Source organism: Sphingopyxis sp. Geo25 (assembly GCF_949769135.1).
GTDB lineage: Bacteria > Pseudomonadota > Alphaproteobacteria > Sphingomonadales > Sphingomonadaceae > Sphingopyxis.
Map to the genome: position 1 here is coordinate 164719 of NZ_CATKOZ010000005.1, position 54407 is coordinate 219125.

Consider the following 54407-nt stretch of genomic DNA (forward strand, 5'->3'; position numbering starts at 1 on the left):
GACTTTCGGCGCGGCGTTCGTGCGCGGCCTCACCGGTTTCGGCATGGCGATCATCCTCGTCCCCCTGCTCGGCATGCTGATGCCGCCGGGGCAGGCGGTGGTGCTCGGGATCATCCTGCAACTGCTGATCGGGCCCGTCGGATTTCGCCGCATCGCCGACAACGCCGACCGCCGCACTGCGGTGCCGATCGCGCTGCTCGCGATGCTGGCGACCCCGCTCGGGATGCTCGCGCTCAAGGCCGCCACCCCCGACGTCGCGCGGCTGCTGATCGCGATTATCGCGATCGGCGCGTTCCTGCTGATCCTCATGCCGCAGCATCCCGACGGGCATAAGCCGGGCCGGGGCGCAATCGGCGCCACCGGCGTCGCGTCGGGCATCCTGACCGGTTTCGCCGCGATGCCGGGACCGCCGGTCGTGCCCTTCTATCTCCGCCAGCGTATCGCGCCCGCGACCGCGCGCGCGTCGATGATGCTTGTCTTCTTCGCGACCGCGATCGCGGGAACCGGCGCATCGCTGTGGCTGGGTCTCGCGACGGGCAAGCTCTTTACCCTTGCGCTGCTGCTCTTCATTCCGATGGTGCTGGGCGACCAGGTCGGCACCCGCCTCTTTGGCCGCGTACCGGTGCCGGTCTGGCGCAGCATCGTCGCGGTCGTCCTTGGCGCCGCCGGCATCTCCGCGCTCGTCCGTCTGCTGAACTAGAGGCTGCGCAGCGCCTGCGCGGGCTTCACCGAAAGCAATGGCCAGCTTCCCGCAATCCCGATCACGAACGACAGCCCGGCGCCGCCGACCAGCGTCAGCCCGACGATCAGCGGATCGGGCGCGAAGCGGAAGTCGAAGAGCTGCGTCACGACATACCACGCACCCGCGAGGCCGAGGCCGAGCGCCAGCAGCGCAAGAATGCCGGCCAGCACGGCATATTCCATAGCCTGCGCGCCCAATATCTGGCCGCGCGTCGCACCGAGCAGCTTCAGGATCACGCTGTCGTACACGCGCCGCTCGCGGCTCGCCGCAATCGCGCCGATCAGCACCGCGATGCCGGCGAGGATCGCGATGCTCGCCGCCGCGGCGATCGCCTGGCTCATCTGGGTGAGCAGGGTCGTCACCTGCGACACGACATCGCGCACCTGAATGAGCGACGCCGATGGAAAGGCCCGCGGAATGCTGCGCGCCAGCTCGACCTCGGCCTTCGGCGGAACCGCGACCGTCGCGACCATATTATGCGGCGCGGCGTCGAACGTGCCTGGCGAGAAGACGAGCACATAATTGAGCCCGAAATTGTCCCACTCGACGGTGCGGAACGATGCGACCTTCGCCTGCACCTCGACCCCCAGCACATTGACCGACAGCGTGTCGCCGAGTTTGAGCCCGAGCGACGCCGCGACCTCCTGCTCGACGCTGACCAGCGGCGGCCCCTTGTAATCGGCCGCCCACCATGTGCCGCCGACCAGCTCGCTGCCGTTCGGCAGGACGGGGCTGTACGTCAGCCCGCGGTCGCCGCGCAGCACCCATGCGCCCTCGGGCAGCTCGGCGAGTTCGTCGACGCGCTGGCCCTTATACTCGGTAACGCTGCCGCGCAGCGCCGGGATCATGTTGACCTGCGCATCGGGCGCGGCATCGACAATCATCGAGCGGAATTTCGGTGCATCGCCCCGCGGAATGTCGAGCACGAAAAAGCTCGGCGCGCGTTGCGGGACAGTGCGCGCGATTTCGGCAGTGATGCTCGTCTGGATCGCGGCGAGGGTTACGAACAGTGTCAGGCCCAGCCCCAACGCGACGACGAGCGCTCCGGTCGCGGCGCCGGGCCGGTGCAGGTTCGCGACCGCAAGCCGCAGCAACGGCCGCTTCGGCCGCGGCACCCGGCTCGCCGTCCGCCGGACCAGCCAGCCGAGCCCGACGAGGATCAGCAGCAAGCCGATCGCCGCGCCGATGAAGGACAGCGCGAACAGGGGCTCGCGTGCGGTCCCGACCGCCAAGGTGATGATCGCCGCCAGTGCCGCGCCGACCGAAACGACCGTTCGCCGGTCGATCCGCGCTGCGCCGTCGACCGTCGCGCGGTAGAGGCCTGCCGCGGGCACATGCCGCGTCGCCGCAAGCGGCGGCAGGGCAAAGGCGATCGCGATCAGCAGGCCATAGGCGGCGCTCACGATCAACGGCAGCGGATAGAGCGCAAAGCCCGGCCGCACCGGCAGCACATCGCCCGCGACGGCGCCGATGATGCTCGGCATCAGCGCGCCGACGACCAGTCCCGCGATGATCGAAGCCGCGGCGACGGCGAGAATTTGCAGGCCGTAAATGCGCAGCACCACCGCGCTGTCGGCGCCCAGCACCTTCAGCGTCGCCAATCCGGGGCGCTTGCCCGCGAGATAGCTCGCGACGCCGTTGCCGACGCCGATCCCGGCGATCACCAGCGCTGCCAGCCCGACGAGCGACAGGAACTGCCCCATCCGTTCGATGAAGCGCCGCGTTCCGGGCGCGCCGTTGCTGCTGTCGGTGATGTCCCAGCCCGCATCGGGGAAGCGCGCGCTCAGCGCCTTGCCGGCCGCCTCGGGGTTGGCGCCATCGGGCAGGCGCACGCGATATTTGCTTTCGTAGAGGCTCCCCGGCTGGATCAGCTGCGTCGCGGGCAAGTCGCCGAGCCCGATGATCGCCACCGGCCCCAGCGTGAAGCCTTCGCCCAGCCGGTCGGGCTCCTCGGCGATGATGCCATCGATTTTGAAGCACTTCTCGCCGAACTTCACCGCGCCGCCGACCTTCAGGCCGAGCCGTGAGGCGAGGTCTTTACCGATCCAGATCGCTCCGGGGGGCGGCGGGCCCCGGCGCGCGCCACTCTGCAGCCGCATCGTGCCGTAAAGCGGATAGGCGCCGTCGACGCCCTTCAACTCGGACAGCAGGGCATCGCCGCCGGGAGCGTTCGCCATCGCGCGCAGTCGCACAGTGGCCGAGGGCGCCCCGATGCTGCGGAAGCCCGCCATTTCCTCGGCGCTCGCCTCGCGCTGCGGCAGGCTGAATTCGATGTCGCCGCCAAGGATCGTTTGCCCGCGCCGTTCGAGCTCGGAGGTGATCCCGCTCGTCAGACTGCCGATCGCGGCGAGCGTCGCAACGCCCAGGAACAGGCACACCGCGAGCAAACGAAGCCCGCGGATGCGCGTCGCGAGGTCGCGCCGTGCGATCCGCCAGAGGGTCGCGAGCGGCAGCACGCTCAGGCGGTCCGCTCTTCGATACGCCCGTCGTGCATCACGACCACGCGGTCGCAATGTTCGGCAAGGTCGGGGTCGTGCGTGATGATCAGCAGCGTAGCGCCCAACGCCGCGCGGCGTGCGAAGATCAGTTCGATGATCGACTGGCCGGTCGCGGTGTCGAGGTTACCCGTCGGTTCGTCGGCAAAGATGATCGCCGGGCTGCTCGCCATTGCGCGTGCGATCGCCACGCGCTGCTGCTCGCCGCCCGAAAGCTGCGCCGGATAATGGGTCAGGCGATGGCCAAGCCCGACCGCTTCAAGCTCTGCCTGCGCCTTGCCGAACGGATCGTCGATTCCCGCCAGTTCCAGCGGCACCGCGACATTTTCGAGCGCGGTCATCGTCGGCAGCAGGTGGAACGCTTGCAGCACGATGCCGATCCGCCCGCGCCGCGCCCTGGCGAGATCGTCCTCGTCCATCGCACCGAAGTCGAGCCCGGCGACGCGGATCGTTCCGCCGCTCGCGCGTTCGAGCCCCGCCAGCACCGCCATCAGCGAGCTTTTGCCCGATCCCGAGGGCCCTAGCAGCGCAACCGAGTTGCCCGCCTCGACCTCCAGGTCAACCCCGCGCAAAATTTCGACCGGGGCCTTGTCGCTCCCCAAAGTCAGCGTCACATTATGGGCGGCGATCGCCAAGCGAGGCGATGGTCGTTCGGTGTCGGACAAGAAGGAACCCTTTGGAATGAAAACCGCCGAATGGCGCTCCGCCTTGATATATGGTTGCGTTATTGCGCTTTGCCAACCGCTTGCCGCGTGCGGCTCGGCGGATGCGCCGGCGGCATCGACGAACGGCAAGGGCGATACGACGGCGGTCGCGGCTATACCGGCGAACGCGCCGCTTGTGATCGCGTTCGGCGACAGCCTCTACGCCGGTTACCAGCTGGGTCCGAAGGAGGGCCTCGCGCCGCAGCTTCAGGCCGCGCTCGCCGAGGATGGCGTGGTCGCACGCGTCCAGAATGCTGGGGTCTCGGGCGACACCACAGCGGCGGGACGCCAGCGGCTGACCTATGTGCTCGACAATGCGAAGACGAAGCCTGCGCTCGTTCTGCTCGGGCTCGGCGGCAATGACATGCTGCGGGGGATCGACGCGGCGCAAACGCGGACCAACCTCGACGCGATGCTTGCCGAACTTAAAAAGCGGAATATCCCGGTGGTGCTGACCGGCATGGTCGCCGCGCCGAACCTTGGCGCCGATTATGCGAAGAAATTCAATCCGATCTATCCCGAACTTGCGGCGAAATATGGCGCGAGCCTTTACCCGTTCATCCTCGACAATGTCGTGGGAAACAAGGATCTGATGCTCGCCGACAATATCCACCCCAATGCGAAAGGGGTGAAAATTGTCGTCGAAGGGCTGGCGCCGCTCGTCGAGGATGCGCTGCCCGACGCGAAATAGTTGATCCTCCCTGTGCCGCAGGCATGGGGAGGGGGACCATCCGAAGGATGGTGGAGGGGCAGCAACGCGGCGCTATCGCCCCTCCGTCAGCGCTTCGCCAAGGGCGAAGTTTATCCTGAGCGCCTGCAACGCAGTCGAAGGGCGCCGCCACCTCCCCATCGCTGCGCGACAGGGAGGATGATCACCCTAGTAACTTCTCCGCCCGCGCGCGCCAGCTCGTCGCGAGCGCATCCATCGCGGCCAGCGCCCGCAACGCTTCGGGCTCGCGCTTTCCCGCGCCGCCGATCAGTAGGTGGAACACGCGCTCGACGCTCCAGTCGGGCAGCGGCCGCTCGACCAACGCCAGCGTGTCGCCCGTCGCGACCGTGCCTTCCTCGATCACGCGATAATACCAGCCGCTCCGCCGCGTCGTGACGACCGTCGCCGGAACCGTCGCGATCCCGAAACGGTGCCCCAGTTTCCAGCACGGCTGGCGTCCCTGGCTGATCTCGACGAGCGCGCTGCCCATCCGGTAGCGGTCGCCGATGCAGGCTTCGTTCTCGATCAGCCCCTCGGTCGAGATATTCTCGCCGAATGCCCCCGGCGCGCCGAGCAGCACATGATCGCCCAGTTGCTCCGCCCACCAGTCATAATGATCGCGCGGATAATGGTGGATCGCCTTGTCGACGCCGCCATGCACCGTCAGGTCGGCCTGTTCGTCGCCGTCGATGCCGAGCAGGCCGACGCGCAGCGCGCCATCCACCGGCGTCTTGGCGATCGCACTCGCCTCTTCGCCGCGAAAAGAGCGCGCCTTGCCGGTCAGGACCGCGTCGATCGCATAGCTCATGCCGCGGCCCCCCTTGGCCCGAACAGGATGATCGCCGCTCCGCCCAGGCAGATCGATGCCCCGATCACATCCCACCGGTCGGGCCGCGCGCCCTCGATCGCCCACAGCCACAGCAGCGCCGCGACGATATAGACCCCGCCATAGGCGGCGTAAGTGCGCCCGGCATGGTCGGCGTCAACGAGCGTGAGCAGGTAGGCGAACAGCGCCAGCGACGCCATTCCGGGCGCCAGCCACCAGACGGACTTGTCAAGCCGCAGCCACGCCCAGAAGGCGAAACATCCGGCAATCTCGGCCAGCGCGGCGGCGATATAGGCGAAGGCGGTCATCGGCTCACCGTGGCGCGGGGGGCGCGGAAAGGGAAGGGGGTTTGACGAAGTTGGTGGAGCGCGACTTGGGGTGGAGAGCGGACGTCTCTCTGTGATCCCCGGCGAAAGCCGGGGCCCAGCGAATTCTCACACAAGACTGGCTTTTTGCCGCTCTGGGCCCCGGCTTTCGCCGGGGATCACGATATCCACCTCCGATCGCTATCCGCACCAGCAAAAGAAAAGGGGCGACCCGCAGGCCGCCCCTTCCTTGCGATATCGCTGTTCCGAAGGATCAGAACGCGAGGCCGAGGCCCACCGCAACGCTGTCGAAGTCGCCGAAGTTGCCGATGAACTGGTGGCGATATTCGGCCTTGGCGTACAGGTTCTGGCCCAGCTTGTGCTGGTAGCCCGCGCCGACATACGGGTCGTCGATGTCGCTGAAGGTGTAACCGCCGGTGACATAAGCCTTGCCAGCGGTGCCGACCTTCGCGCCAAGACGGCCGCCGGCCGAGAACTGCACGTCGAAGCCGTCCTTCAGGACCTTGTCGCCCGCGACTTCGGCACCGAGGAAAGCCTTGTCGCCAAGGTCGATGTCGTAGCCGGCGGCGGCACCGATGGTGGCGTCGTCGAGGCCGTTGCCGCTGATGTACCCGCCGCGTACTTCGACGCGGGCTTCGCCGCCGTCGGCAGCGAGAGCGGGGGTGGCAACGACGGCCGAGAGGAGAGCGGCAGCAACTGCGAACTTCTTCATTTTCTTTTCCTTTACGCTAATCAGGACCACGCCCTTTGGGTCGCGGCCCGGGCCCTAGATGGCCCTCGCGCCTGTCGCTGCAATGAACGTATCGTTCAGATTATGACAATTTTCTTACCTGTGTTGATTTTGCAACACACGTTCGTATGATTGCCCAAGCCTTGACTCGCCGTGCGAAGTGGCAGTTAATCCGTACCCGAGCGGGTCAGTCCCGCGGGGGAAGGCGATGGCGGAAAGGGATCTGCTTTACATCCTTGTCGATGATCGTCGCGGCCTCGATGAAGAGGGGCGCGATCGTCTTGCGCGCTCGCTGATCGCCGAACTCAACGAGCATGAGCCCGGCGCTGCGAGTCTCGGCACGGCCGAAGCACCGCCGGGGTCGAAGGCCGGCGAGTGGGCGATGACGGCCGAGGTTGCGATCAGCCTGGGCGCGCTCGCGTCGTCCTGGGCGGTCCCGGCGATCGAACGCTGGCTCGACCGGCAGGACGCCGAAACGACGCTGACGCTGAAGGGCAAGAATGCCGAGGGCAAATATTTCGAGGTCAGCGTCGCGGGCGAAGCGCCGGCGGACGTGCTCGAAAAGCTCAACAACTTCATGCCGCGAGCGAAATAGGCGCGCCCCGTGAAGCGCGCGCTGATCCTTGCGACCGGCACCTATGCCGACAGCCGGATCACCGCCCTGAAATCGCCCGTTCCCGATGCCGAGCGGCTACGTCTGCTGCTGATCCGCGACGATATCGGGCCTTATGAGGTCACGATGTTGTCCGATGCCGGGCTGATGGCGCAGCGCGTCGCGATCGAGCGCTATTTCCAGTCGGCGGGCCCCGACGACACGCTGCTGCTCTTCGTCTCGGGGCATGGCGACAAGGACGCCGACGGCGACCTTTATTTCCTCGCACAGGATACCGATCGCGACCTGCTTTCCTCGACCGCGATCGGTGCGCATTTCGTGTCGAAGCAGGCGGCGCGCAGCCGCGCGAAGCAGAAGGTGCTGCTGATCGACACTTGCTACAGCGGCGCCTTTGCCAAGGGGCATGTCTTCAAATCGGGATCGGCGGCGATTACCGCTGAGGATTTCGGCGAGAATGGCGGACGCGGCACCGCGATCATCACTGCGGCGTCGAGCACCCAGCTCGCGAGCGAAGCGGCCGCCGAGGGGCGGATGCAGTCGCGCTTCACGCGCCATCTGATCGAGGGGATCGAGACCGGGGCGGCCGACGTCAACGGCACCGGCAACATCACGCTCGATGAACTGTTCGACTATGTCCGCACCGCGCTCCACCGCGAAGGGCCGGGGCAGGAGCCCAAGCGCCTCAACGCGATCGACGGCGACATGGTCATCGCGCGCAACCCGGTCCCGCGCGTGATCCCGCTCGCACCTGCGCTGACCAAGCGCATCGCCAGCCGCAATTGGGAAACGCGCGCCGCGGCCTGCATCCCGCTCGCCGAGATCGTGCGAAACGGTGACCGGCAGCGCGGTCCGGCGCTCGCGGCGCTCCAGTCGCTTGGCGAGGACCCCGATGATCGCGTCAAACGCCGCGCGCAGGTCGAACTGACGGCGCTCGCCGAGCAGGACAGGAAAAAAATGTCCCTCTTCGGCGACCTGCCGAAGCCCGATCCGACCCCCAAGCCCGACCCCATCCCGGATCCGAAGCCCGATCCCGGCCCGACCTTCGACACCGCGACAAAGATTTTCATCGGCGTGTTCGCGGCGATGGTGATCGCGCTGCTCGTCATGAGCCTGCGCCCCGACAAGGACGGCGAGGGGGCCGATGGCACCGACATCACCGGCACGAGTACCAGCAGCACCAGTTCGTCTTCCGGCGGCACGGACACCGCGACGCCGCCTCCGGTCTTCGGCACGGGCGGAGAGGAATTCGCCAACTATATTGCCGCCAGCACGACCTATCCCATGCTGGTCGCCGCCTGTGACAAGGATTTCACATACGCGGCGGCCGCGTCCTGCTTCGAACTCGGCAAGGCTTTCGAGAATGGCGAGGGCGAGACGCAGGACTTCGCGATCGCGACGAGCCTTTACGAAAAGGCTTGCTATCGCGGCCATGCCGAGGCCTGCGCCTACGCCAGTTTCCGCATCAGGCCCGACAAGCCCGACCGCTCCTACCTGCTTGCCGACGCGGCGTGCAAACAGGACAATGCGCGCGGCTGCGGCTATCTCGGCTATAATTACGAAAATGGCGTCGGCGCGACGACCAATCTCTATTCGGCGCGCGACTATTACAATCTCGGCTGCGCCAAGGGCTATTCGACCGCTTGCGGCGAACGCGACCGCCTCAACACCGCGATGGGCGTGACGACGCCTTAGCCGAGCGCCGCCTGCTTTTCCTCGGCGATGCGGTCGAGTTCGGCGCGGCTCGGCTTGGTCGCGGCGCTCTTCAGCTGTCCGCACGCCGCCATGATGTCGCGCCCGCGCGGGGTGCGGATCGGCGCCGAAATACCGGCCTCGAAGATGAGGTTGCTGAATTTGCGCACCCGTTCGGGCGTCGAACATTCGTAGGGCGCGCCGGGCCAGGGGTTGAAGGGGATCAGGTTCACCTTCGCCGGCAGCTTGTACTGCTTGATCAGCCGGACGAGCTCGCGCGCATCCTCGTCGCTGTCATTCTTGTCCTTCAGCATCACATATTCGAAGGTGATGCGCCGTGCATTGTTCGCCCCCGGATAGTCGGCGCATGCCTGCAGCAACTCCTCGATGCCGTATTTGCGGTTGAGCGGCACGATCTCGTCGCGGATTTCCTTGTTCACCGCGTGGAGCGAGACCGCCAGATTGACCCCGATCTCTTCGCCCGCGCGCGCCATCATCGGCACCACGCCGCTCGTCGACAGCGTGATGCGCCGCTTCGACAGCGCGAGCCCGTCTCCGTCCATCACGATCTTGAGTGCGCCCTTGACCTCGTCGAAATTATAGAGCGGTTCGCCCATGCCCATCATCACGATGTTGGTGAGCATGCGCCCGTCGGACGTGTAATGGCCGGCGTCGTCATCCTCGTCGTCGGTATCGGGCGCCGACGCCATCGTCCCCTTCGGCCATTCGCCGAGCGCGTCGCGCGCCAGCAGCACCTGCCCCACGATCTCGCCCGCGGCGAGGTTGCGGACAAGGCGCATCGTCCCCGTGTGGCAGAAACGGCAGTTCAATGTGCATCCCACCTGGCTCGACACGCAGAGCGTTCCCCGATCGGCATCGGGAATGAACACCATTTCATATTCCTGCCCGTCGGCGGCGGCGAGCAGCCATTTGCGCGTCCCGTCGTTCGACACCTGCGCCTCGCGCACCGTCGGGCGGCCGATGATATAACGGTCGGTCAGCCAGGGGCGCATCGATTTCGCGATGTCGGTCATCGCCTCGAAATCGGTGACGCCGCGGTGATAGATCCAGTGCCAGATCTGCTTGGCGCGCAGCTTCGCGCCCTTCGCGTCGAGCCCCGCCTCGACCAGCTCGGCCCGGATCGCGTCGCGGGTCAGCCCGACAAGGTCGATACGGTTGCCGCCGCGCAAGGGAACGGTGCCCGTCGTGACGGGATCGATATGGCCGGGAATCTGCATGATGCGCGGCCATATAGTGGGGGAGGCCCAAAAGCGCAATTGTGCGCGATTCGTCCCCTCCCGTAAGCGGGAGGGGCAGCGAGGCTTGCGAGCTTGCTCGCTAGTCGCAGCGGGGTGGGCCGTCAGACGTTGCTGCCCACCCCCGACCCCTCCCGCAAGCGGGAGGGGAGCCACACTACAGCGACTTCAGCATCGCCAGCACCTGCGGCACACTGCCATTGGCCTCGGCATTGCGCAGCGGCAAAACATTCTGCACCAGAATTTCTTCCGGCGTCGGCTCCTGCGCAAACAGCGCCATCACCTCGTCGGCAAAGGCGTCCAGCGGCATATAGCCTTCGCGCGTCGACTGGCCGGGGGTCAGGTCGGTGCGCACCGCGGGCGGCGCCAGCTCGATCAGTTCGACCTTGCCCTCGAGCTGGACGCGCAGCGCCTGGGTATAGCTGTGCAGCGCCGCCTTGGTCGCCGAATAGGTCGGCGCCTTGGGGAAGGGGACGAAGGCGAGACCCGAGGTGACGTTGACGATCGCACTGTCCGCCTGCGCCGCCAGATGGCCGACGAGCGCATCGATCAACCGGATCGGGCCGAGCAGGTTGGTGACGACGGTATCCTCGGCGGCCGAAAGGTCGCGCGTTGCGGTCGCATCCTCATAGCCCATGATGCCGGCATTGTTGACGAGGACGTTGAGTGCCGGGAATTTCGCCACGATGTCGGCCGCGAAGGCCAGAATCGCACCGGGGTCGGTGACGTCGAGCTGCGCCGCGTGCATGTTCGCGCGTCCCGCGACGGCGCTTTCGAGCTTCGCTGCGTTGCGCCCGGTTATGATCACGGTGTTGCCCGCATCGTGCCAGCGCTGCGCGAGCGCGAGTCCGATGCCCGAGCCGCCGCCGCTGACGAGAATGGTGTTTCCGCTGGTCTTCATGGTTTCTCTCCTGAGGGGGTGGTGAGAAGGCCTAGATATCCCTATACTCTCCAAAAGAAAGAAGGCACCCGAAAGTGCCATAGTTACCGAAAAGAGAGATTTGGATTTTCTGCCATGCCCACCCAGGAAAAAATCGTCCACGATCCGAATGCGCCGGTCGATCCGCGCGTCGAAATGCTCGTCAGCGACCTGATCGGCCGAGTCGCCGACAAATGGACCCTGCTCGTTCTCGAGGAACTGGAGGACAATGGGGTGCTGCGCTTCACCGAACTGGCGCGAATGGTTCCCGGGATCAGCCAGAAGATGCTGACGCAGACGCTCCGCGCAATGGAACGCGACGGTCTGGTCGAACGGACCGTTCATCCGGTGATCCCGCCGAAGGTCGAATATCGCCTGACCGATCTCGGACACAGTCTTGGCGAGGCCTTTTGCGGCGTCTGGCACTGGGCGGGCGACAATCTCGACCGCGTCGAGGCGGCGCGCAAGGCGTTCGACGGCCGCGGCTGACGAACGAAAATCGGGGCCGCGATCCGGGTGGGATCGCCGCCCCGAAAGGTGTCGGCGGAGTGCCTGCCGATAGGGTCTGAATTCAGTTGCGGATCGAAGCGACGCGCAGCGGTTCGCCCTGCGAAGCGCCGGCGATCGCGAGGTCGGCCTTTGCCGAGGCGACCTGCATCGTGTCGCGGCGGCACTGGCGGATGTCGTTCTTGCCGACGACGTCGGCGTCCGACGCCGTGCCGCACACCGCGACCACGGCGCGCCACACACGGTGCTGCAGCGTCTTCGCGCCGGCAGCGGTGTTGAGGTCGAGGTCGCTGTGCTGAACGACTACCGTCTGGGTCACGGGTTCGGCGAAAGCGGGCTGGACCAGCGAGGTTGCGGCCAACGCGGCGAGGATCAGAGTCTTTGTCATTTTGCATCTCCATCGGCCGGCTGAAGGAGGGGAGGAAGCCGGTGGAGAACCAGATAATCCATCGCCGCGCGCAATTGGAGCAACGATGTTGCGCGACCATTCTGCATAATTGCAGAATGAGGAGCGGGCGATTATGTCGCAAAAGGCATCATGTACGATTGGAACGACCTGAAGGCCTTTCTGGCCGTGGCGGAGACCGGCAGCACCTTGTCCGCCGCGCAGACGCTGCGCGTCAGCCAGACCACCGTCGCGCGGCGCATCGCGGCGCTGGAGGAAGCGACCGGCCTCAACCTCTTCGAGCGGCGGCAGGCGGGCTATGCGCTGACCCCGGTGGGCGAGGCGATGCTCGCGAGCGCGATCGCGGTGCGCGACGCCGCCGACCGCTTCGGCGAAGCCGCCGGCGCGAAGTCACGCGATGCCGGCGGGACGGTCAGCGTATCGACGATGGAAATCTTCGCCGTGACCGTGCTTCCGCCGATCCTGCGCGACCTCCGCGCCGCGCACCCCGGCATCCACATCCATCTCGACACTTCCGACGAGCCGCGCGACCTCGCCGCGGGCGCCGCCGACATCGCGATCCGCAGCAGCAAGCAGCCGAGCGGGGCGGGGCTCGTCGGGCGCCGCATCGCCGACAATCCGTGGACCGTCTATTGCAGTCGCGACTATGCCGACCTCCACGGTATCCCGCACAGCCGCGAACAGCTTGCGACCCATCCCTTCATCGGCGGCGGCGGCTATGTCTGGGAGCCCTATCAGGCCTGGCTCAAGCAATACCGGCTCGAGGAGTCGGTCGTGATGCAATATGACAGCGCATCGGGCCTGCTCGCCGGGGTACGCTCGGGGATGGGGCTGACCATCCTGCCCGCCTTCCTCGCCGACCGCGAGCCCGACCTCATCCGCTGCATCCCGCCCAAGCGCGAGGACACCACCGGCCTGTGGCTCCTGACGCACGAGCGCCTGCGCCATGTACCCCGCGTGCGGCTGGTGCTGGACTTCCTCGCGGCGGAACTGACGAAGCTGGGGCGAACCTAGGCTTCCAACGTCCGTTCCACCGCCGCCTCGACATGGAGCGCGAGCGTATCGAACAGCGGCACCGCGCTGTCCTCCGGTCCGACCAGCAGCATGATCTCGGTGCAGCCGAGGATGATCGCCTCGGCGCCGCGGTCGACGAGCGCGGCGATGACTTGCCGATACGCGCCGCGCGATTCCTCGCGGATCACGCCCTGCACAAGCTCGTCGTAGATGATCCGGTGGACCGCCGCGCGGCCGGCTTCGTCGGGGACGATCACGTCGAGCCCGGCCTTCGCCATCCGCCCCCTGTAGAAATCCTGCTCCATGGTGAAAGTCGTACCGAGCAGGCCGACGCGCCGCAGCCCCGCCGCCTTGATAGCGGCAGTTACCGGGTCGGCAATGTGGATCAGCGGAAGGGCCGATGCGGCCTCGATTTCGCCCGCGCAGCGGTGCATCGTGTTCGAACAGATCAGCAGCAGATCGGCGCCGCTGCGTTCCAGAGCGGCGGCGGCTTCGACCATCGCGCGGTCGAGCGCCGGCCAGTCGCCTTCCGCTTGCAGGGCGGCAATCGGTGCGAAGTCGAGCGAGTGCAGGACGATGTTCGCGGCGTGCAGCCCGCCGAGGCGGTCGCGGACGGCCCGATTGAGCAGGCGATAATATTCGGCCGAGCTTTCCCAGCTCAGACCGCCGATCAGGCCGATGGTTTTCATGGCGCAAATCCTGCAGAGAAATCGCTGTCCTACATTATCGGACGGGCATAGCGTTTCGACCGATGCGACGCCATGCAACATTCCCGATCCCGTTCGCGTGCGAAACCGCGCGCCGCATGCGATTCCGAGTAAGGTTGCGCAGTTTTCCGGGGTTTTCCGGAAAGCCGATCCCGGGCGAAGGCCGGGCCCCATACTCCCGCATCTTGCCCTTGCGTCTCGGCGCCCGGATTTTGCCGGGGATCGCTATGGCGGCATTCGAAAGAGGTGAATCGCGAGTGAAGTTGCGCAGGAATCCGCGATTTTTCGAAATGCCTTCACCGGATGCTGGCGCACCCCAGCGCCGCCGCATCGATCGCGGTCGCGGCACCGCGCAGGCGATAGGTATCGGCGATCGCGCGGCCGGTGGCGGTGCTGCTGGCGACGCTCATGCTCGGTGCCGATCGCATCGCCGCGATGATCGCCGCGTCCATGCGCGCGTCGCTCGCCCAGCCGTGTGGGCCGTTGCCGGTCAGGATGAAGCGGCGGCTTCCGACGCTCAGGCGCAGTTCGCGTCCCGGCGCGCGCTCTTTCGACAGGCGAACATAGAATTGCCCCCTTATGCGCGACTTCGGCCAATATCCGACGCTGGCATAGGGTTTGATCTCGGGGCGTCCGATCGTCGCCGATGGCGCCGCGATCGCGTAGCAGCGCGGGATTGCGGACTCGCGAAACGCGCCCCAGCCCTCGAAAATTCCCAAAGCGGTACGCGGCGCGGCGAAGGCCATCGCCGGAACCGCCGACGCGATCAGGAAAAGGAAGGCTGTCCGCCGCATTGCGCCCCGTTTGCCCGAATGGAAATGCTTTGCAAGCATGGCTTGCGCGGCGCGACGCGTTCGTTAAGGAAGGTGGACATTTTCGGGGGACGGGATTCGGGGCGAATGGCCCGCTCCGCCGGACTCTCTCAGGGACTTTCCCCTTATCGTTACAGGGATGGCGAATTAGAATGAAAGCGACGATCGAACGCGCAGTGCTTCTGAAAAGCCTTGGCCACGTCCAGTCCGTGGTCGAACGGCGGAACACGATTCCGATCCTCTCCAACGTGCTGATCGAGGCCGACAGCACCGGCCAATTGAAACTGATGGCGACCGATCTCGACCTGCAGGTCGTCGAAACCATCGCGGCAAAGGTCGAAACGCCGGGCACGACCACCGTGTCGGCGCACACGCTCTTCGAAATCGCGCGCAAGCTGCCCGAGGGCGCGGAGGTCAGCCTCGCCGCCGCCGAAGGCAAGATGCAGGTCAAGGCCGGCCGCTCGAACTTCAACCTGCCGACCTTGCCGCGCGACGACTTCCCGGTGATCGCCGAGGGTGATCTGCCGACCAGTTTCGAGCTGCCCGTCGCCGAGCTCATCCAGATTATCGACAAGACGCGCTTCGCGATCTCGACCGAGGAAACGCGCTATTACCTCAACGGCATCTTCTTCCACGTCGCCGAGGATGCGACGGGACCGGTGTTGAAGGCTGCGGCGACCGACGGCCACCGCCTCGCGCGCTACACGGTGACGCGCCCCGATGGCGCTGCGGCGATGCCCGACGTCATCGTGCCGCGCAAATGCGTCGGCGAAATCCGCAAGCTGCTCGACGAAGCCGAGGGCAATGTCGAGATCAGCCTGTCGGCGTCGAAGATCCGTTTCCAGCTCGGCAACGCCGTCCTCACCTCGAAGCTGATCGACGGGACTTTCCCCGACTACAGCCGCGTGATCCCGACCGCGAACGACAAGCTTTTGAAGGTCGATCCGAAGAGCCTGTTCCAGGGCGTCGACCGCGTCTCGACGATCGCCAGCGAAAAGACCCGCGCGGTCAAGGTCGGGCTCGACAAGGATCGCATCACCCTTTCGGTGACCAGCCCCGAGAACGGCACCGCCGCCGAAGAACTGGCTGCAGGCTACGATAGCGATCCGATGGAGATCGGCTTCAACGCCCGCTATCTCAGTGACATCCTGGGGCAGGTCGACGGCGACAGCGTCGAACTCCACCTCGCCGACGCCAACGCCCCGACGCTGATCCGCGAGAGCGAGAAGAGCCCGGCGCTTTACGTGTTGATGCCGATGCGCGTCTGACGCCCGCCGCTAAACCGATACCAGAAGAGGCCCCGCGATCGCGGGGCCTTTTTTATCCCGCCTTCGACACCCGCCAGATCGTATTGCCGGTATCGTCGGCGACGAGGGCGCTGCCGTCCTTCGCGACCTTGACGTCGGCCGGCCGGCCGCGCGTCGTCTTGCCGTCCTTGGCAAGGAACTGGTCGAGGAAGGTGACGGGCAGGGCGTCCACCGGCTTGCCATTGGCACCGAACTTGACGAACACGACGTCGTACCCGGCGACGGGCTCGCGGTTCCACGACCCGTGCAGCGCGATCAGCGCGCCATTCGCCCAGCGCTCGCCAAGGTCGAGCTTGTCGGTGAAGGTGAAGCCGAGCGGCGCGACATGCGCGCCGAGCCCATATTCGGGGCGCTTCACATATTGGCGGCGATCCTCGGCTTCGGGCGGCACCCGCGGATCGATGAAGCCGCCCCAATAATACCAGGGCCAGCCGTAAAAATCGCCCTCGGTTACGTCGGTCAGATAGTCGGGAACAAGGTCGCTACCCAGCATGTCGCGCTCGTTGACCACCGTCCACAGCCGTTCGCTGCCGGGGTAGAAGGCGAGGCCAACCGGGTTGCGGATACCCGCCGCGAAGGTCCGCATATATTTATTCTCGGGCCGCACCTCGAGCACGCTCGCGCGTCGCACCTCGTTGCCCATGCCCTTCTCGCCGATGTTCGAATCGGCACCGACGCCGACGTAAAGCCAACCGTTGGGCGCGGCGACGAGGCTCTTGGTCCAGTGGCGGTTGGTGCCCTTTGCGGGCAGGTCGACGAGCTTCACCGGCTTGCCGCTCATTTTCGTCTCGCCCTCGACATAAGGGAAAGCGAGGATCGCGTCGGTGTTGGCGACGTAGAGCGTCTTGCCCACCAGCGCCATGCCATAGGGCGAGTTGAGGCCGGTGATGTAGGCGGCCTTGACCTCGGCCTTGCCGTCGCCATCGGCGTCGCGGAGCAGGGTAATGCGGTTCGCCGACGCGCCGCCGGCGCCCGCCTTGCTCATCATCGACTTCATGATCTTGCCCTCGATCCCGCCGTCCTTGCGCGGCGGGCTCTCGGCCTCGGCGACGAGGACGTCGCCGTTCGGGAGCACGAGCATCGAGCGCGGATGGTCGAGTCCTTCCGCAAAGCGCTCGACCTTCAGGCCTTGCGCCGCGCGCGGCGCCTGACCCGCGGGCCAGCTCGTCGCCTCGGGCACGTTCATCGTCGGGATGGTCTGCGCATTCTGCGACGCCATCACGGGCACGCGGCCGCTGAGCTCTGCGGTCGAGAAGCGCGCCACGTCGGGGCGTGAAAGCACGTATAATATGATCCCGCCGACGACGATCAGGACGGCGAGGGCAATGGCGGCATATTTCAGGATTTTGCGCATGCGATCAGTCTTACACGGCGACGGGACGACGGCAAAGGGGCGATTGGCACCACCCGATGGTTAACCCGAGCGTCGCCGGCATTAACCTTACCCCGGCGTTCATTACGGTTGAGAACGGCGCGGTGACACGGTCGGTCTAGAGCCGAGACCGGAACACAGGGCCGGGAACGACATGCATCTGCCATCACCCTATCTCGCCGATCGCGGCGCCGTCGAGGATGCGAACGCGATGATCCGCGAGCATGGAGAGGAAGCCGGTTTCGCTGCCGCCGCGCGCGCCGAGCAATATCGCGTGCTTGGCAATCACGTCCATTTCGCGCGCTGGCGCCAGATCGAACGGCTGATCACCTATCTGTCGATCGACATCGCGCTCGACACCGTTCACTGAGGCCTAGAGCCGCAAGCCCGCCGTTTCCGGCAGCCCTGCCATGATATTGAGGTTCTGGACACAGGCGCCGCTCGCGCCCTTGCCCAGATTGTCGAGCCGCGCGACGAGGCGGATCTGCGTGCCGTCGGGGCTGGCGTAGAGCATCAGTTCCATCCGGTCGGTCGCTTCGTCGCTCTTGCGGAGCAGCAGCTCGCTCTCGTCGGCCGCGCGGCGCACGCTCACCAGCGGCGACCCGTCGAAATGAGCAGCGAGCGCTTCGAAGGCGGCGTCGGCGGTCGCAGCGCCGAAGTTCAGCGGAACCTCGACCAGCATACCGCGATAGACGGGCACCACTGCGGGCGCGAACAGCGGCGGATGTACCAGCCCGGCGCCCTTCGTCATTTCGGGTACATGCTTGTGGGCAAGGTTCAGGCCATAGCTGCGAAAGCCGATGTCCTCGTCCGCCTCGAACCTTGCGATCAGCTCCTTGCCGCCGCCCGAATAACCCGACACCGCGTTGACGCTGAGCTGAGCGTCGCGGGCAATAATCCCCGCGGCAACCAGCGGCGCAACGAGCGCGAGAAAACCTGTCGGATAGCATCCCGGGTTGCTGACACGCTTCGAACCCGCGATCGCGTCACGCTGCGCGGCGCTGAGTTCGGGAAAACCATAGACCCAGCCGGGCGCAACGCGGTGCGCGGTCGATGCGTCGATGATCCGCACATCGGAATTGGTGACCATCGCCACCGCTTCGATCGCGGCAGCGTCCGGCAGGCAGAGGATGACGACGTCGGCGCCGTTCAACGCCTCGGCACGGTGCGCGGCATCCTTGCGCTCGGCGTCGGGCAGGGCGATGAGCGCGAATTCGCTCCGACCGGCAAGCCGCTCGGCGATTTCCAGGCCCGTCGTTCCCGCCGCGCCGTCGATGAAGACCGTCTGGGTCATGGCTTTATCGCAGTCTTTTGTAGCCGATGACCGGCACGTCATTGCCTTTCGCAGCCGACCGCTTCGCAACCTCTGCAAGCGGTTCGACGCGCACCTCCATCCACTGGCGGCTCGCGTGGATGATGTTCTGACTATCGGCCATGATCCCGACGTGGCCGGGAAAGAAGACGAGATCGCCGCGCGCGAGATCGGCTTGGTCGACATCCTTGTCGACGCCGAGCGCGGCAAGCTGCAGATCGCTGTCGCGCGGCAATTGCACACCGGCCGACGCCCAGGCGAGCTGCACCAGCCCCGAACAATCGATGCCCTTCGCGGTGCGGCCGCCCCACAGATAGGGCGTGCCGACCATCGATTCCGCAATCGCTGCGGGATCGTCATGCTCGCTGCCGACCTCGACCAGCGCGGCGATCGGCAAATAACCATGGGCGGTCTTCAGCCACTCGCCCTCGGTCTCGCCCATCACGAGCGCCCCGCGCGGCAGGACGGCATGTGCGCTGGCGGCGGCGTCGGGCGCCGAGTGCAGCGCCGCCTCGATCATGTCGACGCGGTGGGTCGGTGCGATCGGCGCACCGAGCGCTTCGGCCGCCAAATAGCCGACATAATGATCGGCGAGGCTATAGCCCCAAGCCCAGCCGCCCGTGAGATCGAGCAGCGCGAAACCTTCGCCAAACAGCAACTCGCTCGTTTGGTCGGCGTCGAGCGACGGCGACCCGCGCATCACCGCGGCCGGCAGCACGCCGCTCACCATCATTGGCGCGGCGTAATGCGGCGCAAAATGAATGCCCGCGACCGCGATGTCGGCGAGGTCGGGACGGATTGCGACGATGCGCGGATCGAACGCGTGCGATGTGCCCGTCAGGCCGAAATGATCGCGGCCCCGTCCGGCCAGGCCGGGGCGTCCCATGCGCACGCGGTTTGCCGCTGAATGTTCGCCGCTGTTCGCTGTCACGTCTTGTCCTGTAACTCGTCTTTATCCGCGCTTTGCGGAAAGTCGCGGCGCATTAGACCAGCGGCCCCGGCTTTATCAAGGACGATCGCCCTTCTTGCGGCGGTCATAGCGGGCTTGAAGCATCGCCCATGCGGCGCGCACGCCGAGTGCGGCGCCGCCCTTCGGTCGGCCGGGTTTCGCCGAGGGGCGCCAGGCGAAGGTGTCGAAATGGGCCCAGGGTGTGCCGTCGGGGACGAAGCGCTTCAGGAAGAGGGCGGCGGTGATCGATCCCGCGAAGGGCGAGCTTCCGGCATTGCCGATATCTGCGATATCGGTTTCGAGAAGGTCGGCATAACCATCCCACAACGGCATCCGCCACAGCGGATCGTCGCGGTCGGTCCCGCCCTTGAGCAGGTCGTCAGCGAGGCTGTCGTCGTTGGCGTAAAGCGCCGGAAGGTCGGGGCCCAGCGCTGTCCGTGCGGCACCTGTGAGAGTCGCGAAATCGACGATCAGTTCAGGCTGGTCTTCACCCGCCCTGGCAAGCGCGTCGCCCAGCACCAGTCGCCCTTCGGCGTCGGTATTGCCGATCTCGACCGTCAGCCCCTTGCGGCTCTTGAGCACGTCACCGGGTCGGAAGGCATCGGCCGAAATCGCATTCTCGGCCGCCGCTACGAGGCAGTGCAGGCGGACCGGCAGCCCGCTTGCCATTACCAGTTCGGCAAGCGCGAGCACATGCGCGGCGCCGCCCATATCCTTCTTCATCAGCCGCATCCCCGCTGCGGGCTTGATGTCGAGCCCGCCGCTGTCGAAGCTGATCCCCTTGCCGACGAGCGCGACGCGCGGATGATCGTCCTTGCCCCATTCGATCTCGATCAGTCGCGGTGCATGATGCTTCGCCGCCGCGCGCCCGACCGCGTAGATCATCGGATAGCCCTGTTCGAGCGCTTCGCCCTTGGTCACGGTCAGCTTGGCGCCGTGCGCCTTGGCGATGCGTTCGGCCGCCTTTTCGATCGCAGCGGGCCCCATGTCGGCGGCGGGTGTGTTGACGAGGTCGCGGACGAGCGCGGTCGCGCGCATCTCGGCAACCGCCGGCGCGATCGCAGCGACATCGGTGGTCAGCAGCACGCGCGGGCCTTTCGTCGGCGGGTTCGATTTATACGCGTCGAACCGATATTGTGCGCTCAGCCATCCGAACAGCGCCTTGCCCGGCTGATGGCCCTCAACCCGATAGCGTCCCTCGGGCAGGATCTGGGCGAGCTTGGCAAGACACCACGCCGATAACTCGTCGACTTTCGCGACCGTCGTGACGACTGCCCAACGCTCGGGATCGTCGCCGGGCAGGATTGCGTGGACGAAGGCGTCCGGTTTGAAACCGACCGCGGCCAGATGCGCGCGCTCGCGGGCATTGCGCCCCTTCAGCCATTCATCATAGCCCTTCTTGTCGACGAGATGGATCGGGCGGGCATCCTGTCCCTTGTCGGGCTGGATCAGGTCGGAATAGTCGGTCATGCCGAGGTGCTAGGCCGCCGGGGATATTTTGTCGATTCCCTGCGTTGTGCGATCATGCCCTACCGAATGACCGCCATAATCCTCTCGATACTGCTACTCGCCGCAGGCTGCTCGAAAGACGAGCCGACGAAGGTCGACAAGGCGGTCGCCGCATCGGTCCCGGGCGCCCCGCCGGGCGGAAGCGAGGATGCGCTGGCCAAAGGCGCGCCCGCTTCGGACATAAAGGAAAAGAACGATCTGATCGAATTCGCTTATGCCTATCCCGCCGAGGCGGCACAAATTCCCGAACTCGCCAAATTTCTCGACGCCGATCGACAGGTCAAACACACCGCACTGGTCGCGGCAGCCGAGCGCGACAGGGCGGCGTCGGCGAAGGGGCATTTCCCTTATCACGCACACAGTCACCTGCAGAAATGGCTGCGGGTCACCAATACACCCCGCTTTCTCAGCCTTTCGGCGGAAATCGAGACATATGCGGGCGGCGCTCATGGCATGACGAGCTTCGACACCTTGCTGTGGGATCGCAACAAACGTGCCCGGTTGAAACCCGTCGATCTGTTCGTCAGCCCCGAAGCCTTCGATGCCGCGATCCGCGAGGATTTCTGCGATCGGATCAAGCAGGCAAAAGCGGCGAAGGGCATTCAGACGCCTGACGAGCCCGGCAGCCCGTCTGCCAGATGCCCGCCCGTGTCGGCGCAGACGGTCTGGGTCGGCTCTTCGGACGGCCGTTATCTGGACCGGATGACGATCGCTATCGCTCCCTACGAGATCGGGCCCTTTGCCGAGGGGAGCTACAAGATCAACATGCCGGTGACTTCGGCGCTGGTGCGCGTCGTGAAGCCTGAGTTCGCGCGCGACTTCCTGCCGGTCAACTGAAGGAGATCGATCGTGCCTGCCAGATCCAAAGCGCAACAGAGAGCGGCAGGTGCCGCGCTCAGCGCCAAGCGCGGCGAAACGCCGAAGTCGAAACTCAAGGGTGCATCAAAGGACATGCTCGAAAGCATGACCGAGAAACAGCTTGAGGATTTCGCGAAAGGCTCGGCCAAAGGCAAACCCGAACGCCTCGGATGATTATTCGGCCGCTTCGAGTTCCGCAGCTGCTGTGGCGGCCGTCGCCACCGCGCCCGCCTTGGTGAAGGTCAGCACGCCATCGGCGATCTCGCCTGTGCGCATGTCGACGCGGTCTTTCACATAATGCTGGTTGAGCCGCCACGGCAGCGCGTCGGCATTTTTCGGCATGATGTGCAGTGAACGCTGGATATAGCCCGACGAAAAGTCGAAGATATTCTCTTCGGTCAGGCTGTTCGGATCCTCTAGCACCGGTGTTGCGATATCGGCGCCGGCCGCCTTCATGTGGTTCAGCACGCGGCAGACATATTCCGACACGATGTCGGCGCGTAGCGTCCAACTGGCGTTGAGATAGCCGAACACGACCGAGAAATTCGGGACGTTCGAGAACATGCAAGCCTTGTAATAGAAATGCTCGTTCCACTGGATCGTTTCGCCATCGACGCGCACCGGAATTTTGCCCGCGACCGCGAGCTTCAGGCCCGTCGCGGTTACGATGATGTCAGCGTCGAGATGCTTGCCTGATTTGAGCTGGATGCCGGTCGCATCGAAGCGTTCGATATGGTCGGTCACCACCGAAGCCTTGTCCGCCTTCATCGCCTCGAAGAAATCGGCGTCAGGTACGAGGCAGAGGCGCTGCTCCCAGGGATTGTAGGGCGGGGTGAAGGCTTCGGGGTCATATTTGTCGCCCAGGTTCTTCTGGAGCTGTTTGGTCAGGAACTCGCGAACCTTCTCGGGCTTGTTGCGCGCCTTGTTGAAGACGATGTCCTGCATCTTCACATTCTTGAAGCGCGTGATCTTGTAGGCGAGTTCGCTTGGCAGAACCTTGCGCAGGAAGTTCGCGAAGGCGTCTTTGGCCGGGCGGATCGCATACCAGGTCGGCGTGCGCTGGAGCATGGTGACATGGGCCGCGCCCTTGCCGTCGCCCTTTTCGGTCATCGATGGGACGATCGTCACCGCGGTCGCGCCCGATCCGATCACGACGACCTTCTTGCCCGCGTAGTCGAGATCCTTGGGCCAGAATTGCGGATGGATGATCTGCCCCTGAAAATCCTCGCGACCCGCAAATTGCGCATCGAACGGTTCGTCATAGTCATAATAGCCCGAGCCGAGGTAGAGCCAGCGCGCCGTCGTCGTCGAGGTCGCGCCCTTTTCATCCTCCGTCGTCACCGTCCAGCGCGCGGTGGCGCTGTCCCAGTCGGCGCCGACGACCTTGGCGTTGAAGCGGATCTTGTCGCGGATACCGCGCTCGTCGACGATGCGATTCAGATATTCGAGGATCGATGGGCCGTCGGCGATCGACTTCTCATGCTTCCACGGTTCGAACACGAAGCCCAGCGTGTGCATGTCGCTGTCGGAACGGATCCCCGGATAGCGGAACAGGTCCCAGGTGCCCCCAAGGTTCGCGCGCCGTTCGGCGAGCGCGAAACTGCGGTCGGGGCAGTTCATCTGCAGGTGCACCGCCATGCCGATGCCCGAAATGCCCGCGCCAACGATCAGGACGTCCTGGTCCACCGGGCTTGCCGTGCCTGCCATGATTTCGTCTCCCGTTTGTCTTTGACCCGCAGCTTACGCACCGCGTTGCATTTTGCAATCGAATTGACGTTTACGGAAAGGTCCGATCGGGCTAAGCGCTGCCACTACTGTCATTCAATTGTCATATTATCGTCACCAAATTGCAATTTCACATTGCGGCGCGGGGCGGCCAGCGGAACCTGCAGACCCGAATAAATGCGCCAGATTGCCGTTCTTCCTTACCGGTTCGGTGGCCTCGACAAGGATGGGCCGACCGAAATCCTGCTCGTCACCTCGCGCGGGACGGGACGCTGGGTCATTCCGAAGGGAAACCCGCTCACCGGTCTCGACCGGCATGCGTCGGCGGCGATCGAGGCCGAAGAGGAAGCCGGCGTGCTCGGCGCGGTCTGTCCGACCTCGATCGGCAGCTATGAATATCGCAAGCGCCGCGCGAACGGCGCCGCGATCATGTACAATGTCGAGGTGTTTCCCCTCGCGGTGACGCGCGAACTCGACGAATGGAAGGAAATGGACGAGCGCGAACGGCGCTGGTTCACGCTCGATCAGGCCGCTGCGTCGGTCGACGAGCCCGATCTTCAGGCGATGATCCGGTCGTTCGGCGACCGCGGTTTTCGCGCCGCGGCGCAGCGGTCGGGCGTCGTCTATAATGTTGCCCAAAAGACAGGGGTCAATCACATGTTCGGCTGGTTCCAGCGCCTGCTTCCGAAGCAGGGCAATTTCTTCGAGCTGTTCGAGGCACACGCGGCGACGCTGACCGCGGGCGCCGAAGCGCTCGCGCGGATGCTGCAGGGCGGCGAGGGCATGGCCGACCATGTCCAGGAGATCATCGAGCGCGAGCATGACGCCGACGCGATCACGCGCGAGGTGCTGCAAACCGTTCGCCGCACCTTCCTCACCCCGTTCGACCGCAGCGCGATCACCGATCTGATCGCCTCGATGGACGATGCAATCGATGAGATGCAGAAAACCGCCGGCGCGGTCGACCTGTACGACGTCACCGAATTCGAGCCCGAAATGCGCGATATCGGCGGGATCATTGTCGATGCCGCCCGGTTGACCGCCGAGGCGCTGCCGCTGCTGCGCAATATTTCGGCGAACGGGACGCGCCTTCATGAGCTCACCGAACGGCTCGTGCGCATGGAGGGCCATGCCGACGAGATCCATGCCGCGGGCCTCAAGCGGCTTTTCAAGGAGCATGGTGAGGCGAACCCGACGCAGTTTCTGATCGCTCGCGAACTGTTCCGACATCTCGAACGCGTTACCGACAGCTTCGAGGATGTCGCGAACGAAATCGACGGCCTCGTCATCGACCACGCGTAAGCGGGGGCCCGCCCGATGCACGAACTCGCTTTTCCGCTTCTCGTCGGCCTGATCATCCTCGCGCTGGCGTTCGATTTTCTGAACGGTCTGCACGACGCGGCGAACAGTATCGCGACCGTCGTCGCGACGCGCCTTCTGCGGCCGGTGCAGGCCGTGGTCTTTGCCGCCTTCTTCAACTTTGCCGCCTATTTCCTGTCGCTCGCCTTTCCCGAACTCCACAAGGTCGCCGAAACGATCGGGAAGGGGATCATCGACAAGGATCTGGTGACCCCGGCGGTCGTGTTCGGCGCACTGGTCGGGGCGATGTTCTGGAACGTCGTCACCTGGCTCAAGGGCATTCCCTCGTCGTCGAGCCATGCGCTGGTCGGCGGGATCGTCGGTGCCGGGGTGGCGCATGCGGGGTTCGAGGGCATCGAATGGACGGGGCTCAACAAGACGGTTCTCGCGATCTTCCTGTCGCCGATGCTCGGTATGCTGCTTGCCATGCTGGTGATGCTGCTCAGCAGCTGGGCCTTGCGCCGCGCGAGCGCGAAATTTGCCGAAAGCACCTTCCGCACGCTGCATCTCTTCTCGTCGGCAGCCTATTCCTTGAGCCACGGGCTCAACGATGCGCAGAAGACGATGGGGATCATCACGGTCCTTCTCTATTCGACCGGTTATTTGACCGGCGAGTTCCATGTCCCGCACTGGGTGGCGATCAGCTGCTATATCGCGATCGGCCTCGGAACGCTGTCGGGGGGCTGGAAGATCATCGAGACGATGGGCGGCCGCATCACCAAACTGTCGCACCATCAGGGTTTCGCCGCTTCGACCGGCGGCTCGATCGTCGTGTTCACCGCCAGCCTGCTCGGCATCCCGGTGTCGACGACGCATACGATCACCGGCAGCATCATCGGCGCCGGCGTTGCCCGCCGCGCGAGCGCGGTGCGTTGGGGTGTCGCGAGCAATGTTGTCGCGGCGTGGTTCATCACCATCCCGGCGAGCGCCATGGTGGCGGCCGCCTTCTACGCGCTGACGCGCCTCTTCTGATCATTTCGCGGGGCGATACGCAATATCGGCCGCGCCGGTCATCCGAACCGGCAGATAGAGGCCGTTTCCGTACGCCCTGATTTCGCCCGTTTCAAAGCCGTCGACCCGCGTGCGGATGACAAAGGCGCCCTCACGCCGCTGGTTCACCGCGCGTTTGATCTTGCCTTGGAGTTCGTCGAGGTCGCGCGAGAAATTCTGCGTCAATGCATCGGCAATCAGCGGGGCAAAGCCCGGGCTCTGACCGAGCGAGATCAGCAGGTCGCCGCCGACCCCGTCGGTGTCGCCGTTGATCGACAGATTGGTGAAATGCACCTCGGCCGATCCCGGCTCGTTGACGGGAACCGCGGTCATCCAGATGCGCCCGCGCGTCGGCGCCCCCGATCGCATCTCCAGCTTTGCTTCGACGTCGACGCCGACCGCAATCCGGCCGCCGGGTGCGCCGTAAATGGTGGACTTGCCGAACGTCACCATCATCGAGCCGAGTTTCGGAAGGACAAAGGGCCGCGCCGACCGTTTGGCGAGCGCGCGATCGACGACGGGCTGGAGTATGGCATAGTCAGCGATCACCGGCACGCGGACATCGAGATGCGGCTTGGGCATGTCACGCACAAGGCGCGGTAACGGGGTGGGCCTCGGATCGGCCGGGCGACCCGACACGAAGGTTTCTGTGATCGCCTCGAGCCCTAGGTTGAGGTTCATGCGATCACCCTCGATCCGGTAGCCGCCGTAGAGGATGCGCTGCGGCGTCACGCGCATCCACACCGGCGGGTTCTCGCGGTTGAGTTCGAGCGCGGCGAAGCTCTGCCGCCACACGTCGGCGGCCTGTTTGCGAATGTCGATCTTGGCGATCTCCCGGTTCACCTCGCGCTCGACGTCGCGCACGACGGGCTTCAGCTTCGCGTCGGCTTCGTCGGTGAAGGTGATGCGCTTGCCCAGGAAATCGATCCCAGGCGCCTTGGTCCAGCCATAGCTGATCCGTGCCTTGCCCTGCGTGCGCCAGTCGGGCGTGAGTTCGATGCGGACGCGCGCATGCGCCATGGCGGCGCCGGTCGCGGTCTCGCCCTTCAGCACCCCGCCCACGTCGCGCGCGGCGATCGTCGCGTGGAGCGGCACGTCGACGACGATCTCGTCGCCCTCGCCGCGCAGCCGCAGCGGGCCGCGCGTCACCTGGCCGACGATCGTGCAGGCGATGGGCGGCGTGACCTTGACGTTCTTGCCGAAGACCTTGACCCGCTGCGGCTGGACGCACGCCCGCTCGCGCTGGTTGATCGTCCACAGCGTTGTCGGCACCGCACGTTCGAGCGCCTGTTTGAGCGAAGCGGTGCTGGCGTTGATCGGCACCGCGATCAGCGACTTCTGTGTTGGGGAGGGGGCCTTGTCGGTCGCGCGCGGTGGCGCTTCGACCTCGGTCTGGCGGTCGCAGCCGGTCAGCGCGACGCTCGACAGCAACGTGGCGGTCGCCAGCTGGACTAGTCGCATACTGTGCCCCCGCTACCGTCTCTGCTCCTTATAACGGCAATTGGCGGAAGCCGTTCCTTGCAGAAAAGCACGGCACGAAAAGCGGCGGAAATCTACCTAACTTCACTCTGAAATCGCATTTTGTTGGCGCTCAGCAACCTCCCCTCGTGACCCCGGACCTGATTCGGGGGCCACCGGCCACCAGTGCCAAGAATGGATCCCGGATCACGTCCGGGGTGACGAAGGAGAGGAATGGGGCTGGTTTCCGAAACGGCGGAAAACTGCGCAACTTCACTCGCGATTTGCTGTTTGCGGGGGCGAGCAGCCGTCATTCCGCAAAGCTATGCGGCCCGGGCAATGTAGGACAGCGATTTTTCGCAGGCTGGCTAGGCCACCACCCCGAACAGATCATGTTCGTCGGCGTCCTCGATTTCGACGTCGACGATGTCGCCGGGCTTCAGCGTTTTCGCGACGTCGCGAAGATATACATGGCCGTCGATCTCGGGCGCATCGGCCTGGCTGCGGCCGGTGGCGCCAATGCTGCCGTCCTCATCCGCCTCGCCCACCTCGTCGATGATCACCGGCAGCGTGCGGCCGATCTTGGCTTCGAGCTTCGCGGCGCTGATTGCGGCGGTCTTCGCCATGATACGCTGGTAGCGCTCTTCCTTGACCTCTTCGGGAACCGGATTGTCGAGCGCATTGGCCTGCGCGCCCGCCACGGGTTCGAAGCGGAACGCGCCGACGCGGTCGAGCTGGGCTTCGTCGAGCCAGTCGAGCAGATAGCGAAAATCATCCTCGGTCTCGCCGGGGAAGCCGACGACGAAGCTCGAGCGGATCGCGATGTCGGGGGCGATCGCGCGCCAGCTTTTCAGCCGTTCGAGTACCTTCGCTTCGTTCGCCGGGCGCTTCATGCGCTTGAGAACGCTCGGGCTCGCGTGCTGGAAGGGGATGTCGAGATAGGGCGTCAGCAACCCTTCGGCCATCAGCGGGATCACCGCATCGACGTGCGGGTAGGGATAGACATAATGGAGGCGCACCCAGGGGGCGCGGCCTTCGCTGGTCTTCAATTGGCCGAGTTCGCGCGCAAGGTCGGTCATATGCGCGCGCACCTCGCGGCCGTGCCACTGGCGCGGATCGTGGCGGATATCGACGCCATAGGCTGACGTGTCCTGGCTGATCACCAGCAGTTCCTTGGTGCCCGCGGCGACTAGCTTCTCGGCCTCGCGCAGCACCGCGTCGATGCGGCGGCTGACGAGTTTGCCGCGGAGGTCCGGGATGATGCAGAAGGAGCAGCTGTGGTTGCAGCCTTCGCTGATCTTCAGATAGCTGTAGTGGCGGGGGGTGAGCTTCAGTCCGCCTTCGGGAACGAGGTCGACGAACGGTCCTTGGGTGGGCGGCGCGGCGTCGTGGACGGCGTCGACGACCTGTTCGTACTGATGCGCGCCGGTGACCGCGAGCACGTTCGGGAAGCGCGCGCGGATGACTTCGGCTTCGTTGCCCATACAGCCGGTGACGATGACGCGGCCGTTCTCGGCCATCGCTTCGCCGATCGCCTCGAGGCTTTCTTCCTTGGCGGAATCGAGGAAGCCGCAGGTGTTGACGAGCACGACGTCGGCGCCCGCATAGTCGGGCGACAGGCCGTATCCGTCGGCGCGCAGCTTGGTGAGAATCCGTTCGCTGTCGACGAGCGCCTTCGGGCAGCCGAGCGACACCATGCCGACCTTCGGCTGGGTGGGGAGGGTTTTGACTGTCATGATTGGCGGGGCGCATAGGGGATTTTTTGTGGTTTGTCACCATAGCTGTGCTTGCCGCCGACCACGCTCCGCTTCGTCATCCCGGACTTGATCCGGGATACATCGCCGCGCCGAAGGCATGGACCCCGGATCAAGTCCGGGGTGACGAAGGAAAAATGCTGTCTGTCAGCTCTTCCCAGCCAGCGTATCGGCGATGATCCGCCAGACGCGCGGGGCGATGCCGAGGCCCAGATGCGTCGCGTCGACCTTTATATTCCGTGCCTGGTCGTTGTAGATGTCGACCGCAATGTCCGGCCCGACGATGCCGTCGCGGTCGGAGTAGATGACGGTGAGCGGCTGGGTCAGGCCCTTGAGGTTGCGGGCATGGATGTCGCGCTCGATCGCGTCGAAGTCGCGGCCCGCAAAGCGCTGGGCGAGCGCGGTATATTTGGGACCGCCGATGATGGGCGTGCCCAGAGTGATGATCTCGCGGACGAGGTGCGGGTAGGCGCGGGCGGTCTCGCGCGCGATGACGCCGCCGAGGCTCCAGCCGATCAGGGTCAGCGGAGCGCCGTCGGCCTTCACCCATTCGGCCGCCTGCGCGGCGAAGCGTTCGACGTCGGCGGCGACGCGGCCGTTGTTCCGACCCATGCCCCAGTCGCGGACGTTGTAGCCGAGGTGACGGAGATAGGCCTCGAGCGGGCGCATCGACAATTCGCTGGCGCCATAGCCGGGGAGCAATACGACCGAGCGGCCGTCGCCGCGGGGCGCGCCGATCAGGTGGTAGCCGCCAAGGCCGAAGCGGATCATGTCGAACGGCAGCGCAAGCTCGCCGAGCGTCGCGAGCTTGCTCGGCGGCTTCAGTCCCTCGGGAAATGGAACGTCACGGGGCATCGCCTTCTCCCTCTTCTCCGCCTATAGCTTGGCCGATTGCAGGCATTTAGGGAAGGGGACGCGGGTGCTCGGGGCATTGGCAGCGATTTCAGCGGCGATGGCGGTGGCAGCGGGCGCGTTCGGTGCGCACGGCGCGGCAGGACCGCAGGAGGCCGAATGGCTGCGCACCGGCGGCATCTATCAGCTCATCCATGCGGTCGCGGCGCTCGCGATCATGGGCGTCGCGCGCGGACCCGCGATCATGTTACTGGTTGGCGGCGCGATTTTTGCGGTCACGCTTTACGCGATGGCGCTGGGCGCGCCGAAATGGTTCGGGGCAGTCACGCCGATCGGCGGGACGTTGCTGATCGGTGGCTGGCTGTGGGCGGCTTGGCTTTTCTGGCGAGGCTGAAGTCGCAGGCAGCCGATTTCAACCGTAAGGGAACATATCTCTTATCGTCTCCGCGGACTCGATCCGGGGTCCATGACCTCGGCGCCGCGATGGATCCCGGATCAAGTCCGGGATGACGAATTTCAGGATAGCGAACGTCAGCTCGCACCCAAAAGCGTCATTTGCGAGCGCCCATCAATCCGCTTCGCACGTCTCGCACCTGACCACCTCGACGATCGTGTCGCCGGGTTCGAGCGTCTGCACCTCGGGCTCCCAGAAGCCGTAGGGCTTGCCGGCGCGGTAGATCCGGAGGCCGCGGCCGCCGCTGGCGAGCTGGTCGAGGCCGCGGCCGACTTCCTCGCTGCTCACGGGCCGCTCGCGCAGTTGCACCTTGTCCCCCGTCGCGGCGAGGTCGGCCATATAGTCCGCGACATGCTCGCCCTGCGCCGAGCCCGCCAGGAGCAGGCCCGTGAAGCTGACGGGGTTGATGACGGTGCTTGCGCCGGCCTGGCGCGCGAGCAGCTCATTATCCTTCGCGCGGATGACGACGCTGATCGGGACCTGCGGGGCAAGGTGACGGACGGTGAGGACGATCAGGATCGAGCTGTCGTCGCGGCCCGCCGAAACGAGGACGGTCCGCGCCCTTGCGATCTGGACGTCGATCAATGTGTCGTCGTTCGACGCGTCGCCCTGCAACACGTTGCAACCGGCGGCTTCGGCGGCCGCGATGCGGGGGCCCGACTGGTCGATCACGACGATGCACGCGGGGTCGGTGCCGCGCGCGATGAGTTCGCGGACCGCTTCGGCGCCGCTGGTGCCGTAACCGAGCACGACGCAATGATCGGTGAGCTTTGCCTGGATGCGGGCCATGCGCCATTTTTCCCATGTGCGTTTGATGACGAAATTATAAGCGGTGCCGACAAATATGAAGAGCACCGCGATACGGATCGGGGTCACGATCACCGCCTCGATCAGCCGCGATCGGTCAGAGACGGGGGCAATGTCGCCGAAACCTGTCGTCGTGACCGAAATCATCGTGAAATAGACGACGTCGAGAAAACTGATGTGGCCGTCGTGGCTGTCCTTCAGCCCCGCGCGGTCGATCCAGTGGACGAGGACGACGATTGCGATGAGGAAGAAGGCGAGGCCAAGCCGCGCGAGCAGGTCAGCCCAGACCGGCCATTTCGCGTCACGGCGCAGCAGGTGAAAGCCGCTCTGGATCTGGAGCTTGGGTTTCGGCCGCTGGCTCATTGCGGACCTTGTGCCAAAGCCGTGGCGCGAAGGCTAGTCGCTATAGGCGCTGCGCAGCGCCGCCAGCGAAGCGTCGTGCGTGAGGTCGAGCTGGAGCGGGGTGACCGAGATATATCGATCGTCGATCGCCTCGAGGTCGCTGTCGTGGCCGGGGCTGTGCTCGATCCCGTGCAGCCCGAACCAATAATAGGGATAGCCGCGCGGATCGGTGCCCTCGACGATCGAGCCGCGGCCGTAATCGTGGAATCCCTGCCGGGTGACGCGAATGCCGCGCACATCGGCCGCCGGGATGGCCGGGAAGTTGACATTGATCAGCGTGCGCGGCGGCATGTCGTGATCGAGCAACGGGCACAGCACCTTGGCGCCCCACGCTTCGGCCGCTTCGAAGGGGACGCTGTCACCCATCCCTTCCTTGGCGTAAACCTGGCTCAGCGCGATCGCGCGAATGCCGGCGAGCGCGCCCTCGATCGCGGCCGAAACGGTGCCCGAGTAAGTGATGTCGTCGCCCAGGTTGGCGCCGCGGTTGACGCCTGACAGGATCAGGTCCGGCTTTTCGGGCATCAACTTGCCGATTGCCATCATCACCGAGTCGGTCGGGGTGCCGCTGCACGACCAGCGCCGCTCGCCGTGCTGGCGGATGCGGACGGGGCGCGACAGGGTAAGCGAGTGGCCCGCGCCCGACTGTTCCTCGGCGGGGGCGCAGACCCAGATGTCGTCGCTTAGCTGGCGCGCGATGGCTTCGAGCACCGCCATGCCGGGGGCGTGATAGCCGTCGTCGTTGGTCAGGAGGATGCGCACTTTCGAGTCTCTCTTTCTTCGTCATCCCGGACTTGATCCGCGATCCATTTGCGTCGGCGTCGTGGATCCCGGATCAAGTCCGGGGTGACGAGTTCAGGACGCGGGCGTCAGCTTGGTGAGGCCGCCCATATACGGCAGCAGCGCCGCCGGAATATCGACGCTGCCATCGGCCTGCTGATAATTCTCGAGGATCGCCACCAGCGTCCGCCCCACGGCAAGCCCCGAGCCGTTCAGCGTGTGGACGAACTCGTTGCCCTTGGCGTCTTCGCGGCGGAAGCGCGTATTCATGCGGCGCGCCTGAAAATCGCCGCAGTTCGAACAGCTCGAAATCTCGCGATAGCTATCCTGACCGGGAAGCCACACTTCGAGGTCATAGGTCTTGCGCGCGGCGAAGCCCATGTCGCCTGCGCAGAGCAGCATCTTGCGATAGGGAAGTCCAAGTTCTTCCAATATCTTCTCGGCCGCCCTTGTCTTGCGTTCGAGTTCGGCGTCGCTGTCCTCCGGACGGACGATCGAGACAAGCTCGACCTTCCAGAACTGGTGCTGGCGGATATAGCCGCGCGTGTCGCGGCCCGCCGACCCCGCCTCGGAGCGGAAACAGGGGGTGAGGGCGGTCATGCGGATCGGCAGCTCGGCCTCGGACAGGATTTCCTCGCGCACCGCGTTGGTCAGGCTCATCTCGGACGTCGAGATGAGCCACCGCCCGTCGGTGGTCTGAAACAGGTCCTCGCGGAACTTCGGGAGCTGCGTCGTCCCGAACGCCGCCTCGTCGCGGACCATCAGCGGGGTCGCGCATTCGACATAGCCGGGCTCGCCGGTCTGCATATCGAGCATGAACTGGCCGAGCGCGCGTTCGAGCCGGGCCATCTGACCCTTCAAAAAGGCGAAGCGGGCGCCCGACATCTTGGCCGCGGTCTCGAAATCGAGGCCGAGCGCGGGCGCGAAATCGGCATGTTCCTGCGGAGTGAAGTCGAAGACGCGCGGGGTGCCCCAACGCGAAATTTCGACATTGCCGCCTTCGTCCTCGCCATCCGGCACGTCGGCGGCGGGAATGTTCGGCAGCGCGGCCAACATGTCCTGCAAGGCAGCGACTTGATCGCGCTCTGCCTCTTCCTTCGCGGGAAGGGTCGTCTTGAGTTCGGCGACCTCGGCCTTCAGCGCCTCGGCCTTGTCCTTGTCGCCTTGTGCCATTGCCTGACCGATCAGCTTCGAGGCTTCGTTGCGACGTGCGAGAGCGCCCTGAATCTCGGTCTGAAGCGCGCGCAGCGATGCGTCCGCCGCCACGATCTGCGTAGAGAGGGGGGCGAGACCGCGGCGCGCGAGGCCGGCGTCGAAGGCTGCGGGATTTTCCCGGATCAGGCGGATATCGTGCATGCGCCGCGCTATGGCGGCGCGGGGCGAGCGGTGCAAGCCTTGATCCTCCCAGTGCCGCAGGCATGGGAGGGGGACCGCCGGCGCAGGCGATGGTGGAGGGGCTGCAACGTTGCTTCATGGCCCCTCCGTCAGCGCTTCGCGCTGCCGCCTCTCCATCGCTGCGCGACGGGGAGGGCTATGGTTCGATCAGCCTGGCGAGCTGACCGATCGCCGTGCCCCAGCCTTCGTGGAAGCCCATCTCGTCATGCTTCGCGCTATCCTCGGGGCTCTTGTGGAGCACCCGCGCCGCATAGAGTGTGCCGCCGTCCTTCGGTTCGAAGGTAAGGATCGCGGTGATGGCGAGCCACGGTTCGACGGGCTGCCAGCCTGCGGTCAGGACGGTCGTGAAGACCAGCCTCTGCTCGGGGACCGCTTCGAGGAAGCAGCCGTCGACATGCGGCTGGAAATCGGTGGCGCCTTGCTCGCGCATGCGGGTCACGAAACCGCCGCCGGGACGGAGCTCGAGCGTGTCGACGCGGCATTCGATCGGTGCGGGAATCCACCATTTCTCAAGATTTTCGGGCGCGCTCCAGGCGTTCCAGACCGCCGACGGCGGCGCCTTGATCAGGCGGGAGATGGTCAGCTCGGTTCCGTTTGTCACCTGCGTTGCTCCTGAGGATGTTGCGCTTCAACGAATGCCGCCAGCCGGTCGGTGCGCGCCTGCCAGACGGCCCGCTGTTCGGAGAGCCAGCCTTCCGCCTCGGCGAGCCGGGCTTCGTTCAGGTGGCAGGTGCGCACGCGGCCCTGCTTCGCCGAGCGAATGAGCCCGGAGCCCTCCAGCACCGCCAGATGCTTCAAAAAGGCAGGGAGGCCCATGTCGAAGGGCTCGGCGAGCCGCTTCACGGGCGCCGCGCCGCTCAGCAGGCGGCCGATCACAGCACGGCGCGTCGGGTCGGCGAGTGCGTGAAAGACCGAGTCGAGAGCGGATGATTGGTTCACCATGTGGCGAACTTTATAGATAGTTTGCCGATTGGCAAACTGAAAATGCGCGCCACATGAAAAGAGGGCCGTCCTTGCGGGCGGCCCCCAGTTAGGTGGTCGGGTTAGCCCCCTCGACCGCCAGTGGATTCGGTTATGCCGCGTTCGACTCGTCGTCGTTGCGGTTCGCGGCGCGGCGGCGCGCGACGAGCGCGGCGGCCGCGGCGCCGAAGAGCAGGATCATCGGCGGGGCCGGCACCGGGGTCGGATCGCCCGACGAGCTGCTGGTGCTGCCGCCCGAACTCGACGACGAGGAAGACGAGCTCGAAGAGGAACTGCTGCTCGACGACGAGGACCCGGTGCTGGTGCTCGTGCCGCCGAAGCTGCTGCTGGTGCTCGTCGCGCCCGACGAGGTCGCACCGCCCGATGAGCTGCTGCTGGACGAGGATGACGAGGAGGAACTGCTCGACGACGAACTGCTTCCCGAACCGCCCGAACTGCTGCTGCTCGAACCACCCGAGCTGCTGCTCGAACCGCCTGAACTGCTGCCACCCCTCGACGAGCTGCCCCAGCCCGAGGAACCATGCGACGAACCGCCCTTCGACGAGCTGCCCCAGCCCGACGAACCGTGTGACGAACCGCCCTTCGACGAGCTGCCGCCGCCCGAGGACGACGAGCTCGACGACGAAGACGAGGAGGAAGAAGACGAACTCGACGACGAACTGCTGCTCGACGAGGTGCTGCTGATGCCGCCGGTCGAGGTCGACACATTGCCCGACGAGGTGCTGACATTGCCCGACGAGGTGCTGACATTGCCCGACGAGGTCGAGACGTTGCCCGAGGAAGTGCTGACCCCGCCGGTCGAGGTGGAAACGCCGCCCGTTGAAGTGCTGACGCCGCCCGTCGACGTCGAGGTCGAAACCCCGCCGGTCGACGTCGACACATTGCCCGAGGAGCTCGACGTCGAGGTGGAAACCCCGCCGGTCGAGGTGGATACGCCGCCCGAGGTCGAGCTGGTGCTCGAGGTGATGCCGCCGGTCGTCGTCGAGGTGACAACCACGCTGCCGCCCCCGCCGCTGCTGCTGCCCCCAAAGAAGCCGCCAAAGAAGCCGCCGCCGAAACCGCCGCCGAAGCCGCCGCCGATCACTGTCACACCGCCGCCGCTGCCGCCACCTTCCCATCCGCGCTGCGGGAAGGGCGCATAGGGAATCGGGGGCAGGGGGATCGTCTGGGTCACGACCTGCTGCTGCGGAGTTGCGGTGCGGATCACACGCTTCGTCGTGACGACGCGGCGGATGCGCTTCACCGGCTTTTTCGCGGCATGGCGCTTGCGAACGACCTTCTTGGCGCCGCCGCAGGGGGTGCAGGGCTTCGCCGATTGGGCGCGTGCCGCCGGGACGTCGGCGATCTGCATCGCGCCGCTGCCAATGATCGCACCGCCGCAGGTGCAAGCACATAGTTTGGCGAGGGCCATTCGAACCGACATAGACTTCTCTCTTTCCCGTTGCGGGTGTCCGACGCTTCGCCGCCGTGCCCTCCACTGGACGCAAAAGGCCAAAGCTTTGTGAACGCGGCAATTGCGTTAACCGCGTTTGCCTGTCCGACAGCGGGATTTGCCCCCCGGAATCAACCCCGAATAGCATAACTGTCCCAAATCAGAACGTAAATGACTTCGAATCGGCCCTATTGGACAAATTCGAACCCATGACGAAGTTAAGTCTCGCCAGTCGCGCCGTGGCCGGTTCAGCTTTGCTTCACCGCCAAATGCTTAGCGGCTGCTTCGGCGCTTGTGTCGCAACCGGCGGCTGGTTATAGGCGCGGCGCATTCCCCGTTCCGTCCGTTCCGGGCGGACGGCGACACGAAAGGACGCGAAAAGCCCTTTATGCCAACCCAGATCGCCGATGTTGGCGCCGACGCGCTTCGCGAAGCCAAATCGAACCTCGATTCGGATTATGTTCCCAGCGAAGACGAAGAGTTTATGAATGAGCGGCAGCAGGAGTATTTCCGTGGCCTGCTGCTCGCATGGAAAAAGTCGATCCTCTCCGAATCCGAATCGACCCTGGCGCAGTTGCAGGACGGGCCGCTTCGCGAACCCGACCTTGCTGACCGCGCGTCGAGCGAGACCGACTGGGCGATCGAGCTGCGCACCCGCGACCGCCAGCGCAAGCTGATCGCGAAGATCGATTCGGCGATCCGGCGCATCGACGAAGGCGAATATGGCTATTGCGCGGTGACCGGCGAGCCGATCTCGCTCGCGCGGCTTCAGGCGCGCCCCATCGCGACGATGACGCTCGAGGCGCAGGAGCGTCACGAGCGCAACGAACGCATCTCGCGCGAAGACTGATCCTCGCCGGGACAAAGTCGGCGGCATTTACGTTTCCGCAATCGCTGCGACCTAGATTCGCCGCCTGACACTCAGCGCGGGGAAAAGGTCGCAATGGAATCGCGTGAACCACTATCGGTGGATGAAGAGGTGGCGGCGCTGTCGCGCAGTGCCGACCGGGACAGCCTGTTCCTGCAGGCGCATGTCCTGATTCCCGGACAGGCCGCGCCGCTTGTCGTTCGCGTTCGCAATCTGTCCGCTGGGGGGATGCTTGCCGAAGCTATGTTTCGCGGGCTTGCCCAAGGGGCGGCGATCGAGGTGGAACTACGCAACATTGGCCCGGTTCCAGGGCGAATCGTCTGGGTCGGCGAGGGCAAGTTCGGGATCGCGTTCGACCGCCAGGTCGATCCGCAGGCGGTTCGGCGTCAGGTTGTCCAGAAATCGGAAGTTCCGCCGCATCTGTCGGCGCTGAACAAGGGCCCCTTCTACCGCCGACGCTGATGCGCTCCGCGAGGGGAAGCACCAGCGGGCGGTAGCGGTCGTGCGACGGTCAGGCGGTCGCGGCCATTTCTTCCTTGAGCCTCAGCTTCTGCTTCTTCAACTGCGCCAATAGTCCCGTATCAGGGCAAGGACGGCGCTCTTCATTCGCAATTTTCGCGTCGAGGTCCGCGTGGCGGGACTTCAGGGCGGAAAGATGCGAGATGCTCATTGGCCATTCTCCTTCGACTCGGTTGGGGGCGCCGAGTAAATCACGAATCGCACCCTTTGTCGTGCCGATTCGGCCAGCCGGTAGGCGGCCCGGACAGCCCGTTGCGGACCGCTCGCTATCGTGGCAGGAGGCAGGTGTGAACGCCGAAGAAATTACCCAGCGCCTGGAACTGCTTCGCCTCGAGCATCGCGATCTCGACGCGGCGATCATCGCCCTTGGCGAGGCGACGGTGCCAGACCAGCTCCAGCTCGCGCGGATGAAGAAACGCAAGCTGCGCCTGCGCGACGAGATCTCGTGGTGCGAGGATCAGATCATTCCCGACATCATCGCCTGACGGGAACGGTTCCGCTTCAAGGCCCCTGATTCAAAACGGGACGTTGGCGGTTCGATTTTTCATGGTTACCATCGTTGCCGCCACAGCGGTGAACGTGTCATCTCCGCGGCCATGGCGACGGACCCAACAAACGGTATCGCGATCGGGCTGCCGGTTCACCGCGCGCAGGTCGAGAATCTCTATGTCGAGGCGATGCTGCTCGCCGACGAGGCGCACGCGGCCTTTGCGGCCGAACGCGACCTCGGTGCCGTCGGTGGCGACGCCCTTCTGCAGGTCAGCCTTGCGTGCGAATCACTCAAGACGACGACGCGGCTGATGCACATCGTCGCCTGGCTGCTCCATCGCCGCGCGATGATCGCGGGCGATCCCGGTGCGGGGGCGGGTGACAGCGCGGCGCGGATTGGCGAGCCGGTTGCGGCCGACTGGGAGGTCTGTGCGCGTTTCGCAATGCCGCTGCGCCGGATCGTCGCCGCGAGCGAACGGCTGTTCGAGCGGATCGCCGCGCTGGAGGCCGGTTGGGAAACACCGGTCGCGGTCACCCCGGTGCAGGCGATGCTCGCGCAGCTCGAAGCGCGGCTTTAGGCGGCCGCCCACTCGACCCACGCGCCATGGGCGTGCGCGCGGCCAAGCATCTTCGCCGCTTCGCCGCCGGGCCAGTAGCGGACGACGAGTTCGTGTTGATGCACGGTACGGTTGGCTTCGAGCGCGATCCACGCCAGCGGCCGATCGGCGGTCGCCTCGGCGCCGGCCTCTTCCATCGCGGTCGTCACGCGCATCTGCTGGTCCTCGGGGACATATTGCCAGACGATCGAGTGCATCAGCACGCGCGTCGTCCCCTTCGCCTGCGGCTTGCGAAGCTCCGCCTCGACGAAATCGGCGGCGTTGGCGTGGACGAGGTTCGGTTTCTTCGCGCGCGCTGCCGCGATCGCGGCCTCGATGCGCTGGAAACGGATCGCATGTTCGGGCCAGATATAGGCCTTGAGGCGCAGCGCCTGTGCCGGATCGGTGAGGTCCACCCGCCCGACGTCGCACCCTTTCAGTCCGGCAAAGTCGATCTTGTGCTGCGGCGGGTGGCTCCCGCGCCATTCGGGGGTGAAGGCCATGACTCCTGGCTCGGGGCCGACCTGCACCCCGCCAAGGTCGTAGTGATAGCGGTCGATCATCAGGTTGATGCCGGCGCTCGACCCGATTTCGAGGCAATCGAAATGCGGCGGCAACCCCTGGTCGGTCAGCCACAGCATCGCGGCGATGAAATTCGACGAACGGCCCGCCTCATTGGTCTGTGGCGGCCCGTCGAGCCACGGGAGCAGCGCCGCCTCGTGGCCCGCCACGACCCCCGCGACGACGGCTGCGTCGTTGATGTCGTCGGCGTCGGCGTAGATCGGGGCGAGCGCGGGCGACTTGCCCGACAGATGCAGCGCATGGAGTCCGCCGGCGGCGCGCAGCGGCAGGGCGTCGGCGAGTGGGGGGCCTTGCCAATCGGCGATCCGCCGCGCGAATTCGGTCGCGGGCTTGTCGAGCAAGGTCGCGAGCGCGGCGACGATCCGCGCGGTGACTCGCGCGTCGTTGGCCCGGCAATAGGCGACTTGATTCGCAAAGGCGGTGCGCACCGCCGCGGGCCCCGTCTCGGCCATGTCGACCAGTTGGTAGCGCTCGCTCATTGCCCTTTCTCCTCTCGCCGCCTAAAGGCACGGCGCTTATGCCCGAACCGATCATCTTTGCCATCCCCAAGGGGCGCATCCTCGACGAGGCGCTGCCCTTGCTCGCGCGTGTCGGGATCGAGCCGGCAGCGGACTTTTTCGACAAGAGCAGCCGCGCGCTCGTGTTCGGCACGAACCAGCCGCATATCTCGCTGATCCGCGTGCGCGCGTTCGACGTCGCAACCTTCGTCGCGCATGGCGCCGCGCAACTCGGCATCGTCGGGTCGGACGTCGTCGACGAGTTCGACTATTCGGAGCTTTATGCGCCGGTCGACCTTGGCATCGGGCATTGCCGGCTGTCGCTTGCGGGACCCGCAGACAGCGCGCCTCCCGGCATCGGTGAGAGCCACATCCGCGTCGCGACCAAATATCCCGCGACGACGCGCCGCTGGTTCGAGGGGCAGGGGATCCAGGCCGAGTGCATCAAGCTCAATGGCGCGATGGAGATCGCGCCGAAGCTGGGGCTCGCCTCGCACATCGTCGATCTTGTTTCGACCGGACGGACGCTGGTCGAAAACGCCCTCGCCGAGCAGCAGATCATCAGCGAGGTTTCGGCGCGGCTGATCGTCAATCGCGCGGCGTTCAAGCTGCGCTCGGCCGAAGTGCCCGCGCTGGTCGAGAAATTCCGCGAGGCCGTGGGCAATGCGGCGGCTTGACGCGTCCGACCCCGGCTTCGCCGCGGAGTTCGACGCGCTGGTCAACGACCGGCGCGAGAGCGACTCCGATGTGTCGACCGACGTCGCGGCGATCATTGCGCGCGTGAAGGCCGAGGGCGACGTCGCGCTCGCCGACTATACCGCCAGGTTCGATCGCTTCGATCTGGAAACCCGCGGCTGGAGCATTTCGAAGGAGGAATGTGCGGCCGCCTACGACGCGCTTGCTCCCGAGCTGCGCGATGCCCTCGACCTCGCGGCGGCGCGTATTCGCGCCTATCATGCCGCCCAGCTTCCCGAGGATCGCGACTACCGCGATGCGACCGGGGCGCGTTTGGGCGCGCGTTGGCGTGCGGTCGATGCGGCGGGCGTTTATGTCCCCGGCGGGCGTGCGGCTTATCCCTCGTCGGTGCTGATGAATATCCTCCCCGCGAAGGTCGCCGGGGTCGAGCGCATCGTGATGATGACGCCGACGCCGGGTGGCGAGACCAATCCGGTCGTGATGGCCGCGGCGCATATAGGCGGGGTCGATGAGATATGGCGCGTCGGCGGGGCGCAGGCGGTTGCGGCGCTTGCCTATGGCACCAGCAGGATCGCGCCCGTGGACGTCGTGACCGGCCCCGGCAACGCCTGGGTCGCCGAGGCGAAACGGCAGGTCTATGGCGTGGTCGGTATCGATATGGTCGCCGGGCCGAGCGAGATCGTCGTCGTGGCCGACAACAAGAACGAACCGCATGTCATCGCCGCAGACCTGCTGAGCCAGGCCGAGCATGATCCGACGAGCCAGTCGATCCTGTTCACCGACGATGGCAATTTCGCCGATGCCGTCGCGGCGGCGGTCGCGCACGTCATTCCGACGCTGAACACAGCATCGACGATGCAGGCGAGCTGGGCCGACAATGGCGCGGTGATCGTCGTGCCGACGCTGGCCGACGCGATCCCGCTCTGCGACCGACTGGCGCCCGAACATCTCGAACTCGCGGTCGATCCGGCCGAGGCCGATGCGCTCTTCGCCAAGGTGCGCCATGCGGGCTCGGTCTTCCTCGGCCGCCAGACCCCCGAGGCCATCGGCGACTATGTTGCCGGCCCTAACCACGTTCTCCCCACCGGACGCCGCGCGCGCTTTTCGAGCGGGCTGTCGGTCACCGACTTCATGAAGCGCACCAGCTTCCTCGCGCTCGACGAAGCAAGCCTCGCCGCGATCGGCCCCGCTGCCGTCGCGCTCGCGGGTGCCGAGGGGCTTCCCGCGCACGCGCTCAGCGTCCAGAACAGACTGAAGTAGAACCACCATGAACAAACGCGCCCAGTCCCGCTCCGCCGCTCGCCTTGCTGCCGTGCAGGCGCTTTATCAGCACGAGATGGAAGGCACGCCGGTCGCCCAGCTCATCCATGAATTCCACCAGCACCGGATCGGCGCGACCATCGAGGGCGCCGAATATGCCGACGCCGACGTCGCCTTCTTCGACGATATCGTGAAGGGCGCGCTCGCGCGGGCGGAGGAGATCGACGCGGCGATCACCGCCAGACTCGCGAGCGGCTGGACGATGGACCGGCTCGACCGCACGATGAAGGCGATCCTGCGCGCGGGTGCTTATGAACTGCTGGCGCGCGGCGATGTGCCGGTCGGCGCGGTCGTCAGCGAATATGTCGATGTGGCGAAGGCCTTTTTCGACGGGCGCGAGGCGGGATTTGCCAACGGCCTGCTCGATGCGATCGGCAAGGATGTGCGGGCCAATTAGCTGAAATTCTCCCCATCGCTTCGCGACAGGGAGGATCGTTCGGTATCTTTTATACGGCTACGGTATTCGCTAGGCTTTTCGTAATGAGCGAAGCCGATTTCATTGCTCGCCTGCGTACCATCGCAACCGACCCCGCCGCGCGCGGGCTCGATGACGATGCCGCGCTGCTTGGCGACCTCGTTCTCACGCACGACATGATCGTCGAGGGCGTTCATTTCCTGCCCGACGACGGTCCGCAGGATGTCGCATGGAAGCTGGTCGCGGTGAATCTCTCCGACCTTGCCGCGAAGGGCGCCGCGCCAGTGGGCGTGTTGCTCGGCTACAGCCTGACCGGCGATGAGAACTGGGACGCCGAATTCGCGGCGGGCCTCGAGAGCGTACTCCGCCGCTATGGCGCCGCGCTGCTCGGCGGCGATACGGTTCGCGTGCCCGGCGGCGCTCCACGCAGCTTCAGCCTGACAGCGATCGGCCGCGCATCGCCCGACGGCGTTCCGGCGCGCAGCGGCGTGCGTCCGGGTGATCAGATCTGGGTCAGCGGTTCGATCGGCAATGCCGGCGTCGGCCTAGCGATGCGGCTGGGCGAGGTCGACCCGAACGAAACGTGCCTTGCGGCCTACCGCCGCCCGCAGCCGCAGCTCACGCTCGGTCAGGCGCTGGTGCGGCACGTCCACGCGATGATGGACGTGTCCGACGGCCTGCTGATCGATGCCGACCGCATGGCGCGCGCCAGCGGGTGCGACATCACGCTGATGCTGGAGGCGGTGCCGTTGTCGGCGGCGTTGCTAGCGGTACGTCCCGATGTGCTCGACACGCGGCTCGCGGCGGCGACCGCGGGCGATGACTACCAGCTGCTGTTCGCGGCCGATCCGGGCGAAGCGGTGGCGATCCGCGAGATCGGTGCAGGGTTGGGAATCGCGCTGACGCCGGTGGGCCATGCAGGGGTCGGCGAGGGGCTTACCCTGATTCACAAGGCGCAGCGGATCGTACTGCCCGAGCGTCTCGGTTTCACACATTAGGCCCAAAACATACAGAAAATTGCCGAAAAACCGGGCTTGCCCTCGGCTTTCTTTCTTCCCATAACTCGCCCGTCCAAATTTGGGGCGGTCGCATCAGGGGAGAGAGCGAGCCGGCATCAATAAGTCGGACGTTCGACTGCTATCCTGCGTTCGCCCTTCTCAATGGGGAAGGAATAGACACGCATGAATCCGGTTTTGATCGCGATAGGGTGTGGCCTGTTGGCCGTGCTCTATGGGTTCATTACCTCGCGGCAGGTGCTCGGCGCCTCGGCGGGTAATGAGAAAATGCAGGAAATCGCCGCCGCCATCCAGGAAGGCGCGAAGGCCTATCTCGGCCGCCAATATCGCACCATCGCCATCGTCGGCGTCGTTGTCGCCATTCTGGTCGGGTTTTTCCTCGGTCCGATTTCGGCGACGGGTTTCGTCATCGGCGCCGTCCTGTCGGGTGTCGCGGGCTTCGTCGGCATGAATATTTCGGTCAAGTCGAACGTCCGTACCGCCGCCGCGGCGCAGACCGGGCTGCAGGCGGGCCTGACCATGGCGTTCCGCGCCGGCGCGATCACCGGCCTGCTGGTGGCGGGCCTTGCGCTGCTCGCGATCTCGGTCTTCTTCTGGTACCTGATTGGCCCCGGCGGTTACACCGTCGGCGGCGATGACCGCACCGTCGTCGACGCGCTCGTCGCGCTGGCGTTCGGCGCTTCGCTCATCTCGATCTTCGCGCGTCTTGGCGGCGGTATCTTCACCAAGGCCGCCGACGTCGGCGCTGACCTTGTCGGCAAGGTCGAGGCCGGAATTCCCGAAGACGATCCGCGCAACCCCGCGGTGATTGCCGATAACGTCGGCGACAATGTCGGCGACTGCGCCGGCATGGCGGCCGACCTGTTCGAAACCTATGTCGTCACCGTCGGCGCCACCATGGTGCTGATCGCGCTGCTGCTGAAGAGCGCAGGCGACATGCTGCTGCCGCTGATGAGCCTGCCGCTGCTGATGGGCGGCGTCTGCATCATCACCTCGATCATCGGCACCTATTTCGTCCGCCTCGGCGGCGGAAAGAATGTCATGGGCGCGATGTACAAGGGCTTCCTCGTCACCGCGGTTCTGTCGGTCCCCGCGATCTGGTTCTCGACCAGCTATGTGCTGAAGGGCGACATGAATACCGATGTGACGGGCCAGACCTTCAACGGCATGGATCTCTTCCTGTGTTCGCTGCTCGGGCTCGTCATCACCGGTCTGATCATCTGGATCACCGAATATTACACCGGTACCAATTATCGCCCGGTGCGGTCGATCGCCAAGGCGTCGGAAACCGGCCACGGCACCAACGTCATTCAGGGTCTGGCTATCAGCCTCGAATCGACCGCCGCGCCGACGCTCGTCATCTGCGCCGGCATCATCGCCGCGTTCCAGATCGCCGGCATCGTCGGCATCGCGTTCGCCGCGACCGCAATGCTCGCGCTGGCCGGCATGGTCGTCGCGCTCGACGCTTACGGCCCGGTCACCGACAATGCCGGTGGCATTGCCGAAATGGCGGGCCTCGACGATTCGGTGCGTGAAAAGACCGACCTGCTCGACGCGGTGGGCAACACGACTAAGGCGGTTACGAAAGGTTATGCCATCGGGTCGGCGGGTCTGGCGGCGCTGGTGCTGTTCGGCACCTATACCGCCGACATCACCGAATATTCAGCGAAACTCGGGTTGACCGAGCCGCTGACTTTTTCGCTGTCGTCGCCCTATGTCATCGTCGGGCTGCTGCTCGGCGCGTTGTTGCCATACCTCTTCGGTGCGTTTGGCATGACCGCGGTCGGCCGCGCGGCGGGTGAGGTCGTCAAGGATGTTCGCGACCAGTTCAAGAACAACCCCGGCATTATGACCTATGAGAGCAAGCCCGACTATGCGCGCACGGTCGACCTCGTTACCAAGGCGGCGATCAAGGAAATGATCGTCCCGTCGCTGCTGCCGGTGCTCGCGCCGATCGTGGTGTTCCTGGTGATCCGCGGCGTGGCCGGTCCGGCCGCGGCGCTCGAGGCGCTCGGTGCGCTTCTGCTCGGCGTGATCGTCGGCGGGCTGTTCGTCGCCATCTCGATGACCTCGGGCGGCGGCGCATGGGACAATGCCAAGAAATATATCGAAGACGGCAACCACGGCGGCAAGGGCAGCGAAGCCCATAAGGCTGCGGTGACCGGCGACACCGTGGGCGATCCGTACAAGGATACCGCGGGCCCGGCGGTCAACCCGATGATCAAGATCACCAACATCGTGGCGATCCTGCTCCTCGCGGCGCTGGCGCACGGCGCGGTCTGATCCGCGCCGCCTGCGGGCAAAAGAAAGGCCCCGCCGGAGCGATCCGGCGGGGCTTTTTCATGCGAGTTCCGCGACGGCCAACCCGCGCTTGTCAATGGTCGGGCGCGCGCCTATCCCTCCGTGGCCCTTGCCCCGGCGCTCTCACAAGCGCGCACCGTCACCGAAGATATTTTCTGCTGCACCCTGGTCCAGTCACGCCCTACGTCGAACAGCTCAACATCGGGGTGGGGCGCCGCGCGCTCGCCATAAGTCTCGCCGTCCTGATTTCGGCGCTGCTGTTGCTCATGCTGCTTACCTTCGGCTCGGTGGGGAAACCCGACTCCCAAACCGAACGCGTCAGCATGGTGAGCCTTGAGGCCAGCGAGATTGCCGACGAGGCGCCCGAACCGAGCGCCGCGAAGGCCGAGCGGAGCGAGAAGCAGCCCGAGCCGAAGCCGCAGGCCGACGAAACCCCGCCAACCAAGCCCAGCGAACCGCAGCCGCTGCCGTCCGTTCAGCCTGTGCCCGCGCCGCCGAGTCCCGCGCCTGTCGTGCAACAGCCGTCGCCGGCGATTGCCCGCCCCGTCCTTCGCCCAGGCACATATGGGCCGCCCAACACCGGCGGTTCATCCTCGTCGTTCCGCGATTCGGAACGCGTCGGAACGGCGCCCAATGGCGAGCCGCTCTATGCGGCGACCTGGTATCGCCAGCCGAGCGACGACGAGCTGCGCGGCTATCTGTCCACCGCCAGCGGGCCTGGCTGGGGCCTGATCGCTTGCCGCACCGCCCCCGATTACCGCGTCGAAGATTGCGTCGGGCTGGACGAATATCCGACCGGGTCGCAAATCAATCGCGCCGTGCTCGCCGCAGCGTGGCAGTTCAAGGTGCGGCCCCCGCGGCTCGGCGGCAAGCTGCTGGTCGGCAGCTGGGTCCGGATCAGGATCGATTATGTCATGAGGCGACAATAGGATCGGTGGTGGCGGGAGCGCTTGCGGCCCGAACTGGCCGGAACGGCGGGTTCAGGACGCCGACGTAGCCTTCATTTGCTGCGCATAGCCGGCCTGCACCATCGCACTCATCCGGTCGAACAGGGCATCGGGATTGCTACGGCGGAGTTCCGCAACCGCCGTCTCGGCGCCCCCGGCGACGACCAGTTCGCGCGTCCCCGCCTCGACCGCATCGAGGATCTTCTCCGCGGCGAAATCGGGCGAGAGACCGTTCTCTATCGCCGCGTCGCTTTCGCCGCGCACGCTACCGTCGGCGTTCAGCGCGTTGCGGCTGACATCTGTCGCGACCGATCCCGGTGCGACGACGAGCACCTTCAGGCCGAGATGCTCATTCTCGGCGCGAACGCTGTCGTGATAGCCGATCAGGCCGTGCTTGGCGGCGCAATAGGCGCTGCGGAGCGGCACGCCCGCGATGCCCGCGACGCTGGATATGGCGACAATCTGCCCTCCGCCTGCGGCGATCATGCGCGGCAATAGCTGCTGGGTGAGGGCGATCGGCGCGAGCAGGTCGACGTCGACGATCTTCTGATAGACTGCGAAATCGGTATCGACCGCCAGGCTGCGCTGCGAAATGCCGGCGTTGTTGACGAGCCCGTCGATCCGTCCGCACCAGTCCCAGGCCTCGTCGACCAAGGTTGGCAGCGCGGCATAGTCGGTCGCCTCGAACGGCAGGATCATCGTTCCCGGGCCGATCTCCCTTGCGACCGCTTCGAGCGCGGCGATATTGCGGCCCGAGAGAATCAGCCGCGCGCCGCGCGCCGCGAGCCCCTTCGCCAGCGCCGCACCGATCCCCGACGACGCCCCGGTGACCCACCACACTTGATCCTGCATATCGACATCCTATCTCATCGTTTCGTTGCAACCTGAAACGGGCCTGGGAGCCCGTCAAGGTGCCAACCCGCGGAATTCCGCGACAGGGGTGGCAATTTTGTTGCGAATCTGTTATAATAAATATCAACGCATCGACAGTTTGCCTCTGCCCGCCGGGTGCAAGGGGAGCTGTGGGCGTCCTGATGGAGCCATATCCCTTGTCACTCTGACTGGCTAGCGCCGCCCAACAACGCCGATCCGCCGCTTTCACAAGGCAGGATAGGACCGGCTTTCTGCGCTTCCCAGTCCATCGGCAAGGCCAAGAAAGGAACTTGCATGTCCGCAAACACGCTCGTCTTCGAAGTCGGGGATTATGTTGTTTATCCAAAGCATGGCGTGGGGCGCGTCATCGAACTGCAGAAGTCCGAAATCGCCGGTATGCAGCTGGAACTTTATGTTCTCCGCTTCGAAAAGGAGAAGATGACGCTGCGCGTTCCCACCAACAAGGCCGAAGGCGTTGGTATGCGCAAGCTGTCGTCGGACAAGACGCTGAAGGAAGCGCTTCAGGTGCTGACGACCAAGCCGAAGGTGAAGCGCACCATGTGGTCGCGCCGCGCGCAGGAATATGAAGCCAAGATCAATTCGGGCGACCTCGTGTCGATCGCCGAAGTGACCCGCGACCTGTTCCGCGCCGACGACCAGCCGGAGCAGAGCTATTCGGAACGCCAGATCTTCGAAGCGGCGTCGAGCCGCCTCGCGCGCGAACTCGCCGCGATGGAAGAAAGCGACGAAAAGACCGCGCAGGCGAAGATCCTCCAGATCCTCAACGAACATGCGCCGAAATATTATCTGGAAAAGGCGGTCTGATCCGACCGAACCGGATGAAGCGAAAAGGGCGGTCCTGCCGGGCCGCCCTTTTTGATTCAGGGGTATTTCGCCTCAACGAAGTAGAGGCCATCCGGCGGGGCGTTGAGCCCCAGCGCTTTGCGGTCGGCAGCATCGAGCGCTGCTTTCAGATCGCGCGCCGACCATTTGCCTTCGCCGACCATGCTCAAGCAGCCGACCATCGAGCGCACCTGATGGTGCAGGAAGCTTCGCGCCGCGGTCTCGATGATGATCTCGTCGCCGTGGCGGCTGACGCTGATCCGGTCGAGCGTCTTGACCGGGCTTTCGGCCTGGCAATGCACCGAACGGAAGGTCGTGAAGTCATGGCGGCCGACCAGCGCCTGCGCCGCTCCGTGCATCGCTCCGGCATCGAGCGGCTTGGCGAACTGCCACGAGAGCCCCTTGTCCCACGTCAGGGGCGCGCGGCGGTTGACGATGCGATACTCATAGGCGCGACCGATGCACGAAAAGCGCGCGTGCCAGTCTTCGGCAACCTCGGCGCACGCGAGCACCGCGACCGGGGCAGGGCGAAGCTGCGCGTTCAGCGCCTCCATCAGCCGGAAGGGCTGGATAGCCTTTTCGATGTCGACGTGCGCGCGCATCGCGATCGCGTGGACGCCGGCGTCGGTGCGCCCCGCGCCATGCACCGCGGCCTCTTCGCCGGTAATGCGCGTGACGGCCTCTTCGAGCGCTTGCTGGACGCTGGGGCCGTGGCTCTGCCGCTGCCAGCCCATGAAGGGGCGGCCGTCATATTCGATGGTGAGGGCAAATCTGGTCATGAGCGGCCGCTGCGCCCATTCGCGTCACTCCGGACGTGATGCGGGGTCCACGGCAGCGCTGAAGTCATGAACCCCGGATCAACTCCTGGGTGACGAAGGGGGATAGGCCGGGTCATGCCAACCGCGTCCCCATCGGGACCGGCCGTCCGCGCAGCAGTTCGGCGGCGTCCATCGCGGGCTTGCCGGCGCGCTGGACACGCGCCGCGCGGATTGCGCCGGGGTTGCAGGCGATGGTCAGCGCGTCGTCGAGCGTGACGCCCGGCGCCGCGCCCGCGACGGTCTCGGCCGGATGCACCACCTCGGCCGCCAATATCTTGTAGCGCTCGCCGTCGAGTTCGAAGAAAGCTCCCGGCATCGGGTTGAATGCGCGTATCTGTCGCTCGACCTGGACCGCGCTGGTCAGAAAATCGAGCCGGGCCTCGCTCTTGTCGATCTTCGCGGCATAGGTGACGCCCTCGTCGGGTTGTGGCACCGGCGGGAAAGCGTGGAGGTTGCTCAGAACCTTGACCATCATCAGCGCACCCATTTCGGCGAGTTCTTCGGTGAGCAGGCCCGCGGTCTTGCGCGCGACCGGCGTCGTCTCGATCAGCCGCATCGCGCCGGTGTCGAGCCCGACATCCATCTGCATGATCGTCACGCCGGTCTCGGCATCGCCCGCGAGGATCGCGCGCTGCACCGGCGCCGCGCCGCGCCAGCGCGGCAGGATCGAGCCATGGACGTTGAGGCACCCCTCGCGCGGCGCGTCGAGGATCGCCTGCGGCAGGATCAGGCCGTAAGCCGCGACGACCGCGATATCGAGGTCGAGCGCGGCGAATTCGGCCTGCGCTTCCTCGCTGCGCAGGCTCTTCGGGGTGCGGACGGGCAGAGCATGGGCGTCGGCCCAATCATGCACTGCGCTCTGCTGCAACTTCTTGCCGCGCTGCGCCGGGCGCGGCGGCTGGGTATAGACGGCCGCGATCTCGTGCCCTGCCGCGTGGAGCGCGGCGAGCGTCGGCACCGCAAAGGGCGGCGTTCCCATGAAGGCGATGCGCATTGTCATTTCTCGCGCGCCGCTTAAGACCATCCGTCATGGCATCGCAAGAGATTGAAGCGCTCGTCCAGCAACTCGCCCGCCTGCCGGGGCTCGGCCCGCGCTCGGCGCGGCGTGCGGTGCTGCACCTGATGAAGAAGCGCGAGAGCAGCTTTGCGCCCTTGCTCGCGGCGCTGCAGACGGTGTCCGAACGCCTCGTCACCTGCGGCATCTGCGGCAATATCGACACGCAGGACCCTTGCGCGATCTGCGCCGACCCGCGCCGCGATGCGCGCTCGCTGTGCGTCGTCGAGGAGGTGTCGGATCTCTGGGCGCTCGACAAGTCGCGGCTCTTTCCGGGCAAATATCACGTCCTCGGCGGCCGGCTGTCGGCGCTGGAGGGCGTGCGGCCGCAGGATCTCAGCATCGATGCCCTCGTCGCGCGCGTCGCCGCGGGGGGCATCGACGAGGTGGTGCTGGCGATGAACGCGACGCTGGAAGGGCAGACGACCGCGCATTATCTAGCCGAGCGGCTGGAAGGCTATCCGGTAAGGCTGACGCAGCTCGCGCATGGCCTGCCGGTGGGGGGCGAGCTCGATTATCTCGATGAGGGGACTCTGGCGCAGGCGCTCAGGGCGCGGAGGCCCGTGGGTTAGCGATGTCCGAGAAGACCTGCCCCGACTGTGCTGAGCATGTGAAAGTAGAAGCGATCAAATGTCGCTTTTGTGGATATCGTTGGTCTGGACGTGAAAAGCCTCCGTTTGATGCGTGGCGCGTCGGAGCGGTTGTGCTGATTTTGGCGATGCTGGCACTTGCCGTCGCTACCTCTTGACCCCGCGCCCCCGCGACCATACCTGACGGCCATGGCCCTACTCCCCATCATAGAGACCCCCGATCCGCGGCTGCGCGTCATTTCCAAGCCCGTCGAGACCTTCGACGCCGAGCTGAAGACGCTGGTCGCCGACATGTTCGAGACGATGTACGACGCGCCCGGCATCGGGCTTGCCGCCATTCAAGTGGGGGTGCCGAAGCGCATCCTCGTCATCGACCTACAGGAACCCGATCCCGAGGACGAAGAGGGCAAGAAGGTGATCCGCGATCCGCGCGTCTTCATCAACCCCGTCTTCTCCGACGAGAGCGAGGAGCATAGCGTCTATCAGGAAGGCTGCCTGTCGGTCCCCGAGCAATATGCCGATGTGACGCGTCCCGCCGAGGTCACCGTCGACTGGCAGGACGAGGACGGCAAGCCGCACCGCGAGCGCATGACCGGCCTGATGGCGACGTGCATCCAGCACGAACACGACCATCTGGAGGGTATATTGTTCATCGACCATCTGTCGCGGTTGAAGCGCGAGATGGTGCTGAAGAAATTGGCCAAGCTGCGCAAAGCGGCTTAGCGCCAACATTCGTCACCCCGGACCTGATCCGGGGTCCACGACCGCGATGCAGCAATGGATGCCGGATCAGGTCCGGCATGACGATATCCAGTAAGTCGGGCTTAGTCCGCCTTCTTCGCGACGCCCACCATCGCGGGGCGCAGCAGCCGGTCCTTCATCATATAGCCCGCCTGCATTTCCTGCACGATCGTGCCCGGTTCCTTGTCGCTCGGGATTTCGAGCATCGCCTGATGCTGGTTCGGGTCGAGCGGCAGGCCGATCGCGGCGATGCGCGTGATGCCGTTGCGCTCGAAGACGCTCAGCAGTTCGCGCTCGGTCGCTTCGAGGCCGGTGATCAGCGGCTTGATTGCCGCATCCTCGCGCTGCTCGGCGGTCAGCGCCGCGAGTGCGCGGCCGAGATTGTCGGCGACTGACAGGATGTCGCGCGCGAATTTGGTCGACGCATAGGCGTGCGCGTCGGCGATTTCCTTGTCCTTGCGGCGCGTGACATTCTGCGTCTCGGCGCGCGCATAGAGCAGATCCTGCTGCAGCGCGGCGATCTGTTCGGCCAGCTTCGCCGCTTCGTCCTGCGGTTCGGCGGCGACGGCTTCGGGGGCTGCGGTTTCTTCGGTCGCGCCGTCGTCGACGGGCGTGTCATTTTCGATATTCGTCATAAACCTATCGTATCAGTCTTGAGAGCGATTGTGCGGTGAAATCCACCATGGGTACGATCCGGGCATAGTTCAAGCGCGTCGGGCCGATAACCCCGACAACGCCGACCACGCGCCCGTCCGAACCGCGATAGGGCGCCGCTATCACGGACGAGCCCGAAAGCGAGAATAATTTATTCTCCGACCCGATGAAAATGCGCGTCGCCGCGCCTTCGCGCGCGCTGTCGAGAAGCTGGGCGATATCCTGCTTGGTTTCGAGTTCGTCGAGCAACTGCCGCACCCGGTCGAGATCGCCGACCGCGCTTTCATCGAGCAGATTGGCTTGCCCGCGCACGATTAGCACGGGCCGGTCGGCGCCGTCGGACGACCAGATCGCGAGCCCGCGGCTGACCAGATCCTGCGCCGCGCGGTCGATCGCGATTCGCTCGGCCTCGATCTCGTGGCGGACGCGCGCCATCGCTTCGGTGAGGGTCAGGCCCGACAAGGTTGCGCTGATATAATTGCCCGCCTCGACCAGCGCCGAGGGGTTGAGCCCCGCCGGAATGTCGATCACGCGGTTCTCAACCGTCCCGTCGCCCGCGACGAGCACGACGAGCGACTGGCTGGCCGACAGCGGGACGAAGGCAAGCTGTTTCAGCACGCGCTCATGCTTGGGAACGAGAACGAGGCCGGCGCACGCCGACAGCCCGGACAGTGCTGCCGTCGCCTGCGCGAGCGCACTCTCGATCGGGCCGCCCTCGACGAGGCTTGCCTCGATCTGGGCGCGGTCCTCGGGCGAAGGTTCGGCGACCTGCATCATGCCGTCGACGAACAGGCGCAGCCCCTGTTCGGTCGGCAACCGGCCCGCGCTGGTGTGCGGGCTGGCGAGCAGGCCAAACTCCTCCAGATCCTGCATCACATTGCGGATCGAGGCGGGCGACAGGTTGAGCGTCGCGAGTTTCGACAGCGTCCGCGATCCGACCGGCTGGCCGGTTTCCAGATAGGCGTCGACGACCAACCGGAACACATCGCGCGCGCGCGTCGTCAATTCGGTGATCGGCGGAGTGGTCATGGTGAGGATTTAGGGATGGCGAGGGGAAGGGGCAAGCTTTGCTGGTCAGAGCATGGGAGTGGCGTTAGCCTGCCTCGCAGGGGAGAAAAGCATGACCGACCGACCGCTCGACCGCGACGATCCGCTCGACGACTTCCGGCGCCGCACCATCTCGCTGCTCGGCCACGACCGGCTGGTCTATATAATGGGAAGCGGTCCCGCGGTGATCGTGATGACCGAAATGCCCGGCATCAGCCCGCATGTCGCGCGCTTCGCGCGCTGGGTGCGCGATGCCGGTTTCACCGTCTATATGCCGCATATCTTTGGCAAGGACGGCGCCGTGCCGCGGATGCCCGGCGCGCTGTTTACAATCCTCGGCGGCTGCATCAGCCGCCAGTTCCGCGCCTTTCAGGCGAACGAAAGCTCACCCGCAACGCAATGGCTGCGCGCGCTTGCGGCGCTGGCGCACAAGGAATGCGGCGGGAAAGGCGTCGGTGCGATCGGGATGTGCTTCACCGGCAATTTCGCGCTGTCTATGATGCTCGAACCCGCGGTGCTCGCGCCGGTGCTGTCGCAGCCCTCGCTGCCGCTGAACGATGCGGCGGGGATGCATATCCACCCCGACGAACTCGCCGCCGTCAAAGCGCGGATGGAAGCCGAGGATCTGACGGTGCTCGCCTACCGTTTCGAAGGCGACAAATTCTGCAAGGCTGCGCGGTTCGAGGCGTTCGAAAATGCGCTCGGCGACCGCTTCATCGGCAAGGTGCTGCCCGATGAAGCCGCGAACCCCGACAGCCCGATGAAGAACCCGCACAGCGTCGTCACCATCCACCTGATCGACGAGGCCGGCCAGCCGACCGTGCAGGCGCGCGACGAAATCCTCGATTTCTTCAGGATGCGCTTGAGCGGTTGAGGGTGGCGGCCTAAGGGCCTTCGCAATCGTCAATCGAAAGGATCTCCCATGCGCCCCTCCGGCCGCGCGCCCGACCAGATGCGGTCGATCGCCATCGAAACCAATTTCACCATCCATGCCGAGGGCAGCGTCCTTGTCAGCTTCGGCAATACCAAGGTGCTGGTGACCGCCAGCGTCGAGGAAAAGGTTCCGCCGTTCCTGCGCGGCAAGGGGCAGGGCTGGGTCACCGCCGAATATGGCATGCTGCCCCGCGCGACGCACACCCGCGGTAGCCGCGAGGCGGCGAAGGGCAAGCAGTCGGGCCGGACGCAGGAAATCCAGCGACTTATCGGTCGCAGCTTGCGCGCCGTCGTCGACATGGCGAAGCTCGGCGAGCGTCAGATCGTCATCGACTGCGACGTGATCCAGGCCGATGGCGGCACGCGCACCGCCTCGATTTCGGGCGCGTGGGTCGCGCTGCGCCTTGCGGTCGACAAGCTGCTCGAAAGCAAGGCGTTGGCCGAGGATCCGATCGAGGAC

Annotated in this window: 59 protein-coding genes (2 of these 59 only partly in view); 29 read left to right on the plus strand and 30 right to left on the minus strand. The window is 65.6% G+C overall.

Annotated elements, in window-relative coordinates; all coding sequences use genetic code 11:
- Window positions 1–700, plus strand: partial view of a sulfite exporter TauE/SafE family protein gene (locus QOL68_RS14485; protein ID WP_082657734.1) — the 3' portion only. It extends 62 nt beyond the left edge of the window; 700 of the gene's 762 nt are visible here — the last part of the coding sequence; the start codon falls outside the window, past its left edge; the stop codon is at window positions 698–700.
- On the opposite strand, the gene QOL68_RS14490 is transcribed toward QOL68_RS14485, so the two are convergent.
- Both QOL68_RS14490 and QOL68_RS14495 read right to left on the minus strand, forming a co-directional pair.
- On the minus strand, window positions 697–3204 hold the full coding sequence (locus tag QOL68_RS14490; protein ID WP_502957406.1) for an ABC transporter permease: 2508 nt from the start codon (window positions 3202–3204) through the stop codon (window positions 697–699). The two genes, QOL68_RS14485 and QOL68_RS14490, sit on opposite strands and share 4 nt — an antisense overlap.
- Window positions 3201–3872 carry an ABC transporter ATP-binding protein gene (locus tag QOL68_RS14495; RefSeq protein WP_374393422.1) on the minus strand — a complete coding sequence of 224 codons (672 nt, stop codon included), beginning with the start codon at window positions 3870–3872 and terminating at the stop codon, window positions 3201–3203. The genes QOL68_RS14490 and QOL68_RS14495 overlap by 4 nt, the downstream gene beginning before the upstream one ends.
- A 46-nt stretch (window positions 3873–3918) precedes the next feature.
- Here QOL68_RS14495 and QOL68_RS14500 point away from each other — a divergent pair, with 46 nt between their 5' ends.
- Window positions 3919–4632, plus strand: a complete 714-nt coding sequence (locus QOL68_RS14500) for an arylesterase (protein ID WP_282949769.1) — start codon at window positions 3919–3921, stop codon at window positions 4630–4632.
- A 181-nt stretch (window positions 4633–4813) separates the two neighbouring features.
- Here the strand turns inward: QOL68_RS14500 and QOL68_RS14505 are convergent, their stop codons facing one another.
- From QOL68_RS14505 to QOL68_RS14515, 3 genes are all read right to left on the minus strand, one after another.
- A complete protein-coding gene (locus tag QOL68_RS14505; RefSeq protein WP_282949768.1) occupies window positions 4814–5458 on the minus strand; it encodes an MOSC domain-containing protein in 645 nt (214 codons plus the stop codon).
- Window positions 5455–5784 (minus strand): YnfA family protein, encoded by a 330-nt coding sequence (locus QOL68_RS14510; RefSeq protein ID WP_282949767.1) that lies wholly within the window; start codon window positions 5782–5784, stop codon window positions 5455–5457. Before QOL68_RS14510 ends, QOL68_RS14505 begins: the two co-directional genes overlap by 4 nt.
- A 271-nt stretch (window positions 5785–6055) precedes the next feature.
- A complete protein-coding gene (locus QOL68_RS14515; protein WP_282949766.1) occupies window positions 6056–6514 on the minus strand; it encodes an outer membrane beta-barrel protein in 459 nt (152 codons plus the stop codon).
- A gap of 226 nt (window positions 6515–6740) precedes the next feature.
- On the opposite strand from QOL68_RS14515, the gene QOL68_RS14520 reads away from it, so the two are divergent.
- A complete protein-coding gene (locus QOL68_RS14520) occupies window positions 6741–7127 on the plus strand; it encodes a hypothetical protein (protein ID WP_058455356.1) in 387 nt (128 codons plus the stop codon).
- Between the two features lie 9 nt (window positions 7128–7136).
- Complete coding sequence (locus tag QOL68_RS14525; RefSeq protein ID WP_282949765.1) at window positions 7137–8837, plus strand: caspase family protein; 1701 nt, start codon at window positions 7137–7139, stop codon at window positions 8835–8837.
- Here QOL68_RS14525 and rlmN read toward each other — a convergent pair.
- Entirely contained in the window at window positions 8834–10072 is a 1239-nt protein-coding gene (gene rlmN, locus QOL68_RS14530; RefSeq protein WP_282949764.1) for a dual-specificity RNA methyltransferase RlmN, read from the minus strand. The genes QOL68_RS14525 and rlmN overlap by 4 nt on opposite strands.
- Window positions 10073–10247: 175 nt before the next feature.
- Entirely contained in the window at window positions 10248–10991 is a 744-nt protein-coding gene (locus tag QOL68_RS14535) for an SDR family oxidoreductase (RefSeq protein WP_282949763.1), read from the minus strand.
- A 114-nt stretch (window positions 10992–11105) separates the two neighbouring features.
- Here QOL68_RS14535 and QOL68_RS14540 point away from each other — a divergent pair, with 114 nt between their 5' ends.
- Window positions 11106–11498, plus strand: coding sequence for a winged helix-turn-helix transcriptional regulator (locus QOL68_RS14540; protein WP_282949762.1), 393 nt, complete (start codon window positions 11106–11108; stop codon window positions 11496–11498).
- Window positions 11499–11580: 82 nt separating this feature from the next.
- Here QOL68_RS14540 and QOL68_RS14545 read toward each other — a convergent pair whose 3' ends face one another.
- A complete protein-coding gene (locus QOL68_RS14545) occupies window positions 11581–11904 on the minus strand; it encodes a UrcA family protein (protein WP_058455351.1) in 324 nt (107 codons plus the stop codon).
- Window positions 11905–12054: 150 nt separating this feature from the next.
- Between QOL68_RS14545 and QOL68_RS14550 the strand changes: the two genes are divergently transcribed.
- Window positions 12055–12936: a LysR family transcriptional regulator gene (locus tag QOL68_RS14550; RefSeq protein ID WP_282949761.1), complete on the plus strand. Its 882-nt coding sequence runs from the start codon at window positions 12055–12057 to the stop codon at window positions 12934–12936.
- On the opposite strand, the gene QOL68_RS14555 is transcribed toward QOL68_RS14550, so the two are convergent.
- Entirely contained in the window at window positions 12933–13625 is a 693-nt protein-coding gene (locus QOL68_RS14555; RefSeq protein ID WP_282949760.1) for an aspartate/glutamate racemase family protein, read from the minus strand. The two genes, QOL68_RS14550 and QOL68_RS14555, sit on opposite strands and share 4 nt — an antisense overlap.
- Window positions 13626–13939: 314 nt before the next feature.
- Window positions 13940–14437: a hypothetical protein gene (locus tag QOL68_RS14560; protein WP_282949759.1), complete on the minus strand. Its 498-nt coding sequence runs from the start codon at window positions 14435–14437 to the stop codon at window positions 13940–13942.
- Between the two features lie 170 nt (window positions 14438–14607).
- Between QOL68_RS14560 and dnaN the strand changes: the two genes are divergently transcribed.
- Window positions 14608–15723 carry a DNA polymerase III subunit beta gene (gene dnaN, locus QOL68_RS14565; protein WP_058455348.1) on the plus strand — a complete coding sequence of 372 codons (1116 nt, stop codon included), beginning with the start codon at window positions 14608–14610 and terminating at the stop codon, window positions 15721–15723.
- A 52-nt stretch (window positions 15724–15775) separates the two neighbouring features.
- Here the strand turns inward: dnaN and QOL68_RS14570 are convergent, their stop codons facing one another.
- Entirely contained in the window at window positions 15776–17116 is a 1341-nt protein-coding gene (locus QOL68_RS14570; protein WP_282949758.1) for a PQQ-dependent sugar dehydrogenase, read from the minus strand.
- Window positions 17117–17288: 172 nt separating this feature from the next.
- Between QOL68_RS14570 and QOL68_RS14575 the strand changes: the two genes are divergently transcribed.
- The gene (locus QOL68_RS14575) at window positions 17289–17504 is read left to right on the plus strand and encodes a hypothetical protein (protein ID WP_156416493.1); all 216 of its coding nucleotides are present in this window, start codon (window positions 17289–17291) and stop codon (window positions 17502–17504) included.
- A 3-nt stretch (window positions 17505–17507) separates the two neighbouring features.
- Here the strand turns inward: QOL68_RS14575 and argC are convergent, their stop codons facing one another.
- The 3 genes from argC to QOL68_RS14590 form a co-directional block, all read right to left on the minus strand.
- A complete protein-coding gene (gene argC / locus QOL68_RS14580) occupies window positions 17508–18428 on the minus strand; it encodes an N-acetyl-gamma-glutamyl-phosphate reductase (protein WP_282949757.1) in 921 nt (306 codons plus the stop codon).
- A 4-nt stretch (window positions 18429–18432) separates the two neighbouring features.
- Window positions 18433–19377, minus strand: coding sequence for a C40 family peptidase (locus tag QOL68_RS14585; RefSeq protein WP_282949756.1), 945 nt, complete (start codon window positions 19375–19377; stop codon window positions 18433–18435).
- A gap of 75 nt (window positions 19378–19452) precedes the next feature.
- Window positions 19453–20865, minus strand: a complete 1413-nt coding sequence (locus QOL68_RS14590) for a leucyl aminopeptidase family protein (RefSeq protein ID WP_282949755.1) — start codon at window positions 20863–20865, stop codon at window positions 19453–19455.
- 66 nt (window positions 20866–20931) lie between these two features.
- Between QOL68_RS14590 and QOL68_RS14595 the strand changes: the two genes are divergently transcribed.
- Together QOL68_RS14595 and QOL68_RS14600 are read left to right on the plus strand one after the other, a co-directional pair.
- Complete coding sequence (locus QOL68_RS14595; protein ID WP_058455514.1) at window positions 20932–21741, plus strand: DUF4163 domain-containing protein; 810 nt, start codon at window positions 20932–20934, stop codon at window positions 21739–21741.
- Window positions 21742–21753: 12 nt separating this feature from the next.
- Window positions 21754–21936 carry a DUF3008 family protein gene (locus tag QOL68_RS14600; RefSeq protein WP_058455343.1) on the plus strand — a complete coding sequence of 61 codons (183 nt, stop codon included), beginning with the start codon at window positions 21754–21756 and terminating at the stop codon, window positions 21934–21936.
- Here QOL68_RS14600 and QOL68_RS14605 read toward each other — a convergent pair whose 3' ends face one another.
- Window positions 21937–23469: a flavin-containing monooxygenase gene (locus QOL68_RS14605; RefSeq protein ID WP_282949754.1), complete on the minus strand. Its 1533-nt coding sequence runs from the start codon at window positions 23467–23469 to the stop codon at window positions 21937–21939.
- Window positions 23470–23664: 195 nt separating this feature from the next.
- Here QOL68_RS14605 and QOL68_RS14610 point away from each other — a divergent pair, with 195 nt between their 5' ends.
- On the plus strand, window positions 23665–24789 hold the full coding sequence (locus tag QOL68_RS14610) for a DUF47 family protein (protein ID WP_282949753.1): 1125 nt from the start codon (window positions 23665–23667) through the stop codon (window positions 24787–24789).
- 15 nt (window positions 24790–24804) lie between these two features.
- On the plus strand, window positions 24805–25818 hold the full coding sequence (locus QOL68_RS14615) for an inorganic phosphate transporter (RefSeq protein WP_282949752.1): 1014 nt from the start codon (window positions 24805–24807) through the stop codon (window positions 25816–25818).
- Here the strand turns inward: QOL68_RS14615 and QOL68_RS14620 are convergent, their stop codons facing one another.
- The 3 genes from QOL68_RS14620 to QOL68_RS14630 all read right to left on the minus strand — a co-directional run bounded on the left by QOL68_RS14620 (window position 25819) and on the right by QOL68_RS14630 (window position 29903).
- Entirely contained in the window at window positions 25819–27297 is a 1479-nt protein-coding gene (locus QOL68_RS14620; protein ID WP_282949751.1) for a DUF4403 family protein, read from the minus strand.
- Window positions 27298–27662: 365 nt separating this feature from the next.
- A complete protein-coding gene (gene rimO, locus QOL68_RS14625) occupies window positions 27663–29030 on the minus strand; it encodes a 30S ribosomal protein S12 methylthiotransferase RimO (RefSeq protein ID WP_282949750.1) in 1368 nt (455 codons plus the stop codon).
- 165 nt (window positions 29031–29195) lie between these two features.
- Window positions 29196–29903, minus strand: coding sequence for an esterase/lipase family protein (locus QOL68_RS14630; RefSeq protein ID WP_282949749.1), 708 nt, complete (start codon window positions 29901–29903; stop codon window positions 29196–29198).
- A 64-nt stretch (window positions 29904–29967) separates the two neighbouring features.
- On the opposite strand from QOL68_RS14630, the gene QOL68_RS14635 reads away from it, so the two are divergent.
- On the plus strand, window positions 29968–30294 hold the full coding sequence (locus QOL68_RS14635; RefSeq protein ID WP_282949748.1) for a DUF423 domain-containing protein: 327 nt from the start codon (window positions 29968–29970) through the stop codon (window positions 30292–30294).
- A 174-nt stretch (window positions 30295–30468) separates the two neighbouring features.
- Here the strand turns inward: QOL68_RS14635 and QOL68_RS14640 are convergent, their stop codons facing one another.
- From QOL68_RS14640 to QOL68_RS14660, 5 genes are all read right to left on the minus strand, one after another.
- On the minus strand, window positions 30469–31524 hold the full coding sequence (locus QOL68_RS14640; RefSeq protein WP_282949747.1) for a potassium channel family protein: 1056 nt from the start codon (window positions 31522–31524) through the stop codon (window positions 30469–30471).
- Between the two features lie 33 nt (window positions 31525–31557).
- Window positions 31558–32322 carry a 5'/3'-nucleotidase SurE gene (gene surE, locus QOL68_RS14645; RefSeq protein ID WP_282949746.1) on the minus strand — a complete coding sequence of 255 codons (765 nt, stop codon included), beginning with the start codon at window positions 32320–32322 and terminating at the stop codon, window positions 31558–31560.
- A 93-nt stretch (window positions 32323–32415) separates the two neighbouring features.
- Window positions 32416–33696, minus strand: coding sequence for a serine--tRNA ligase (gene serS / locus QOL68_RS14650; protein ID WP_282949745.1), 1281 nt, complete (start codon window positions 33694–33696; stop codon window positions 32416–32418).
- A 175-nt stretch (window positions 33697–33871) separates the two neighbouring features.
- On the minus strand, window positions 33872–34336 hold the full coding sequence (locus QOL68_RS14655) for an SRPBCC domain-containing protein (RefSeq protein ID WP_282949744.1): 465 nt from the start codon (window positions 34334–34336) through the stop codon (window positions 33872–33874).
- On the minus strand, window positions 34333–34677 hold the full coding sequence (locus QOL68_RS14660; RefSeq protein WP_058455333.1) for an ArsR/SmtB family transcription factor: 345 nt from the start codon (window positions 34675–34677) through the stop codon (window positions 34333–34335). The genes QOL68_RS14655 and QOL68_RS14660 overlap by 4 nt, the downstream gene beginning before the upstream one ends.
- A 92-nt stretch (window positions 34678–34769) precedes the next feature.
- On the opposite strand from QOL68_RS14660, the gene QOL68_RS14665 reads away from it, so the two are divergent.
- The 3 genes from QOL68_RS14665 to QOL68_RS14675 all read left to right on the plus strand — a co-directional run bounded on the left by QOL68_RS14665 (window position 34770) and on the right by QOL68_RS14675 (window position 37478).
- The gene (locus QOL68_RS14665; RefSeq protein WP_282949743.1) at window positions 34770–35858 is read left to right on the plus strand and encodes a hypothetical protein; all 1089 of its coding nucleotides are present in this window, start codon (window positions 34770–34772) and stop codon (window positions 35856–35858) included.
- Between the two features lie 678 nt (window positions 35859–36536).
- Window positions 36537–36998, plus strand: coding sequence for an RNA polymerase-binding protein DksA (gene dksA, locus QOL68_RS14670; RefSeq protein WP_058454946.1), 462 nt, complete (start codon window positions 36537–36539; stop codon window positions 36996–36998).
- 93 nt (window positions 36999–37091) lie between these two features.
- Window positions 37092–37478, plus strand: a complete 387-nt coding sequence (locus QOL68_RS14675) for a PilZ domain-containing protein (RefSeq protein WP_282949742.1) — start codon at window positions 37092–37094, stop codon at window positions 37476–37478.
- Window positions 37479–37527: 49 nt separating this feature from the next.
- On the opposite strand, the gene QOL68_RS14680 is transcribed toward QOL68_RS14675, so the two are convergent.
- Entirely contained in the window at window positions 37528–37686 is a 159-nt protein-coding gene (locus QOL68_RS14680; protein ID WP_082657693.1) for a YdcH family protein, read from the minus strand.
- A gap of 136 nt (window positions 37687–37822) precedes the next feature.
- On the opposite strand from QOL68_RS14680, the gene QOL68_RS14685 reads away from it, so the two are divergent.
- Together QOL68_RS14685 and QOL68_RS14690 are read left to right on the plus strand one after the other, a co-directional pair.
- On the plus strand, window positions 37823–38020 hold the full coding sequence (locus tag QOL68_RS14685) for a YdcH family protein (protein ID WP_058454944.1): 198 nt from the start codon (window positions 37823–37825) through the stop codon (window positions 38018–38020).
- 111 nt (window positions 38021–38131) lie between these two features.
- Window positions 38132–38602 (plus strand): DUF1465 family protein, encoded by a 471-nt coding sequence (locus QOL68_RS14690; RefSeq protein WP_282949741.1) that lies wholly within the window; start codon window positions 38132–38134, stop codon window positions 38600–38602.
- Here the strand turns inward: QOL68_RS14690 and QOL68_RS14695 are convergent.
- Window positions 38599–39681 carry a DUF2332 domain-containing protein gene (locus QOL68_RS14695; protein ID WP_058454942.1) on the minus strand — a complete coding sequence of 361 codons (1083 nt, stop codon included), beginning with the start codon at window positions 39679–39681 and terminating at the stop codon, window positions 38599–38601. The two genes, QOL68_RS14690 and QOL68_RS14695, sit on opposite strands and share 4 nt — an antisense overlap.
- Before the next feature lie 38 nt (window positions 39682–39719).
- Between QOL68_RS14695 and hisG the strand changes: the two genes are divergently transcribed.
- The 6 genes from hisG (at window position 39720) to QOL68_RS14725 (ending at window position 46376) form a co-directional block, all read left to right on the plus strand.
- Complete coding sequence (hisG, locus tag QOL68_RS14700; protein ID WP_058454941.1) at window positions 39720–40376, plus strand: ATP phosphoribosyltransferase; 657 nt, start codon at window positions 39720–39722, stop codon at window positions 40374–40376.
- On the plus strand, window positions 40363–41655 hold the full coding sequence (gene hisD / locus QOL68_RS14705) for a histidinol dehydrogenase (RefSeq protein ID WP_282949740.1): 1293 nt from the start codon (window positions 40363–40365) through the stop codon (window positions 41653–41655). Before hisG ends, hisD begins: the two co-directional genes overlap by 14 nt.
- 7 nt (window positions 41656–41662) lie before the next feature.
- Window positions 41663–42112: a transcription antitermination factor NusB gene (nusB, locus tag QOL68_RS14710; RefSeq protein ID WP_282949739.1), complete on the plus strand. Its 450-nt coding sequence runs from the start codon at window positions 41663–41665 to the stop codon at window positions 42110–42112.
- 83 nt (window positions 42113–42195) lie between these two features.
- Window positions 42196–43128 (plus strand): thiamine-phosphate kinase, encoded by a 933-nt coding sequence (thiL, locus tag QOL68_RS14715; RefSeq protein WP_282949738.1) that lies wholly within the window; start codon window positions 42196–42198, stop codon window positions 43126–43128.
- Window positions 43129–43311: 183 nt separating this feature from the next.
- Window positions 43312–45429, plus strand: coding sequence for a sodium-translocating pyrophosphatase (locus QOL68_RS14720; RefSeq protein WP_282949737.1), 2118 nt, complete (start codon window positions 43312–43314; stop codon window positions 45427–45429).
- A gap of 224 nt (window positions 45430–45653) precedes the next feature.
- Complete coding sequence (locus QOL68_RS14725; protein ID WP_282949736.1) at window positions 45654–46376, plus strand: hypothetical protein; 723 nt, start codon at window positions 45654–45656, stop codon at window positions 46374–46376.
- Between the two features lie 51 nt (window positions 46377–46427).
- Here the strand turns inward: QOL68_RS14725 and QOL68_RS14730 are convergent, their stop codons facing one another.
- Window positions 46428–47246, minus strand: a complete 819-nt coding sequence (locus QOL68_RS14730; RefSeq protein ID WP_282949735.1) for an SDR family NAD(P)-dependent oxidoreductase — start codon at window positions 47244–47246, stop codon at window positions 46428–46430.
- A 315-nt stretch (window positions 47247–47561) separates the two neighbouring features.
- On the opposite strand from QOL68_RS14730, the gene QOL68_RS14735 reads away from it, so the two are divergent.
- Window positions 47562–48092, plus strand: a complete 531-nt coding sequence (locus QOL68_RS14735) for a CarD family transcriptional regulator (RefSeq protein ID WP_058454935.1) — start codon at window positions 47562–47564, stop codon at window positions 48090–48092.
- Window positions 48093–48148: 56 nt separating this feature from the next.
- On the opposite strand, the gene truA is transcribed toward QOL68_RS14735, so the two are convergent.
- Both truA and fmt read right to left on the minus strand, forming a co-directional pair.
- Window positions 48149–48889: a tRNA pseudouridine(38-40) synthase TruA gene (gene truA / locus QOL68_RS14740; protein WP_282949734.1), complete on the minus strand. Its 741-nt coding sequence runs from the start codon at window positions 48887–48889 to the stop codon at window positions 48149–48151.
- Between the two features lie 112 nt (window positions 48890–49001).
- Window positions 49002–49922 (minus strand): methionyl-tRNA formyltransferase, encoded by a 921-nt coding sequence (fmt, locus tag QOL68_RS14745; protein WP_282949899.1) that lies wholly within the window; start codon window positions 49920–49922, stop codon window positions 49002–49004.
- A 35-nt stretch (window positions 49923–49957) separates the two neighbouring features.
- Between fmt and recR the strand changes: the two genes are divergently transcribed.
- Both recR and def read left to right on the plus strand, forming a co-directional pair.
- Complete coding sequence (gene recR, locus QOL68_RS14750) at window positions 49958–50554, plus strand: recombination mediator RecR (RefSeq protein ID WP_204993799.1); 597 nt, start codon at window positions 49958–49960, stop codon at window positions 50552–50554.
- 207 nt (window positions 50555–50761) lie between these two features.
- Window positions 50762–51295 (plus strand): peptide deformylase, encoded by a 534-nt coding sequence (gene def / locus QOL68_RS14755; protein ID WP_282949733.1) that lies wholly within the window; start codon window positions 50762–50764, stop codon window positions 51293–51295.
- Window positions 51296–51396: 101 nt separating this feature from the next.
- Here def and grpE read toward each other — a convergent pair whose 3' ends face one another.
- Complete coding sequence (gene grpE, locus QOL68_RS14760; protein ID WP_204993801.1) at window positions 51397–51948, minus strand: nucleotide exchange factor GrpE; 552 nt, start codon at window positions 51946–51948, stop codon at window positions 51397–51399.
- A gap of 4 nt (window positions 51949–51952) precedes the next feature.
- On the minus strand, window positions 51953–52996 hold the full coding sequence (gene hrcA / locus QOL68_RS14765; protein ID WP_058454929.1) for a heat-inducible transcriptional repressor HrcA: 1044 nt from the start codon (window positions 52994–52996) through the stop codon (window positions 51953–51955).
- A gap of 91 nt (window positions 52997–53087) precedes the next feature.
- Between hrcA and QOL68_RS14770 the strand changes: the two genes are divergently transcribed.
- Window positions 53088–53888 (plus strand): dienelactone hydrolase family protein, encoded by an 801-nt coding sequence (locus QOL68_RS14770; protein ID WP_282949732.1) that lies wholly within the window; start codon window positions 53088–53090, stop codon window positions 53886–53888.
- A gap of 48 nt (window positions 53889–53936) precedes the next feature.
- Window positions 53937–54407: the 5' portion of a ribonuclease PH gene (gene rph, locus QOL68_RS14775; RefSeq protein WP_282949731.1), read on the plus strand. Its footprint extends 246 nt past the window's final position; 471 of the gene's 717 nt are visible here — the first part of the coding sequence; its start codon is at window positions 53937–53939; its stop codon lies beyond the right edge, outside the window.

Excerpts from the sequence above, each read along its gene's own strand:
- QOL68_RS14500 (WP_282949769.1), top strand. The coding sequence starts at position 3,919 with ATGAAAACCGCCGAATGGCGCTCCGCCTTGATATATGGTTGCGTTATT.
- QOL68_RS14505 (WP_282949768.1), bottom strand. The coding sequence starts at position 5,458 with ATGAGCTATGCGATCGACGCGGTCCTGACCGGCAAGGCGCGCTCTTTT.
- QOL68_RS14510 (WP_282949767.1), bottom strand. The coding sequence starts at position 5,784 with ATGACCGCCTTCGCCTATATCGCCGCCGCGCTGGCCGAGATTGCCGGA.
- QOL68_RS14515 (WP_282949766.1), bottom strand. The coding sequence starts at position 6,514 with ATGAAGAAGTTCGCAGTTGCTGCCGCTCTCCTCTCGGCCGTCGTTGCC.
- QOL68_RS14520 (WP_058455356.1), top strand. The coding sequence starts at position 6,741 with ATGGCGGAAAGGGATCTGCTTTACATCCTTGTCGATGATCGTCGCGGC.
- rlmN (WP_282949764.1), bottom strand. The coding sequence starts at position 10,072 with ATGCAGATTCCCGGCCATATCGATCCCGTCACGACGGGCACCGTTCCC.
- QOL68_RS14535 (WP_282949763.1), bottom strand. The coding sequence starts at position 10,991 with ATGAAGACCAGCGGAAACACCATTCTCGTCAGCGGCGGCGGCTCGGGC.
- QOL68_RS14540 (WP_282949762.1), top strand. The coding sequence starts at position 11,106 with ATGCCCACCCAGGAAAAAATCGTCCACGATCCGAATGCGCCGGTCGAT.
- QOL68_RS14545 (WP_058455351.1), bottom strand. The coding sequence starts at position 11,904 with ATGACAAAGACTCTGATCCTCGCCGCGTTGGCCGCAACCTCGCTGGTC.
- QOL68_RS14550 (WP_282949761.1), top strand. The coding sequence starts at position 12,055 with ATGTACGATTGGAACGACCTGAAGGCCTTTCTGGCCGTGGCGGAGACC.
- QOL68_RS14555 (WP_282949760.1), bottom strand. The coding sequence starts at position 13,625 with ATGAAAACCATCGGCCTGATCGGCGGTCTGAGCTGGGAAAGCTCGGCC.
- QOL68_RS14560 (WP_282949759.1), bottom strand. The coding sequence starts at position 14,437 with ATGCGGCGGACAGCCTTCCTTTTCCTGATCGCGTCGGCGGTTCCGGCG.
- dnaN (WP_058455348.1), top strand. The coding sequence starts at position 14,608 with ATGAAAGCGACGATCGAACGCGCAGTGCTTCTGAAAAGCCTTGGCCAC.
- QOL68_RS14570 (WP_282949758.1), bottom strand. The coding sequence starts at position 17,116 with ATGCGCAAAATCCTGAAATATGCCGCCATTGCCCTCGCCGTCCTGATC.
- QOL68_RS14575 (WP_156416493.1), top strand. The coding sequence starts at position 17,289 with ATGCATCTGCCATCACCCTATCTCGCCGATCGCGGCGCCGTCGAGGAT.
- argC (WP_282949757.1), bottom strand. The coding sequence starts at position 18,428 with ATGACCCAGACGGTCTTCATCGACGGCGCGGCGGGAACGACGGGCCTG.
- QOL68_RS14590 (WP_282949755.1), bottom strand. The coding sequence starts at position 20,865 with ATGACCGACTATTCCGACCTGATCCAGCCCGACAAGGGACAGGATGCC.
- QOL68_RS14595 (WP_058455514.1), top strand. The coding sequence starts at position 20,932 with ATGACCGCCATAATCCTCTCGATACTGCTACTCGCCGCAGGCTGCTCG.
- QOL68_RS14605 (WP_282949754.1), bottom strand. The coding sequence starts at position 23,469 with ATGGCAGGCACGGCAAGCCCGGTGGACCAGGACGTCCTGATCGTTGGC.
- QOL68_RS14610 (WP_282949753.1), top strand. The coding sequence starts at position 23,665 with ATGCGCCAGATTGCCGTTCTTCCTTACCGGTTCGGTGGCCTCGACAAG.
- QOL68_RS14615 (WP_282949752.1), top strand. The coding sequence starts at position 24,805 with ATGCACGAACTCGCTTTTCCGCTTCTCGTCGGCCTGATCATCCTCGCG.
- QOL68_RS14620 (WP_282949751.1), bottom strand. The coding sequence starts at position 27,297 with ATGCGACTAGTCCAGCTGGCGACCGCCACGTTGCTGTCGAGCGTCGCG.
- rimO (WP_282949750.1), bottom strand. The coding sequence starts at position 29,030 with ATGACAGTCAAAACCCTCCCCACCCAGCCGAAGGTCGGCATGGTGTCG.
- QOL68_RS14630 (WP_282949749.1), bottom strand. The coding sequence starts at position 29,903 with ATGCCCCGTGACGTTCCATTTCCCGAGGGACTGAAGCCGCCGAGCAAG.
- QOL68_RS14640 (WP_282949747.1), bottom strand. The coding sequence starts at position 31,524 with ATGAGCCAGCGGCCGAAACCCAAGCTCCAGATCCAGAGCGGCTTTCAC.
- serS (WP_282949745.1), bottom strand. The coding sequence starts at position 33,696 with ATGCACGATATCCGCCTGATCCGGGAAAATCCCGCAGCCTTCGACGCC.
- QOL68_RS14660 (WP_058455333.1), bottom strand. The coding sequence starts at position 34,677 with ATGGTGAACCAATCATCCGCTCTCGACTCGGTCTTTCACGCACTCGCC.
- dksA (WP_058454946.1), top strand. The coding sequence starts at position 36,537 with ATGCCAACCCAGATCGCCGATGTTGGCGCCGACGCGCTTCGCGAAGCC.
- QOL68_RS14675 (WP_282949742.1), top strand. The coding sequence starts at position 37,092 with ATGGAATCGCGTGAACCACTATCGGTGGATGAAGAGGTGGCGGCGCTG.
- QOL68_RS14680 (WP_082657693.1), bottom strand. The coding sequence starts at position 37,686 with ATGAGCATCTCGCATCTTTCCGCCCTGAAGTCCCGCCACGCGGACCTC.
- QOL68_RS14690 (WP_282949741.1), top strand. The coding sequence starts at position 38,132 with ATGGCGACGGACCCAACAAACGGTATCGCGATCGGGCTGCCGGTTCAC.
- QOL68_RS14695 (WP_058454942.1), bottom strand. The coding sequence starts at position 39,681 with ATGAGCGAGCGCTACCAACTGGTCGACATGGCCGAGACGGGGCCCGCG.
- hisG (WP_058454941.1), top strand. The coding sequence starts at position 39,720 with ATGCCCGAACCGATCATCTTTGCCATCCCCAAGGGGCGCATCCTCGAC.
- hisD (WP_282949740.1), top strand. The coding sequence starts at position 40,363 with ATGCGGCGGCTTGACGCGTCCGACCCCGGCTTCGCCGCGGAGTTCGAC.
- nusB (WP_282949739.1), top strand. The coding sequence starts at position 41,663 with ATGAACAAACGCGCCCAGTCCCGCTCCGCCGCTCGCCTTGCTGCCGTG.
- thiL (WP_282949738.1), top strand. The coding sequence starts at position 42,196 with ATGAGCGAAGCCGATTTCATTGCTCGCCTGCGTACCATCGCAACCGAC.
- QOL68_RS14720 (WP_282949737.1), top strand. The coding sequence starts at position 43,312 with ATGAATCCGGTTTTGATCGCGATAGGGTGTGGCCTGTTGGCCGTGCTC.
- QOL68_RS14730 (WP_282949735.1), bottom strand. The coding sequence starts at position 47,246 with ATGCAGGATCAAGTGTGGTGGGTCACCGGGGCGTCGTCGGGGATCGGT.
- QOL68_RS14735 (WP_058454935.1), top strand. The coding sequence starts at position 47,562 with ATGTCCGCAAACACGCTCGTCTTCGAAGTCGGGGATTATGTTGTTTAT.
- truA (WP_282949734.1), bottom strand. The coding sequence starts at position 48,889 with ATGACCAGATTTGCCCTCACCATCGAATATGACGGCCGCCCCTTCATG.
- fmt (WP_282949899.1), bottom strand. The coding sequence starts at position 49,922 with ATGCGCATCGCCTTCATGGGAACGCCGCCCTTTGCGGTGCCGACGCTC.
- recR (WP_204993799.1), top strand. The coding sequence starts at position 49,958 with ATGGCATCGCAAGAGATTGAAGCGCTCGTCCAGCAACTCGCCCGCCTG.
- def (WP_282949733.1), top strand. The coding sequence starts at position 50,762 with ATGGCCCTACTCCCCATCATAGAGACCCCCGATCCGCGGCTGCGCGTC.
- grpE (WP_204993801.1), bottom strand. The coding sequence starts at position 51,948 with ATGACGAATATCGAAAATGACACGCCCGTCGACGACGGCGCGACCGAA.
- hrcA (WP_058454929.1), bottom strand. The coding sequence starts at position 52,996 with ATGACCACTCCGCCGATCACCGAATTGACGACGCGCGCGCGCGATGTG.
- QOL68_RS14770 (WP_282949732.1), top strand. The coding sequence starts at position 53,088 with ATGACCGACCGACCGCTCGACCGCGACGATCCGCTCGACGACTTCCGG.